This window comes from Pseudomonas sp. NPDC089758, from assembly GCF_044748705.1.
GTDB classification, from domain to species: Bacteria; Pseudomonadota; Gammaproteobacteria; order Pseudomonadales; family Pseudomonadaceae; genus Aquipseudomonas; species Aquipseudomonas putida_X.
On the sequence record NZ_JBIVGN010000001.1, the window covers coordinates 111,925 to 167,645 of the forward strand.

General features: G+C 63.0%; 55 protein-coding genes (2 of these 55 only partly in view). 35 read left to right on the top strand and 20 right to left on the bottom strand.

From position 1 onward, the window contains the following. From ACIPZH_RS00535 to ACIPZH_RS00550, 4 genes are all read left to right on the top strand, one after another. A protein-coding gene (locus ACIPZH_RS00535; protein WP_400634555.1) for a catalase family peroxidase crosses the window boundary here: on the top strand, positions 1–525 show its 3' portion. The gene continues 522 nt to the left of window position 1, outside the view; only the last 525 of its 1,047 coding nucleotides appear in the window; its start codon lies beyond the left edge, outside the window; its stop codon occupies positions 523–525. Continuing rightward, complete coding sequence (locus ACIPZH_RS00540; protein ID WP_267823368.1) at positions 522–1,055, top strand: cytochrome b; 534 nt, start codon at positions 522–524, stop codon at positions 1,053–1,055. Before ACIPZH_RS00535 ends, ACIPZH_RS00540 begins: the two co-directional genes overlap by 4 nt. A gap of 87 nt (positions 1,056–1,142) precedes the next feature. Then, positions 1,143–2,345, top strand: a complete 1,203-nt coding sequence (locus tag ACIPZH_RS00545; protein WP_400634558.1) for an MFS transporter — start codon at positions 1,143–1,145, stop codon at positions 2,343–2,345. Between the two features lie 76 nt (positions 2,346–2,421). After that, on the top strand, positions 2,422–2,967 hold the full coding sequence (locus ACIPZH_RS00550; protein WP_012314247.1) for a cupin domain-containing protein: 546 nt from the start codon (positions 2,422–2,424) through the stop codon (positions 2,965–2,967). Positions 2,968–3,024: 57 nt separating this feature from the next. Here the strand turns inward: ACIPZH_RS00550 and ACIPZH_RS00555 are convergent, their stop codons facing one another. Then, on the bottom strand, positions 3,025–3,618 hold the full coding sequence (locus ACIPZH_RS00555) for a 2-hydroxychromene-2-carboxylate isomerase (protein ID WP_400634560.1): 594 nt from the start codon (positions 3,616–3,618) through the stop codon (positions 3,025–3,027). Between the two features lie 27 nt (positions 3,619–3,645). Further along, complete coding sequence (locus ACIPZH_RS00560; protein ID WP_400634562.1) at positions 3,646–4,377, bottom strand: SDR family oxidoreductase; 732 nt, start codon at positions 4,375–4,377, stop codon at positions 3,646–3,648. 87 nt (positions 4,378–4,464) lie between these two features. On the opposite strand from ACIPZH_RS00560, the gene ACIPZH_RS00565 reads away from it, so the two are divergent. Continuing rightward, positions 4,465–5,028: a TetR/AcrR family transcriptional regulator gene (locus tag ACIPZH_RS00565; RefSeq protein WP_241805804.1), complete on the top strand. Its 564-nt coding sequence runs from the start codon at positions 4,465–4,467 to the stop codon at positions 5,026–5,028. After that, the gene (locus tag ACIPZH_RS00570) at positions 5,015–5,599 is read left to right on the top strand and encodes a DUF4157 domain-containing protein (protein WP_400634564.1); all 585 of its coding nucleotides are present in this window, start codon (positions 5,015–5,017) and stop codon (positions 5,597–5,599) included. The genes ACIPZH_RS00565 and ACIPZH_RS00570 overlap by 14 nt, the downstream gene beginning before the upstream one ends. Before the next feature lie 53 nt (positions 5,600–5,652). On the opposite strand, the gene ACIPZH_RS00575 is transcribed toward ACIPZH_RS00570, so the two are convergent. Continuing rightward, a complete protein-coding gene (locus ACIPZH_RS00575) occupies positions 5,653–6,645 on the bottom strand; it encodes a bile acid:sodium symporter family protein (protein WP_400634566.1) in 993 nt (330 codons plus the stop codon). A 117-nt stretch (positions 6,646–6,762) separates the two neighbouring features. Here ACIPZH_RS00575 and ampC point away from each other — a divergent pair, with 117 nt between their 5' ends. Both ampC and ACIPZH_RS00585 read left to right on the top strand, forming a co-directional pair. Further along, the gene (ampC, locus tag ACIPZH_RS00580; RefSeq protein WP_400634568.1) at positions 6,763–7,902 is read left to right on the top strand and encodes a class C beta-lactamase; all 1,140 of its coding nucleotides are present in this window, start codon (positions 6,763–6,765) and stop codon (positions 7,900–7,902) included. Positions 7,903–8,200: 298 nt separating this feature from the next. Next, the gene (locus ACIPZH_RS00585) at positions 8,201–8,533 is read left to right on the top strand and encodes a hypothetical protein (RefSeq protein WP_241805808.1); all 333 of its coding nucleotides are present in this window, start codon (positions 8,201–8,203) and stop codon (positions 8,531–8,533) included. 57 nt (positions 8,534–8,590) lie between these two features. Here ACIPZH_RS00585 and ACIPZH_RS00590 read toward each other — a convergent pair whose 3' ends face one another. From ACIPZH_RS00590 to ACIPZH_RS00605, 4 genes are all read right to left on the bottom strand, one after another. Beyond that, positions 8,591–8,890, bottom strand: a complete 300-nt coding sequence (locus ACIPZH_RS00590; protein WP_241805809.1) for a hypothetical protein — start codon at positions 8,888–8,890, stop codon at positions 8,591–8,593. A 142-nt stretch (positions 8,891–9,032) separates the two neighbouring features. Beyond that, entirely contained in the window at positions 9,033–9,221 is a 189-nt protein-coding gene (locus ACIPZH_RS00595; RefSeq protein WP_012314238.1) for a hypothetical protein, read from the bottom strand. A 141-nt stretch (positions 9,222–9,362) separates the two neighbouring features. Next, positions 9,363–9,683: a YbjQ family protein gene (locus tag ACIPZH_RS00600; protein ID WP_012314237.1), complete on the bottom strand. Its 321-nt coding sequence runs from the start codon at positions 9,681–9,683 to the stop codon at positions 9,363–9,365. Between the two features lie 92 nt (positions 9,684–9,775). Then, positions 9,776–10,663 (bottom strand): EamA family transporter, encoded by an 888-nt coding sequence (locus tag ACIPZH_RS00605; RefSeq protein ID WP_400634570.1) that lies wholly within the window; start codon positions 10,661–10,663, stop codon positions 9,776–9,778. Between the two features lie 244 nt (positions 10,664–10,907). On the opposite strand from ACIPZH_RS00605, the gene ACIPZH_RS00610 reads away from it, so the two are divergent. Together ACIPZH_RS00610 and ACIPZH_RS00615 are read left to right on the top strand one after the other, a co-directional pair. Next, a complete protein-coding gene (locus tag ACIPZH_RS00610; RefSeq protein WP_400634572.1) occupies positions 10,908–11,963 on the top strand; it encodes a GlxA family transcriptional regulator in 1,056 nt (351 codons plus the stop codon). Positions 11,964–12,045: 82 nt separating this feature from the next. Beyond that, the gene (locus ACIPZH_RS00615; protein WP_400634574.1) at positions 12,046–13,251 is read left to right on the top strand and encodes an NAD(P)/FAD-dependent oxidoreductase; all 1,206 of its coding nucleotides are present in this window, start codon (positions 12,046–12,048) and stop codon (positions 13,249–13,251) included. Positions 13,252–13,287: 36 nt separating this feature from the next. Here the strand turns inward: ACIPZH_RS00615 and ACIPZH_RS00620 are convergent, their stop codons facing one another. Next, positions 13,288–13,767 carry a VOC family protein gene (locus ACIPZH_RS00620; protein WP_400624984.1) on the bottom strand — a complete coding sequence of 160 codons (480 nt, stop codon included), beginning with the start codon at positions 13,765–13,767 and terminating at the stop codon, positions 13,288–13,290. A 241-nt stretch (positions 13,768–14,008) separates the two neighbouring features. Here ACIPZH_RS00620 and ACIPZH_RS00625 point away from each other — a divergent pair, with 241 nt between their 5' ends. Both ACIPZH_RS00625 and ACIPZH_RS00630 read left to right on the top strand, forming a co-directional pair. After that, positions 14,009–15,214 (top strand): hypothetical protein, encoded by a 1,206-nt coding sequence (locus tag ACIPZH_RS00625; RefSeq protein WP_400634576.1) that lies wholly within the window; start codon positions 14,009–14,011, stop codon positions 15,212–15,214. Positions 15,215–15,473: 259 nt separating this feature from the next. Next, entirely contained in the window at positions 15,474–16,124 is a 651-nt protein-coding gene (locus ACIPZH_RS00630; RefSeq protein WP_400624988.1) for a TIGR04211 family SH3 domain-containing protein, read from the top strand. 54 nt (positions 16,125–16,178) lie between these two features. On the opposite strand, the gene ACIPZH_RS00635 is transcribed toward ACIPZH_RS00630, so the two are convergent. After that, on the bottom strand, positions 16,179–17,060 hold the full coding sequence (locus ACIPZH_RS00635) for a LysR family transcriptional regulator (RefSeq protein WP_400634578.1): 882 nt from the start codon (positions 17,058–17,060) through the stop codon (positions 16,179–16,181). A gap of 124 nt (positions 17,061–17,184) precedes the next feature. Between ACIPZH_RS00635 and argC the strand changes: the two genes are divergently transcribed. The 3 genes from argC (at position 17,185) to ACIPZH_RS00650 (ending at position 20,993) form a co-directional block, all read left to right on the top strand. Beyond that, positions 17,185–18,126: an N-acetyl-gamma-glutamyl-phosphate reductase gene (gene argC, locus ACIPZH_RS00640; RefSeq protein ID WP_400634580.1), complete on the top strand. Its 942-nt coding sequence runs from the start codon at positions 17,185–17,187 to the stop codon at positions 18,124–18,126. Between the two features lie 80 nt (positions 18,127–18,206). Continuing rightward, complete coding sequence (locus ACIPZH_RS00645) at positions 18,207–18,893, top strand: GNAT family N-acetyltransferase (protein WP_400634582.1); 687 nt, start codon at positions 18,207–18,209, stop codon at positions 18,891–18,893. 474 nt (positions 18,894–19,367) lie between these two features. After that, positions 19,368–20,993: a methyl-accepting chemotaxis protein gene (locus tag ACIPZH_RS00650; protein ID WP_400634584.1), complete on the top strand. Its 1,626-nt coding sequence runs from the start codon at positions 19,368–19,370 to the stop codon at positions 20,991–20,993. Between the two features lie 52 nt (positions 20,994–21,045). On the opposite strand, the gene ACIPZH_RS00655 is transcribed toward ACIPZH_RS00650, so the two are convergent. Beyond that, on the bottom strand, positions 21,046–22,452 hold the full coding sequence (locus tag ACIPZH_RS00655; protein WP_241805820.1) for a cytosine permease: 1,407 nt from the start codon (positions 22,450–22,452) through the stop codon (positions 21,046–21,048). 317 nt (positions 22,453–22,769) lie between these two features. On the opposite strand from ACIPZH_RS00655, the gene ACIPZH_RS00660 reads away from it, so the two are divergent. The 10 genes from ACIPZH_RS00660 to ACIPZH_RS00705 all read left to right on the top strand — a co-directional run bounded on the left by ACIPZH_RS00660 (position 22,770) and on the right by ACIPZH_RS00705 (position 32,357). After that, positions 22,770–23,255: a flavin reductase family protein gene (locus tag ACIPZH_RS00660; RefSeq protein ID WP_012314149.1), complete on the top strand. Its 486-nt coding sequence runs from the start codon at positions 22,770–22,772 to the stop codon at positions 23,253–23,255. Positions 23,256–23,321: 66 nt separating this feature from the next. Continuing rightward, entirely contained in the window at positions 23,322–24,365 is a 1,044-nt protein-coding gene (locus ACIPZH_RS00665; RefSeq protein ID WP_400634586.1) for an LLM class flavin-dependent oxidoreductase, read from the top strand. Between the two features lie 320 nt (positions 24,366–24,685). Next, the gene (locus ACIPZH_RS00670) at positions 24,686–25,282 is read left to right on the top strand and encodes an amino acid synthesis family protein (RefSeq protein ID WP_003256068.1); all 597 of its coding nucleotides are present in this window, start codon (positions 24,686–24,688) and stop codon (positions 25,280–25,282) included. 68 nt (positions 25,283–25,350) lie between these two features. After that, positions 25,351–26,184 (top strand): alpha/beta fold hydrolase, encoded by an 834-nt coding sequence (locus tag ACIPZH_RS00675; RefSeq protein WP_241805822.1) that lies wholly within the window; start codon positions 25,351–25,353, stop codon positions 26,182–26,184. After that, positions 26,181–27,662 (top strand): aldehyde dehydrogenase, encoded by a 1,482-nt coding sequence (locus ACIPZH_RS00680; RefSeq protein WP_400634588.1) that lies wholly within the window; start codon positions 26,181–26,183, stop codon positions 27,660–27,662. The genes ACIPZH_RS00675 and ACIPZH_RS00680 overlap by 4 nt, the downstream gene beginning before the upstream one ends. 13 nt (positions 27,663–27,675) lie before the next feature. Further along, complete coding sequence (locus ACIPZH_RS00685) at positions 27,676–28,161, top strand: flavin reductase family protein (RefSeq protein ID WP_267823299.1); 486 nt, start codon at positions 27,676–27,678, stop codon at positions 28,159–28,161. A 101-nt stretch (positions 28,162–28,262) separates the two neighbouring features. Next, complete coding sequence (locus tag ACIPZH_RS00690) at positions 28,263–28,652, top strand: carboxymuconolactone decarboxylase family protein (protein ID WP_012314144.1); 390 nt, start codon at positions 28,263–28,265, stop codon at positions 28,650–28,652. Between the two features lie 88 nt (positions 28,653–28,740). Further along, complete coding sequence (locus ACIPZH_RS00695; RefSeq protein WP_012314143.1) at positions 28,741–29,505, top strand: GntR family transcriptional regulator; 765 nt, start codon at positions 28,741–28,743, stop codon at positions 29,503–29,505. Positions 29,506–29,507: 2 nt separating this feature from the next. Beyond that, positions 29,508–30,071 carry an NUDIX hydrolase gene (locus ACIPZH_RS00700; RefSeq protein WP_400634590.1) on the top strand — a complete coding sequence of 188 codons (564 nt, stop codon included), beginning with the start codon at positions 29,508–29,510 and terminating at the stop codon, positions 30,069–30,071. Positions 30,072–30,173: 102 nt separating this feature from the next. Next, on the top strand, positions 30,174–32,357 hold the full coding sequence (locus ACIPZH_RS00705) for an ATP-binding protein (RefSeq protein WP_400634592.1): 2,184 nt from the start codon (positions 30,174–30,176) through the stop codon (positions 32,355–32,357). A gap of 6 nt (positions 32,358–32,363) precedes the next feature. Here ACIPZH_RS00705 and ACIPZH_RS00710 read toward each other — a convergent pair whose 3' ends face one another. Continuing rightward, positions 32,364–34,529: a response regulator gene (locus ACIPZH_RS00710; protein WP_400634594.1), complete on the bottom strand. Its 2,166-nt coding sequence runs from the start codon at positions 34,527–34,529 to the stop codon at positions 32,364–32,366. Between the two features lie 96 nt (positions 34,530–34,625). Then, the gene (locus tag ACIPZH_RS00715) at positions 34,626–35,240 is read right to left on the bottom strand and encodes a LysE family translocator (protein WP_400634596.1); all 615 of its coding nucleotides are present in this window, start codon (positions 35,238–35,240) and stop codon (positions 34,626–34,628) included. A gap of 109 nt (positions 35,241–35,349) precedes the next feature. Here ACIPZH_RS00715 and ACIPZH_RS00720 point away from each other — a divergent pair, with 109 nt between their 5' ends. Then, positions 35,350–35,802, top strand: a complete 453-nt coding sequence (locus ACIPZH_RS00720) for an Lrp/AsnC family transcriptional regulator (RefSeq protein WP_400625008.1) — start codon at positions 35,350–35,352, stop codon at positions 35,800–35,802. A gap of 287 nt (positions 35,803–36,089) precedes the next feature. Further along, positions 36,090–37,502, top strand: a complete 1,413-nt coding sequence (locus ACIPZH_RS00725; RefSeq protein WP_241805828.1) for a cytosine permease — start codon at positions 36,090–36,092, stop codon at positions 37,500–37,502. Between the two features lie 64 nt (positions 37,503–37,566). Here the strand turns inward: ACIPZH_RS00725 and ACIPZH_RS00730 are convergent, their stop codons facing one another. After that, complete coding sequence (locus ACIPZH_RS00730) at positions 37,567–38,340, bottom strand: transporter substrate-binding domain-containing protein (RefSeq protein ID WP_400634598.1); 774 nt, start codon at positions 38,338–38,340, stop codon at positions 37,567–37,569. A 157-nt stretch (positions 38,341–38,497) separates the two neighbouring features. Here ACIPZH_RS00730 and ACIPZH_RS00735 point away from each other — a divergent pair, with 157 nt between their 5' ends. Both ACIPZH_RS00735 and ACIPZH_RS00740 read left to right on the top strand, forming a co-directional pair. Continuing rightward, positions 38,498–38,749 (top strand): ferrous iron transport protein A, encoded by a 252-nt coding sequence (locus ACIPZH_RS00735; protein WP_400634600.1) that lies wholly within the window; start codon positions 38,498–38,500, stop codon positions 38,747–38,749. After that, complete coding sequence (locus ACIPZH_RS00740) at positions 38,749–40,575, top strand: ferrous iron transporter B (protein WP_400634601.1); 1,827 nt, start codon at positions 38,749–38,751, stop codon at positions 40,573–40,575. The genes ACIPZH_RS00735 and ACIPZH_RS00740 overlap by 1 nt, the downstream gene beginning before the upstream one ends. A 297-nt stretch (positions 40,576–40,872) precedes the next feature. On the opposite strand, the gene ACIPZH_RS00745 is transcribed toward ACIPZH_RS00740, so the two are convergent. Beyond that, positions 40,873–41,577 (bottom strand): NrtR DNA-binding winged helix domain-containing protein, encoded by a 705-nt coding sequence (locus tag ACIPZH_RS00745; protein ID WP_400634603.1) that lies wholly within the window; start codon positions 41,575–41,577, stop codon positions 40,873–40,875. 138 nt (positions 41,578–41,715) lie between these two features. Between ACIPZH_RS00745 and ACIPZH_RS00750 the strand changes: the two genes are divergently transcribed. The 3 genes from ACIPZH_RS00750 (at position 41,716) to ACIPZH_RS00760 (ending at position 44,033) form a co-directional block, all read left to right on the top strand. Next, positions 41,716–42,366 (top strand): nicotinamidase, encoded by a 651-nt coding sequence (locus ACIPZH_RS00750; protein ID WP_400634605.1) that lies wholly within the window; start codon positions 41,716–41,718, stop codon positions 42,364–42,366. Further along, positions 42,363–43,562: a nicotinate phosphoribosyltransferase gene (gene pncB / locus ACIPZH_RS00755; RefSeq protein ID WP_267823271.1), complete on the top strand. Its 1,200-nt coding sequence runs from the start codon at positions 42,363–42,365 to the stop codon at positions 43,560–43,562. The genes ACIPZH_RS00750 and pncB overlap by 4 nt, the downstream gene beginning before the upstream one ends. A 180-nt stretch (positions 43,563–43,742) precedes the next feature. Further along, on the top strand, positions 43,743–44,033 hold the full coding sequence (locus ACIPZH_RS00760; RefSeq protein WP_400634607.1) for a stress-induced protein: 291 nt from the start codon (positions 43,743–43,745) through the stop codon (positions 44,031–44,033). 142 nt (positions 44,034–44,175) lie between these two features. Here ACIPZH_RS00760 and ACIPZH_RS00765 read toward each other — a convergent pair whose 3' ends face one another. Then, positions 44,176–45,045, bottom strand: coding sequence for a LysR family transcriptional regulator (locus ACIPZH_RS00765; RefSeq protein WP_400634609.1), 870 nt, complete (start codon positions 45,043–45,045; stop codon positions 44,176–44,178). Between the two features lie 110 nt (positions 45,046–45,155). Here ACIPZH_RS00765 and ACIPZH_RS00770 point away from each other — a divergent pair, with 110 nt between their 5' ends. Next, the gene (locus ACIPZH_RS00770) at positions 45,156–46,217 is read left to right on the top strand and encodes a YeiH family protein (RefSeq protein WP_400625064.1); all 1,062 of its coding nucleotides are present in this window, start codon (positions 45,156–45,158) and stop codon (positions 46,215–46,217) included. Positions 46,218–46,267: 50 nt separating this feature from the next. Next, positions 46,268–47,641, top strand: coding sequence for a nucleotide 5'-monophosphate nucleosidase PpnN (ppnN, locus tag ACIPZH_RS00775; protein ID WP_400625066.1), 1,374 nt, complete (start codon positions 46,268–46,270; stop codon positions 47,639–47,641). Positions 47,642–47,867: 226 nt separating this feature from the next. Here the strand turns inward: ppnN and ACIPZH_RS00780 are convergent, their stop codons facing one another. Continuing rightward, positions 47,868–49,034: a GGDEF domain-containing protein gene (locus ACIPZH_RS00780; RefSeq protein ID WP_400634611.1), complete on the bottom strand. Its 1,167-nt coding sequence runs from the start codon at positions 49,032–49,034 to the stop codon at positions 47,868–47,870. Between the two features lie 83 nt (positions 49,035–49,117). After that, positions 49,118–50,446 (bottom strand): CDP-diacylglycerol--serine O-phosphatidyltransferase, encoded by a 1,329-nt coding sequence (pssA, locus tag ACIPZH_RS00785; protein ID WP_241805840.1) that lies wholly within the window; start codon positions 50,444–50,446, stop codon positions 49,118–49,120. Positions 50,447–50,602: 156 nt separating this feature from the next. On the opposite strand from pssA, the gene ACIPZH_RS00790 reads away from it, so the two are divergent. Next, a complete protein-coding gene (locus ACIPZH_RS00790) occupies positions 50,603–51,595 on the top strand; it encodes a GlxA family transcriptional regulator (RefSeq protein ID WP_267823257.1) in 993 nt (330 codons plus the stop codon). A gap of 4 nt (positions 51,596–51,599) precedes the next feature. On the opposite strand, the gene ACIPZH_RS00795 is transcribed toward ACIPZH_RS00790, so the two are convergent. From ACIPZH_RS00795 to katG, 3 genes are all read right to left on the bottom strand, one after another. Further along, the gene (locus tag ACIPZH_RS00795; RefSeq protein ID WP_400634613.1) at positions 51,600–52,934 is read right to left on the bottom strand and encodes an MFS transporter; all 1,335 of its coding nucleotides are present in this window, start codon (positions 52,932–52,934) and stop codon (positions 51,600–51,602) included. A 108-nt stretch (positions 52,935–53,042) separates the two neighbouring features. Beyond that, the gene (locus tag ACIPZH_RS00800) at positions 53,043–54,254 is read right to left on the bottom strand and encodes a M24 family metallopeptidase (RefSeq protein WP_400634615.1); all 1,212 of its coding nucleotides are present in this window, start codon (positions 54,252–54,254) and stop codon (positions 53,043–53,045) included. A gap of 239 nt (positions 54,255–54,493) precedes the next feature. Then, positions 54,494–55,721 carry the 3' portion of a catalase/peroxidase HPI gene (gene katG / locus ACIPZH_RS00805; RefSeq protein WP_400634617.1) on the bottom strand. 1,031 nt of this gene lie beyond the right edge of the window, so only the last 1,228 of its 2,259 coding nucleotides appear in the window; the start codon falls outside the window, past its right edge; the stop codon is at positions 54,494–54,496.

A 55,721-nucleotide genomic window follows, 5' to 3' on the forward strand; every position in this document is an offset into this window, starting at 1 on the left:
GCCCACCCGGAAAGCGCCGCCTTCCGCCAATGGGCCGCAAGCTACAAACCCAGCGACAGTTTTGCCAACACCCAGTACCACAGCATCAATGCCTTCCGCCTGATCGATGCCAGTGGCGCTGCGCACCCAGTGCGTTGGCAACTGGAGCCACAAACGCCTTTTGCGGCCTTGCCCGGCAAGGTCGACGACAAGCAGTTCCTGCAGCATGACCTGCAGCAACGCCTGAACCAGGGCCCGTTGCGTTGGACCCTGCGCCTGGTATTGGCCAACCCCGGCGATGCGCAGGACGACCCGGCCCAGCCCTGGCCCGCCGAGCGGCGCAGCGTCGATGCCGGCACCCTGGTCATCGAACAGGTGGATGCACCGGAGCAAGGCGCCTGCCGTGACGTGAATTTCGACCCGTTGATCCTGCCCAGCGGCATCCAGCCCTCCAATGACCCGATCCTCGCTGCCCGTTCGGCGGCCTACTCGGAATCCTTCAACCGCCGCAGCCGCGAAGCCCTCGGCGCAGGAGCCCGCCCATGAAACCTGAAGCCTTCCACCCCCTGGCCCGCCTGGTGCATTGGCTGATGGCGGTTCTGATCATCGCCATGCTGTTCATTGGCGTGAGCATGGTGGGCGACCTCTCGTTGCGCCACCCGGTGCTGGTAGAGCTGCACAAGGCTACGGGCCTGGCCCTGCTGCTTCTGGTAATCGTGCGTATCGGCCTGCGCCTGAGCCTGCCCCACCCCCCTCTGCCACAGGAGCTGCCCGCGCTGCAGCGGCTCGCTGCAGGCGCATCGCACCTGTTGCTCTACGCGTTGATGCTGGCAATGCCGCTATTGGGTTGGGCCATGCTCTCGGCAGGCGGGTACCCTCGCCCACTGCAACTGCCCGCGATCGCCCCGCACGACCTGCAACTGTACGCAATACTGCGCCAGGCGCATGGCTGGGCCGGCTACCTGCTGTTCGCTACGGTGCTGGTGCACCTGGGCGCCGCGCTGATGCATGCGCTGGTGCGCCGGGACGGGGTATTGCGTAGCATGTGGCCAGGGCCGCTGCGCCGCAGTGACTGACGGCAGGTGGTGCATGGGCAGGCCCGACAACCGATGAATGTTCCCATCCATTTGCACGCCGTCTGCCCAACTGCCCTGGAATGCCCGATGAATGTCGCGAAGGACCCTGCCACCCTGACCACCGCCAGCACACTGGACACGCGCCCGTTGCTGCTGGCCAACATGGCCTGCACCATGGCGATGATGGCCTTCGTCGCCTTGATCGGGCCCATCGCCCGCCTGCTCGGCATGGCCACCTGGCAAGCCGGCGCAGCGGTGACTGTATCGGGTGTGGTCTGGGTGCTGCTGGCCCGCCCGTGGGGGCGCGCAGCTGATCGACTGGGCCGCCGTCGCATCCTGTTGCTGGGCAGTGCTGGCTTCACGCTGGCGTACTGGCTGCTGTGCCTGTTCGTCGAAGGCGCTTTGCGCTGGCTGCCAGGGGCTACCTTGGCGTTCGTCGGCCTGATGCTCGCGCGCGGCTGTATCGGCGCCTTCTACGCGGCCATTCCGGTGGGCTGCAATGCGCTGATCGCCGACCATGTCGGGCCACAGCAGCGTGCCCGGGCCATGGCATCGCTGGGGGCAGCGAATGCAGTAGGCCTGGTATTGGGGCCGGCGCTGGCGGCCTTGCTGGCACGGCACAGCTTGAGCCTGCCCTTTCATGTGATGTCGCTGCTGCCTGCCAGCGCGTTTCTGGTCCTGCTGTTCAAACTCAAGCCGCAACCCCTCGCACATCGCCATGCACCCAGTCCGGTGCACCTGAGCGACCCGCGCCTGCGCCGGCCGCTGCTGGTGGCCTTCAGCGCGATGCTCAGCGTGACGGTGTCGCAGATCATCGTCGGCTTCTTCGCCCTTGACCGCCTGCAACTGGGGCCGGCGCAGGCCGCCCAAGCCGCCGGCATCGCCCTGACCACCGTCGGGGTGGCACTGATCCTGTCACAGGTCATCCTGCGCCAGCTGGAATGGCCACCGCTGAAGATGATCCGCGTCGGCGCCAGCGTTTCGGCACTGGGCTTCGCCGCCGGCTCGCTGGCTACCACCGCGCCGTGGCTGTGGGGGTGCTATTTTGTCGCCGCCGCCGGCATGGGCTTTGTTTTCCCGGCGTTCTCGGCACTCGCCGCCAATGCCATGAACGCCGCAGAACAGGGCGCCACTGCGGGGTCCATCGGTGCCGCTCAAGGCATGGGGGCGGTGATCGGCCCGCTGGCCGGGACACTGATCTACGCCGTCGACCCGCGCCTGCCCTTCCTGGTCGTGGCTGTGCTGTTGCTGCTGGTCGGGCTGTGGCCGATGCCGCGCGCGCGGGCCTGACAAGCACAGCGCGCGCGCGTGCAGAGTGTGTTTTAATGCGCCAATTATTTTTAACACCTCTGATTACAAGGCGGCTATGGACACGGGGACACGACTCAAACTGGTGCGTGAACGCAACAACCTTTCCCAACGCGAACTGGCCCGCCGCAGCGGGCTGACCAACTCGACCATCTCGCAGATCGAGCAAAACCGCGTCAGCCCGTCGGTCAGTTCCCTGAAGAAACTGCTCGAAGGCATCCCCATGACCTTGGCAGAGTTCTTCAGCTTCGACGAGCCGGTACGAGAAGAGCGCTTCGTGTTTCGCGCCAGCGAGCAGCCTGACCTGGGCCGCAATGGCCTGCGCATGCTGCTGGTCGGTGCCAGCGTCGAGGCACGGCAGATGCGCATGCTGCGTGAGTTGTATGCGCCAGGCGCCGATTCGGGTGAACCGATCGTGCATGCCGAAGGCGAGGAATGCGGGCTGGTCACACGAGGGACCGTGGAATTGTGGGTCGATGGCCAGGTCAGCGTTCTCAACTCTGGCGATGGTTACTACATCCCCACCACCCTGCCGCACAGCTTCAAGAACATTGGTCAGGACGAAGCGGAGATCATCAGCGCCAACACGCCGGCCAACTTCTGACTCAAGGGCCAATGGCCCGGGCTGTTCGCGTGTGACGCTGCGAACAGCCCGCTGCGCTCAAGGCTTGAGTGCATCGGCCACGAAATCCAGACGATCCTGGCCGAAGTACATCTGCCCGTCGACAAAACAGGTCGGTGCGCCGAACACCCCTCGCTCCACAGCCTCCTCTGTCGTCTGTTTCAATGCCGCCTTCACCTCTGCGTCGCCAATCAGCACCTGAAATTCAGCGGCGCTAAACCCCGCATCTGCCAGCACCTGCTCCAATACGGCGGCATCCCCCAGGTTGCGCCGTTGAACCCATAACCCGTTGAACAGCGCCGCCAGCAAGGTTTCGAAGCGTTCCGGGGCGCGCAACTGCGTGCTTACCAGGCCGCGCATCAAAGCCAAGGTGTTGATGGGGAAGCCAGGCGGGAGCCCGAACGGCACCCCATAGCGCGCGGCGAACCGCCCCAGGTCGGTGAACATGTATCGCCCCTTGGCGGGGATCATCGCTGGCGACGCGTTGCCTGTGGCCTGGAACACACCGCCCAGCAACATCGGCCGGTACTGCAACGTTGCGCCCTGGCGGGCGCACAGTGCCGGTAGCTGGGTCCAGGCCAGATAGCTGGCGGGGCTACCCAGGTCGAAGAAAAACTCCACGGTCTTGCTCATGCAACGCACTCCTTTTGAGGGTAGGCCTTACCAGCGCTCCATCCACGGGCGCAGGTCGAGTTCGAAGGTCCAGGCGTCGCGGGGCTGCGCGTGCAGGAACCAGTAGTTGTCGGCGATGTGCACCGGATCCAGAACACCGTCCTGATCCTTGAGGGCGTAAAGGTCGGGGAAACTGTCGCGGATGAACGCGGTGTCGATGCCGCCATCCACTACCACATGGGCAACGTGGATATTGCGCGGCCCTAACTCACGCGCCATGCTTTGCGCCAAGGCCCGCAGGCCATGCTTGGCACCGGCAAAGGCTGCAAACCCGGCTGCGCCACGGGTGCCAGCAGTGGCACCGGTGAAAAGGATTGTGCCGCGCTCACGCACGACCATGCGCCTGGCCACCGCCTGGGCGGTCAGAAAGCCTGCGAAGCAGGCCATTTCCCAGATCTTGAAGTATTTGCGCGGTGTTTCCTCAAGGATGCTGCAGGGCACATTGGCGCCGATATTGAAAACAAAGGCTTCGATCGGGCCAATGTCGCGCTCGATGGTCTCGACCAGCTCAGCGACCTCGTCTTCCTTGCGTGCATCGGAGGCGAAACCCTGTGCCTGACCGCCTGCAGCGCGGATCTCGTCCACCAGCGGTTGCAGCTTGTCGGCCTGGCGCCGAGTGACGCAGGCGAAATACCCCTCACGGGCAAACCGCTTGGCGATTTCGCCGCCAGTGGCATCCCCCGCGCCGACCACCAGCACCACTTTTCGTTGTTCTGTCATGCGTGCCTCCATTGATGAACGATCGTTTAGTAAACGAACGCTATGTTATGATCACCGCCATCGTCAAGCCGCGCGTGAGGCTTTCAAGTGCGCTACTCAACCGACCACAAGCAACAAACCCGTGACAAGCTGCTTGCCAGCAGCGGCGCCCTGGCCAAGCGTGGTGGTTTTGCCAGCACTGGCGTGGCCGGGCTGATGAAGGCCATCGGCCTGACCGGCGGTGCCTTCTACAACCACTTCCCGTCCAAGGACGACTTGTTTACCGAAGTGGTCCGCCAGGAGCTGTGCAACAGCCCGCTGGCACGCCTGGCCAACCAAGGCGCCAGCCGCGAGCGCTTGGCGCGCTGCCTGCAGCAGTACCTGAGCCTGGCGCATCTGCACAATGCCGAGGGCGGCTGCCCGCTGCCGCCGCTGGGGGTGGAAATCGCCCGCGCTGAACGGCCGGTACGTGAAGAAGCCGAGCACTGGCTGGTGAGCCTGCACAGTGCATGGAGCCAGACGCTGGAGGATGAAGCCTTGGCCTGGGTACTGATCAGCCAGTGTGTCGGGGCGCTGGTGGTCGGGCGGATGCTGGCTAGCGAGACGGTTCAAAGCCAAGTTCTAGAGGCCAGCCGAAGCCACGTCGAAAGGGCTCTGAATGAGAGCGGCTAGCCTGCTGTGGGCCCTGTTGCTGAGCACGGCGGCCTCTGCCGAACAGGTGTGCCCACCGGGGCAGTACCCAGTCTGCCTGATGGGCTGCTTCTGTGCGCCGATCGACCCCGGCCAGGTGCTCAAGGACGTCGAGGTCATGGCCGCCAGCAGCCTGGCCTTCGGCTTGCGCCAGGCGCGCGATGAAGCAACCGCCAGCGGCAGTGAACCGATCCCCTTGCACATACGGGCCCAGCTCGAAGGCTGGTATGACTTCGCCGTGCTCGATGCCGCGCGCTTTCGGGTTGGCGACGAGCAGCAGATCAGCGCTGCCAATGCCCTGCTGCAGAACCCGGATGTGAACGCGGTAACGCTGATCGACACGATCATCTTCCGCCATGCCCGCGATGCCGAGGACAACGTGGCCCTGTGGGCGCATGAACTCAAGCATGTGCAGCAGTATCAGGAACTGGGGGTAGAGGAATTCGCCCGGCGCTATACGCGCAACTACCAGGCGCTGGAAGAGCCCGCCTACAAGGTCGAGGCCGAGGTGAGCACAGCCTTGCGTCAGCGCAGTTCGGGGCAGGCGCGTTAGTCGATACCGGCCTGGTCCGAGCCAGGCCCACGCAGGCCGGTATCGATGACTCATCACGAGGAAGCTGCAGTCGCCTCGCCTTCCTCCACTCGGCTTGCATACCGCTGCGCCAGCACCGCACACACCATCAACTGGATCTGATGGAACAGCATCAGCGGCAAGATCATGGCCCCGATGCCACTGCCCACGAACAGCACCTGCGCCATTGGCACGCCCGTAGCCAGGCTCTTCTTGGACCCTGCAAACAGAATGGTGATGCGGTCTTCAAGGCTGAACCCCAGCACCTTGCCCAGCAGGCGCGTACCGAACAGCACCACCGCCAGCAGGATCCCGCACACAGCGAACAAGCCTGCAAGATGCTGTGGCGATACGGTGTGCCACAAGCCCGTCACCACCGCCTCACTGAACGCGGTGTAGACCACCAGCAGGATCGAACTCTGATCGACCAGTTTGAGCCAGCGCGCATTGCGCTTGACCCAGGCCCCGATCCAGCGGCGCGCGATCTGCCCGGCGACGAACGGTACCAACAGTTGCAGGGTGATTTTCAGCACGGCGTCCAGCCCCGAACCGGTTTCCCCTCCGGCCCCCAGCAACAGCATCACCAGCAGCGGTGTCAGGAAGATCCCGATCAGGCTGGAGGCCGCTGCACTGCAAATGGCTGCCGGCACGTTGCCGCGGGCCAACGACGTGAAGGCAATCGCCGACTGCACGGTGGCCGGCAAAGCGCACAGGTAGAGCACGCCCAGATACAACTCGTTGCCCACCAGTGGCACGAACAGTGGCTTGAACGCCAGGCCAAGCAATGGGAACAGCACGAAGGTGCAAGAGAACACCAACAAGTGCAGGCGCCAGTGCCCAGCCCCGGCGATAATCGCCTCGCGTGACAGTTTGGCACCGTGAAGGAAGAACAGCAGACCGATGGCCAGGTTGGTCAACCAACCGAAATACACCGCGCCATCGCCAGAACAGGGCAGCACGGTGGCGATCAGCACCACCCCGAGCAGGGCCAGGGTGAAGTTGTCGAACAACATGCGCAAATGTCTCATAACAGTTTCCATCTTGTCGTTGTGCAAGGGCAGACGATAAGGTTTCGGGCTTAATTCCGCTAACGCCGGAACCCCCATCGGTGTCGCTGAACGGACACAGCCTGAAAGGATCTTCGTATGCACTTCGCTTCCCTGACTGCCGCCGCCGCGCTGGCCTTGATTGCCGCCCCTGCAAACGCAGCCGATCCGCTGCAGGCTCAGGTGGACGCCATCATCCACCCACTGATGCAGGAGCAGGACATCGCCGGCATGGCCGTAGGGCTGTACGTCGACGGCAAAGCGCACTACTTCAGCTACGGCGTGGCCAGCAAGGCCGACGACAGGGCTGTCACCGCCGATACGCTGTTCGAGATCGGTTCCCTGAGCAAAACCTACACCGCCACCCTTGCCGCACTGGCCAGCGCCGAAGGCAAGCTCGATCTCGACGCACCGGCCCAACGCTACCAGCCAGCGCTTGCCGGCACGGCGCTGGGCAAGGCCAGCGTGCTCGAACTGGGGGCTTACAGCGCCGCGTGCCTGCCCCTGCAGTTCCCTGACACTGTGCAGACTGACGCGCAAGCGCTGGAGTTCTTCCGAACCTGGAAGCCCAGTGCCGCACACGGCACCCAACGCTGCTATTCGAACCCAAGCCTTGGGCTGTTCGGTGACCTGGCGGCACGTGCGCAGCAGCAGCCATTCGCTGAACTGATGAGCAAAAGCCTGTTGCCGCAAATGGGCCTGAAGCATACCTACCTTCAGGTACCTGCCAGCGCGCAGGGCCTCTATGCCCAAGGGTATGACGCGCAAAACCGCGCGGTGCACGTCAACCCGGGCCCGTATGCCGATCAGGCCTATGCAATCAAGACCAGCGCTAGCGACCTGCTGCGCTACGTGCGCCTGCACATGCAGCCAGCCGAGCTATCGCCTGCGCTGAGAAACGCGGCCGCCATCACCCAGTCGGGCTATTTCCAGGTCGGCGCAATGACCCAAGGCCTGGGATGGGAACGCTACCCCTACCCCACAGCGCTCGATACGCTGGTCGATGGCAACAGCTCACGGATGGTTCGGGAGCCTCAGCCCACCCAGCGCCTTACCCCGACGCGCCCCGCCCTCGCCCAGGCCTGGTACAACAAGACCGGTTCCACAAGCGGTTTTGGTGCCTATGCCGCGTTCATTCCGGCCGAAGGCAAGGCCATCGTGCTTCTCGCAAACCGTAATTATCCCAACGAGGAACGTGTGCGTGCAGCCTACCGGATCCTCTCCCGTATTGGCCGCTGACAGACGCCTCGAGCAGGATTGTCGGACAAGATGTAGTGACCAAAAATATTCACTACAAAACGGTTGACGCCATTCATCGCGCTTGGGCATGATGAAGCCGTCTCCCCGATCGGGAGCGGTGGCAAGGGTGTTCCAGATGGCCTGCGCGGTAACGCAGGCCATCCGTGGAGAGGGAACTGTCCAAAAGGCAGCGTGAGAAAGCCCCTGTTGCGATGCTGCTGTAGCAGCCTAGGTAGTGCGCTACATGCTGTAGCGCCAACTGTGAAAATCACCAACAAAAACGGGTAATGGGGGCTTTATGATGAACTTGAACAACAATCCCACAATTGACCAACTGGCCCAGCTGTTCGCCATGCGCAAGGACAGCCTCGACGACCACTTGCTGTGGGTCAGCCAAACCGGCGAAGTGCGCCTCGACCGCCTGCCGCCGAATACCGTAGAAGATGAATTCGAAGAGCACCTGCCCAGCATGCGTGCCCGCTTCAAGGTCTACCGCCGTGGCCAGGGCTACGTCGGCAAGAAGGCTGCCGCCGACACCGAGTTCGTTGGCCGCGTGCTGCAGACCCTGCAACAAGAATGGCCCGCCGCCCGTGAGCGGCAGGCAGTCAAGGTGATCGAGCCGCTCAACTGACCCTTCATTGAGTTGCCGCACCACTTTCTGAGCCCGGCCCGCATAGGCCGGGCTTTTTCATGCCTGCCGACGTTGCTGCTGCGGCAATGCCAATGCGCCGGTCGCCAGCGCCCTGGCCCGCTCCACGCCCCATACCAAGGCACGTGTCATGGTCTCACCCGGGCGTGCCGGGTAGTACTCTTCCAGCAACGCTTTGCCACCCTGGCCGTACAGCCCCAGGAACAGCTGCGTGGCGCCCAGCCGAGACAGGCGTACCTGCACGTCGATGGTGGTGCCATCGCTCAACGCTTCATCGTGGCTGCGGCAGTGCAATTGTGCGTCGGCCCACTGCCAGTAAGTTTCTTCCCTGACCCGCATACAGCGGTGCTCCTCTGCTGAGATCCCCTGGCAGAAGACCACAGCGGCATCGATTCGGCGAGCACAAACGAGCGTTACCATGAGCAAGGTCAAACAACGCATAAAAAAACCCCGCGGTAGGTGCGGGGTTATGTGAACGGGGTCACTTTCTCGGCGCGACCCTCGGCGTGAAGCGGCCCTTTTTGCTGCGCTGCAGATGTGCCGGTTGCAGCTGCTCCGAATCATCCAGTGTCATGTGGGCAAAGCCCAGCCGAAACGCTGCCTGACCGCAGCGCACCTGGCTGTTGATGGGGAACGCATCATTCATGTCTTCGAAAAAGGACTCGCTCATGCCCTGTCTCCATTTCAGTGGCGACCGCGTCGGCAAAGGAAGAGTTTTGCCTGAAAAACGCAGCCTGTGAAAGTGAGACTAGCCGGTCATTTACGGACTGCCCGGGCAAAACAGCGGGACCCGACCAGTGGCACAATGCCTTTATTTCAGGCGCACAGCGGTGCCCGTGGCGAACACTACGACCATGCCGCCTTGCACGGAGGGCATGCTGATTTCGAAATCCACACCCACCACTGCGTCGGCTTGCAACTGCCGTGCCCGGGCTTTCAGTTCCTCGGTCGCCTGCTCGCGGGCAAGGCGTAGCGCGCCCTCCAGCGTCTGTGAACGGCCGCCGAAGAAGTCGCGAAAGCGTGCAAAGAAATCGCGCACGAAGTTGATACCTTGCACCGATTCGGAGCTGACTACGCCAAGGTACTCAGCGATTGGCCGGCCTTCGAGCTGGCTGGTGGTGGAGATGATCATGGGGGCTCCGGTGGCGTGACAAAGAGCCCGAGTCTAACAAAGCATCGGCCCTTCGGGTTTACCCGCAAGGGCCGAACGGCTCTACACAATCGTTATTGCGCGCTGGCGGCCCGTAACCGCTGGCCAAGCTTGGGTCCGAACACATTGACCAGCAACCCGAGCATCACCAGCAGCGCCCCCCACCCCTGCACCGCCGTGAGCCGCTCCCCCAGCAACCAGGCGGACGAACTCAAGCCGATTACCGGCACCAGCAACGAGAACGGCGCAACTTTGCCCGCCGGGTGCCGCGACAGCAGGGTGCTCCACAGGCTGTAGCCGAGCATGGTGGCTACGAACGCCAGGTAAGCCAGCGCCAGCACCGAGCTCCAGCCGATATTGGCCAACGCATGGCCGATGCGTTCCGGCCCTTCCAGCCACCACGACAAGGCCAGGAACGGCAGCGGCGGGATCAGCCCGCCCCATATCACCAGCGCAACCAGGTCGACCGAGCCAAAACGCCTTGTGATGATGTTGCCCATGCCCCACATGGCGCCTGCACACAGGGTAAGGAGCAGCGCCACCATTGGTACGTGGCCACTGTCCTCGCTGCCGATCAACGCCAGCCCGCTGGCTGCCACCAGCAAACCCAGCAGGCTCGCCAGGCGCAAGCGCTCCCCTAGAAACAGCGCGGCAAAGCCGAGGGTGAAGAAAGCCTGGGACTGCAACACCAGTGACGCCAGGCCTGGCGGCATGCCGCTGTACATGGCCTGGAACAGGAAAGCGAACTGGCCCAGGGAGATCGTGGCGCCATAGGCGATCAGCCAGCGCCATGGCAAATTCGGCCGTTTGACCAACAGGATCGCCGGGAACGCAACCAGCATAAAGCGCAGCGCCCCTAACAACATCGGCGGCAGACCATCAAGGCCTACCTTGATGACCACGAAATTGACTCCCCAGGCGACGATCACCACCAGGGCGATCAGCAGGTCCTTGAGCGGCATTACAGCTTCCTTCTTCAGGCGTACTAGACATATTTGGTTACAGCATAAAGCCATTTGCCCAGCCTGGACCGGCACAGTTAGGCTTCGGCCTTACGCAACAGTACAGATAATCGGCATCCGGCCTGGGCATTCACCCCGCCGCGAAGTCCCTGTAACGTTGCCCTGCGCGAGCAGTTGATGCCCTGGAAGGCCGTTGCGTTACCCTAATAGACAAGCGCCACTTTTCGTTGAATCAGGCCAAACCATGACCGATATCGCAGGGCAACTTGAGCCTCCCCTGTTACCCGTCGACCAGCCTCGGGTGATGGTCTTCGTTGCCTACCCCGCCATGGGCCTGCTCGACCTCAGCGGTGCGCAAACCGTGTTCTGGGCAGCCACCCAGGCCATGGCCGAGCGCGGCCTACCCGGCTACCGCCTGCATACCGCCAGCCTCGAAGGGGGTCTGCAGCCAACCGCCGAAGGTCTGGCGGTGGCCACCGAGCGCCTGGATGATGCCATGGCCCAGGCCGTCGACACGCTGATCGTACCCGGCGCCCCGGACATCATCCGCAGCCTTCCCGAGCACGGCCCGCTGGTGGCCTGGCTGCGCCGCGCCAGCCTGCACGCCAGGCGCACGGCATCGGTCTGCAGCGGGACTTTCCTGCTGGCCAGCGCCGGCCTGCTCGACGGCCGCCGCGCTGCCACCCACTGGGCCATGTGCGAGGTGCTGCGCCGTGACTTCCCGGCCGTGCAGGTGGACCATGAATCGATCTTCGTTCAGCAAGGCACCGTGTGGACCTCGGCGGGCGTGAGCGCAGGGATCGACCTGGCACTGGCGTTGGTCGAGCTCGACTGTGGCCGCGACGTCGCGATGCAGGTGGCGCGCGAACTGGTGGTGTTTCTCAAGCGCCCGGGCGGGCAGGCGCAGTTCAGCGAACTGCTCAAGCTGCAAGGCCAGGACTGCACGGAGTTCGAAGCCCTGCACCTGTGGATCAATGAGCACTTGGGCGACCCGCGCCTGAGCGTCGAGCGCCTGGCCGAACAGGCGCACATGAGCCTGCGCAATTTCACCCGGGTATACAAACTCAAGACCGGCCGTACACCGGCCAAGGCGATCGAGGTCTTGCGCCTGGAAGCGGCCCGGCGCCAGCTGGAAAATACCGATGCACACATCGAGCAAGTCGCCCGCCTCTGCGGCTTCGGTAGTGAAGAACGCATGCGCCTGGCCTTCCAGCGCCACCTGGCCGTCACCCCGCGCGACTACCGTGCACGCTTCGCCCGCAGCGTACCGCTGGCCGAAATTCAGGGTTCTTTGGCCTAGGGCTGACGGTTCATCGCCCGTAGCATCGTTGATCGCAAACAAGAACTACCTTGTTTGATTCGTACCTTCCAGGAGCACAACGATGAAAAACATCCTGATCATTGGCGCAGGTTTCGCCGGCCTTTGGAGCGCCCTGAGCGCCATCCGCCAACTCGACCTGCATGGCCGTACGGATGTCGAGGTGACGCTGCTCGCGCCGCAGCCCGAATTGCATGTGCGCCCACGGTTCTACGAGCCCGAGGTGCACACCATGGCTGCGCCGTTGCAGGCGTTGTTCGAGGCAGTGAGTGTACGTTTCGTGCAGGGCACGGCGTTCCACATCGATGAAGCTGCAAAGCGTGTGAGCTACCGCACCCAAAGTGGTACCGAATGCAGTTTGCCCTACGACCGCCTGATCATGGCCTGTGGCAGCGTACTCAACCGACCGGACATGGTCGGGATCGAACATGTGTTCGACGTCGACACGATCGACAGCGCCGCACGTCTTGAGACCCACCTCAAATCCCTGGCCAGCCTGCCCGACACCCCGGCACGCAATACCGTGGTGGTTGCGGGGGGCGGCTTCACCGGCATCGAGACCGCCACCGAGCTGCCATCGCGCTTGCGCAGCATCCTTGGCGAGCAGGCGCGGCTGCGTGTGGTGGTGGTCGACCGCGGCGTGAAGATCGGTGCAGCCCTGGGTGACGGCATTCGCCCCGCCATCGAACAGGCGTGCGAGTCACTGGGTATCGAATGGATCTGCGCGGCCTCAGTGGCCTCGGTCGACCCCGAGGGGGTATTGCTCGACAACGGCCAGCGCATCGAGGCCAGTACGGTGATCTGGACCGTGGGTTTCAAGGCCAACCCGTTGACCGAGCAGATCAGCGGTGAACGTGACCGCCAGGGCCGCCTGCACGTGGATGGCAACCTCAAGGTCAAAGGCAATGATGCGGTGTACGCCGCCGGTGACGTGGCCTACGCCGCCTGCGATGAGGCAGGCAATTATGCGGTGATGTCCTGCCAGCATGCCATCCCGCTCGGGCGTTACGCAGGCAACAACGCCGTGGCCGAGCTGATTGGTGTGGCGCCAATGCCCTACAGCCAGCCCAAGTACGTGACCTGCCTCGACCTGGGAGCCTGGGGTGCGGTGTACACCGAAGGCTGGGAGCGCAAGGTTTCGCCGCCGACAGACAAGGCCGAAGCCAAGGTGCTGAAATCGCAGATCAACTCGATCTGGATCTACCCGCCGGCAGCCGAGGACCGCCAGGCCGCACTGGCAGCGGCAGACCCGACCATCCCAGTGGCCTGAGCCGGCACGCAGGGCCCAGGCTTGGGCCCTTTCCCTTCAGCCGCGCAGGGCCGCCTCGATGGCGGCCACATCGATCTTGCCCATGCCCATCATCGCCTCGAAGGCCCGCTTTGCTGCCGCCCTGTCCGGGTTGCCAATGGCCTCGATCAGCACCCTTGGGCAGATCTGCCAGGATATCCCCCACTTGTCCTTGCACCAGCCGCAGGCGCTCTCTTGCCCACCATTGCTGACGATGGCGTGCCACAGTCGATCGGTCTCGGCCTGGTCCTCAGTGCTGACCTGGAACGAAAACGCCTCTGAGTGGCTGAATGCCTTGCCGCCATTGAGCCCCACGCAAGGGATGCCCATGACGGTGAACTCGACCGTGATCACATCACCCGCCTTGCCTGAGGGGTAGTCGCTCGGTGCCTGGTGCACCGCGATCACCTCGCTGTCGGGAAACGTACTGGCGTAGAAGTGCGCAGCGTCCTGCGCGTCGTGATCGAACCACAGGCAAATCGTGTTCTTGGCAGTCATGGCATGGCTCCATGGATAGGCCGGAAACGTTCAGTGTAGCCCTTGGGCACGGCACGACGATGGACAGGGCGCACGCTTGAACGCAGCGCGTCAAGCGCAAGGATTGCCGATCTCCGGGCAAATCAGAAACGCCCTACACGTAGCGGAGAATTATCCAGCCTTTGCGCGCTTCACTTATCCATTCGGCAAGCACGATCATCCTCAAAGCGGGCTATTACCGACTTTTCAGGGAGATTCAGGTTTGTCGGACTTCCAAGCAAAGCTGCAGCACCTTAGCGCTGAACAGGTCGAGGCGCTGTACAGCGAATACATCAGCGGTGAGAAGATTGCACACCTGCTCGAGCGCTACGCCATCGACGTAGCACCCAGCAGCCTGATCAAGGCCTTTCCACCCCTGCCCTGCGCCGCCCTGCGTTGTCCCTACTGCAAAACCAGCCTGTTCGAGCGGCGCAAAAGCCGCACGGCGTCCAGCTGCCACGACAACATGGCATTCTGCAAAACCTGCGACCACCGCCATTACTTCCCCGGGCATACGAAGTGGCGCCGTGTTTGCGCGTGCCAGCCGTGCCTGGCGGCGCGTCAGCAAGCCAGGCTTGAGCTGCAAGCACAGCAGCGCCAACGCATCAGGGAACACTGGTCACTGGCCAGACGCCAGCCGATACCTCTGCGCAGCCTTTCGATAACCCGCAAGCTGCAACTGTTGGCGCTGCTCGAGGTGCGGATGGACAAACAACACGAGCGGCTGCTTCCGGCCGAGCACCCCACTGGCGAGGAACATGTCAGCCCTTCGAAGGCCATGGATGCAAGCCTGCTGCAGGCTTTGCAAGAGGACCTGATTCTGCTGGTCGACCCGGATTCCCCACCGGCATCGTTCAGCAATGACCCAACACCCAAGGCGTGGCGTGACAAAGTGTACTGGGTGGTGAATGTAAGCCTGCACGGGCACCAACGTGCGGGCCTGATGCCGTTGCGTCGCGCGCTGCTTGACCTGTTGGGCGCAGGCCCCCGCCCCGAATGGCGCGAACAGCTTGGCGAGGCAATCACGGCCCTATCGATTGAACACGTGTGTGCCTGCATCGCCTCGCGCTGTGCAGCGCATGGCCTGCCTTTCGAACCCCGGGAAAAGGCCACGCAGGTTGCCGCGCAAGTGCTCGGTATGCTGCCAGTAGCGTCTGCCCTGTCGCTGGTCGACGACGCGGTGCACGGCGCGCTTACCTACATAGCGCGCAGCCATGTCACGCCGCATCACGCCAGCAGTACCATTCCCGCCAACATGCTGGCGGCAGCTGAGCGGGCCGTGAGGGAGCAGTGGCAGTTCGGCCCGTGCAGCTACGCCAGCAGCGCTTACAGCCGCGTGCTGTTCGACGTACTGCTGCGACAGGACGACCACGGCCTGCGGCGCAGGATTGCCGAGTACATCGCGGAGCTCCCCCGTCGTGGCGCATGACGGCAGCCACTTCAAGGCTGTTGCCAGGCACATGACGCCCTCGCGTACAGGCCGCTTGCGACACGCAAAGCAGCCTGTTCGCCGCGAGGGCTCTAGCTCGCCTTTTGCAACATCCTGCAGACAATTCCCACACCCAGCAGTGAACCTGCCTCCAAAAATGAGGTCTTTCGCTGACGGTCATCTCACCGACCGGTTCGCCGGCCCAACTGACGCGCAAACGTCACCGGGCCTATTTTTCCTGATGCAGCGAAGACCCAACATGCCTGAATCCCGCCCAGCCTCCCTCGCCCTCCCTGCCCTGCGCGGCAGCTTGATCGCCGCCCTCGTGGCGCTTGCCGCCCCCGCGCATGCCCAAGAGCCGGCCAGCGATGCGCGCTGGGTCAGCGACAGCCTGAGCACCTATGTACGCAGCGGCCCTACCGACGGGCACCGCATCGTCGGCACACTCAAATCCGGACAGAAGCTGACCCTGATCGGCACCCAGGGCAACTACAGCCAGGTGCGCGGGCAGAACGGCGACGTGGTGTGGATCCTCTCCAGCGACCTGCAATCGGTCCCGGGCCAAGGCGAGCGTTTGCCTGAACTTGACGCACAAGTGGCGCAGTTGTCCGAGCAACTGAAAACCATCGACGACAGCTGGAAGAACCGCGTGCAGGGCATGCAGGAAACCCTCGACTCGCGCAAGAAACTGGCCGACGAACTGCAAGCACGCAACCAGGCATTGAACGAACAGCTCGATCAGGCCCAGTCGAACCTACGCGACGCGCAGGCGCGCCTGGGCGATGAGAACAAGCAAGTCATGATGCGCTACATGGTCTACGGCGGCAGCATTGCCGGCGCGGGCCTGTTGGCGGGGCTGATCCTGCCGGCGCTGACCCGCGGCCGCAAGAAGAACGACCGCTGGTTCTGAGGCCTGTCCGGCCAGGCGCCGGGTTGCCAGTACCGGCCTTGTACCGGCCGCCAGCTACTGGCGCAACCGCTCCAGCGCCTGCAGCACGTACCCCGTCGCCCGCTCGACCTCGCCGTCCCGGCAGGCAATCCCTAGTTGCCGCCACAACCCAGGGCGCAGCGGCCGGCGCGCAATGCGCCGGTCCAGTTCGGCCATCTCGCCTTCTTGGGGCAGCAAGGTAGCGCCATAACCGGCCCCCACCAGGCTTTTGATCGCGTCGTTGTAGTTCAACTCGATCCGCGGCTCAGGATACAGCCCGGCGGCAGCGAACCACTCTGCGGTCACCCGCGAAAGCTGGGTGCTGCTGTCATTGAGAATCAGCGCTCGCTGCCCCAGCCAGGCCGGGGTGACCCGAGCAGGCGGCTGCCAGTCTGCCGGCACGTAGGCCAGGATCGGGTCGCGCCGCCAGGCGGTGACCTTGATGCCCTTGCTCGCTACCTGCGGCAAGGCCACCAGGCCGATATCCAGGGCGCCTTCGCGCAGGCGCACCAGCGAAGCCTGGGAGGTCAGGACCTGCACCTGCACATCGATACCGGGATGTGCCACCCGCAGGTGCTCCAATGCCTGCGGTAACAGGTGGGCTATGGCGCCGGTCGAGGCGCCCAGGCGCACCCGTCCTGCCAGCCCTTCGACCTGGCGCCGCACTTCATCCAGAGCAAGATCGGCATCGGCCAACAGCCGGCGGGCGCGTACCAGCAGGGTTTCGCCAATGGCGGTGGGGCGTACCTGGTTACGGTTGCGGGTCAACAGCGGCGCCCCGACCCGCGCCTCGAGTTCGGCCACGTGCAGGCTGATGGTAGGCGGCGCCAGGTTGAGCTGACGCGCGGCCTCGGCGAAAGATCCCAGGTCGGTGATGACCACAAGGGTGCGGAGGCGATCGAGGCTGATTTCACGCATGGGCTGGGCCGCTTCAGAATGACTTTTGTTCAGAAAATATGAAGGTCTGCATCATGATATTCAAATTTTATTTACCACGGCGACAGGCGAGCATAGGCCATCTTTCATGTGACTGGACCCGACCATGCGTACCCCAATTGTCTTTATCGACGGCGACCAAGGCACCACCGGCCTGCAGATCCATGCCCGCCTGCAAGGGCGCACCGATCTGCAACTGCTGACCCTGCCCGAGGCAGAACGCAAGCACCCACAACGGCGCAGCGACGCCATCAACAGCGCCGACATCGCCCTGCTCTGCCTACCCGACGACGCTGCGCGCGAGGCCGTGTCGGCCATCCGCAACCCAGCGCTGCGGGTGATCGATGCAAGCTCCGCGCATCGCACCACCCCCGGCTGGGTCTACGGGCTGCCTGAACTGGACGAACGGCAGGCCGAGCGCATTGCCCTGGCCAAGCGGGTCAGCAACCCCGGCTGCTACCCCACTGGCGCCATCGCCCTGCTGCGCCCGCTGGTGCAGGCCGGCCTGTTGCCCGCCGACTACCCGCTGAGCATCCATGCCATGTCCGGCTATTCCGGCGGTGGCCGTGCGGCGGTCGAGCGCCATGAGCAGCCCGGGGCTCAGCGCGCGCCGACGTTGCAGATGTACGGCCTGGAGCTTGCGCACAAGCACGTGCCGGAAATCCAGCTGCACGCCGGCCTGGCAGCCCGGCCGGTGTTCTTGCCTGGCTACGCGGCCTATCGCCAGGGCATCGTGCTGAGCATCCCGCTGCAGTTGCGCCTGTTGCCAGGGCAGATCCGCGCCGAGCACTTGCAGGCCTGCCTTGAACAGCACTACCAGGGCGCACGCCATGTGACCGTCGCACCCCTGCACCAGCAGGGGCCGGCCTCACCGCTGGACCCTGAGGCATTGAACGACAGCAACGATTTGCGCCTGAGCGTGTACGCCAACCCCGAACACGGCCAGGTACTGCTCACGGCAGTGTTCGACAACCTGGGCAAGGGCGCCTCGGGTGCGGCGGTGCAAAACCTCGAGCTGATGCTTGCCGCGCTGCAGGCCCAAGGCTGACAGGTAAAAAAGGGGGTAGACTGTGCGTCCCGCATCAACCGGTGCGGGGCGATTCAACAGCCGCCGGAGCCCGTCCACCGATGTTCATTCTGAGCCGCCTTGACAGCGTGCCGCCCGAATCTTTCCAGAATCAGATCCGTGACCTGGTGATCCACCATGTCGGCGAACTGAGCAGCGTCGCCATTCGTGCCGACAATCCGTTGTACCCGCTGTACCAGTACGGCGTCGGCATGGAGGTGCATCAGTACCTGCAGGCCATGGACGGCACTCGCGGCCTGGCCGTGCAGCTGACCCTGGCACTGGATGCCGATGCCCCCGACCAGATGCTCGGTTTCGCTTTGACGTTGCCGGCCCAGGACACTCCGCAGGCCTGTGCACTGGCCTTTCTCGCCGTTGTGCCCGGGCATCGCCGCCAAGGTATCGGCCGCGCCTTGTTGGCCGATGTGCAGGCGCGCTTTGCCAGCGTCGAACTGAACGCGTTTGCCAACCAGGTGCCTTGGTTCGAAGCGCGGGGCATGCAGGTGGTAGCCGCCAGCGGGCCGCAAGTGTTGATGAGCAGCACCGGCCAGGCCAGCGGCGCGCTGATCGGCCGGCTTGATATCGCGCCGATTTACCAGGCCACTGAAGTGCACCAGATTCACACCTACCTGCTCAATCAGCAGGGTGAAGATGCGATGATCGAAGCCGAGCAGCAGCGCGATGAGTGGCTGGATGAGCTGACGGAACAGGCTCGCGCCTGTGTGCAACAACGCAAGACGGTGCATTGACCCCCGGGCCTCATCGCAGGCCCCGAGAACGGTCTGAACCAGCACTTGAGCTTGGCCTGGCTCACCGGACTGTCCCCCCGCACCGCTCCCCTCTCCGCGCACTGCGCGCCGCTCGCCTGCCCAACAAGACATGGGCCGATACCCTGGCAACGATGCCACGGCCGGCCTACTTGGCGAGCGGCCATTTGCGTCAAAAGCCAGAGCTTGGCCCTTCGCCCGGAATACTATCGCTCCCTTGATTCCGGCGGTTTAACCACATTTTCCTGACAGATCCGTCAATAAATGACGGATTTACCAACAGATGCCGTTAGATTGAATGCCTGGTCAACAATGATGGCAATATGGCACTATTCCGAAAAACAATAATCAGAGGTGAGTCCCATCACTATATTGCAGCACATTGGGAGCATGGCACCGTCGGTGAGCGGGGTTTGCCCATGGTCCTGATTGCGCACCACCGTCAAGGAACATTCCATGCAGTTACGGAATATGAAGATCGGCATTCGCGCTGCCAGCGTATTTGCTCTGTTGGGCGCCCTGGTCCTGTTCATGGGCCTTATAGCCCTCTATGAAACCCGGCAGATGGACGAGGCTACGGACGAAATCCGCATCACCTGGATGCCTGCCGTGGTCGCCCTCGGTGACGTCAGCACCAACCTCGGCCGCGCCCGTGCTATCACCATGCGCGCTGCGCTGGATGACAACCCCACTGAGCGCATGCGCAACATCGAGTTGTTCAAAGGTATCAATGACCAGCTCGACAAGGGTCTTAAAGATTATGAGGCCACCATCGTCGCCGCCGATGACCGTGCCCTGTTCAACGCACTGATCGCGGCCCATCAACAGTATTTCGACCTGCAGGCACAGGTACTCAAAGACATCGCTGCCGGCCGGATGGCCGAGGCCAGGCAACAGATCAGCGGCCCACTCACGCAGTATGCCGACACCATGATGAAAGCCCTGTCGGCGTTGACCACCTACAACAGCAGCGGCGCCGAACAGGCCTCCCAGCGCAGCAGCGACGTGGCCGACGAAGCCTTTGCGGCCATTATTGGTTCATTGCTGGTAATCATGATTGCCCTGGTGGCCATTGCCACCGTGCTCACCCGTAGCATCGTCGTGCCGTTGGCAGATGCCGTGGCCGTGGCCGAACGTGTGGCCACGGGCGACCTGACGCGGGAAATCACGGTTACCGGTCGCGATGAGCCAGCCTTGCTGCTGCGCGCCCTGAGCCGTATGCAGGCCAGCCTGCGCGATACCATTCGCAAGATTGCGGCCTCGTCGGACCAGCTGGCCTCGGCCTCGGAGGAGCTGCACACGGTTACCGAAGATACCAGCCGTGGCCTGCACCAACAGAGCGCGGAGATCGACCAGGCGGCCACGGCCGTCAACCAGATGACTGCCGCCGTGGAAGAAGTGGCGAACAACGCGGTGAGCACTGCCGATGCGTCCCAGGGCGCCGACCGCAGCACGCGCGATGGCCGCGATCAGGTCAACCAGGCGCTGGCCTCGATCCAGCACCTGGTCGATGACGTGACCGGCACCTCTGCCGAGATCGAGCAGTTGGCCAGCAGTGCCAACGAGATCAGCCGCGTGCTCGATGTGATTGGCTCGATTGCCGGGCAGACCAACCTGCTGGCCCTCAACGCTGCCATCGAAGCTGCGCGCGCCGGTGAGGCGGGCCGTGGTTTTGCCGTGGTCGCCGATGAAGTGCGCGCCCTGGCCCACCGCACCCAGCAGTCCACCGCCGAAATCGAACAGATGATTGCCGGGATTCAGAACGGTACCGAGCGGGCGGTCACGGCCATGCACAGCAGCCAGGGGCGTGCCACTGGTACGCTGGAAGTGGCACAAGGTGCCGGGCAGGCGCTGGAAGTGATTGCCGAGGCGATCGCGTCGATCAACCAGCGCAACCTGGTGATCGCCAGTGCTTCGGAAGAACAGGCACAAGTGGCGCGGGAAGTGGACCGCAACTTGGTTAACATCCGCGACCTGGCGATGCAGACATCGGCGGGGGCCAACCAGACCAGCGCGGCGGCACAAGACTTGTCGCGGTTGGCGGTGGACCTGAATGGCATGGTGGCGCAGTTCAAGGTTTGATCGGATAGAGCCGGGGCTGCGTTGCAGCCCCTGTTACAGCAACCGCAATCTCTCAGTCGTTGACACTCACAACCCGCCCCGCCTGCTCGGCAGCCTTGCCGCGCGTCGCCAGGCAGTAATACAGCGGCACCGTCACGATCAGGCCGAACAGCCAGGACAGGTCCGCGCCCTCGACGATGTTCGAATAGGGCCCTACATACAGCGACGTGTTGGCGAACGGCAACTGCACCAGAATCCCGCACGCATAGGCAATGATCGCGTGGGGGTTGAAGCGCCCGTAAATCCCGCCATCTGCGCGGAAGATCGAGGCGATGTCGTACTCGCCTTTCTTGATCAGGTAAAAGTCGATCAGGTTGATCGAAGCCCACGGCACCAGCACCAGCAACAGCGCCAGGATTAGCCCGATGAAGTGACCGATGAAGTCTGCCGAGGCATTCAGGGCAACCATCCCGCACGCTACCAGAATCACCGCAGCCAGCATTACCCGCACCTTGATGCTAGGCGTCCATTGGGCGAAGAACGTCTGGATGGCCGTGACGATCGACAGTACCGCGCCGTACAGGTTGAGGGCGTTGTGGCTGATGATGTTGAGCAGGAACAGCACCATCAGGATCGGGCCCAGCCAGCCGGTGGCCTGCTTGACCGCGTCCATCGCGTCGGTGCCTTGGGGCACGCACAGCACTGCCACTGCACCGAAGCTGAAGCACAGTATGGTGCCCAGGGTGGCGCCGAAATACGTCGCCCAGAACGGCTTGGCGATACCGACCTCTTTGGGCAGGTAGCGCGAGTAGTCGGAAGTGTACGGCGAGAAACTGATCTGCCAGATGGTGCCCAGCGAGACGGTGGCGATGAAGCCGGACAGGTTGAACGCGCCCCGGCTGAAGAAGTCGGCCGGCAACTCTTGGGTAAACATCATGATGAAACCGGCCAGCAGCGCCGACCCCATCACCCAGGTGCCGATGCGGTTGAGGCTATGAATGAAGCGGTAGCCGATGACGCCGATCGCCGTGGCGCTCAGGGCACCGATGACGATCGCCGTAGGCATCGGCACGCTCGGCGCAATGCCGTGGATCGACTTGCCTGCCAATACGATGTTGGAAATGAAGAAGCCAACATAGATCAATGCCGTGAAGAACACGATCAGCAGGGCACCATAACGCCCGAACTGGCCGCGGCTCTGCACCATCTGTGGAATGCCCAGCTGCGGTCCCTGCGCAGAGGCCAGGGCGATGACCACACCCCCGATCAGGTGGCCCAACACGATGGCGATCAGGCCCCACAACAGGTTCAGGTGGAACACCTGGACCACCATGGCGCCGGTGACGATGGGCAGTGGCGCGATGTTGGTACTGAACCAGAGGGTGAACAGGTCGCGGGCCTTCCCGTGGCGCTCGGCAGGTGGAACGTAATCGACCGTGTGATTCTCGACAAACTGGTGTTGCGATGACGGTTGGGACATGGTTTTCAGCTCGAAAGGTCGTTTTTATCTTTGTAAGGAAACCGCGTCTAGGCGGCCTCTCAGCTGCGGACCATATTATGGTATTCCAAACTTTTGACAACACTGATTCGGTTTAAAAAAGCCCGACTGATCCGGTTCAGCACTCTCGGCCAGGCCTTCATGATTGGAGCAAAGCCCCATTTCATGCGGCTTTTAGCCATTCATCGTGTTTTACCCAGCCCTGAAAATTCCGCTTGCAAAACGAGTATTACGGTATACCATCAGACACATCAACGATAAAAAGCGGCTCACCGCTACCCCCTTTCGAGGTACACGCCATGATCGACGCAACCGTCTACAAGAACGTCCTGGGCTCCTTCCCCTCAGGCGTCACCGTCATCACCACACTGGACGACGACGGCTCGATCGTCGGCCTGACCGCCAGCGCCTTTTCCTCCCTGTCGATGGACCCGCCGCTGGTGCTGTTCTGCCCCAACTACAGTTCCGATTCCTACCCGGTATTGATCAAGAACAAGCGCTTTGCCATTCACCTGCTCTCTGGCGAACAGCAAGCTGAAGCCTACGCCTTCGCCAAGAAAGGCAAGGACAAGGCCGCGGGCATCGAGTGGACCCTGAGCGAACTGGGCAACCCGGTGCTGGCAGGGGCCACTGCGGTGATCGAATGCGAGTTGTGGCGTGAATATGAAGGTGGCGACCACGCGATCATGGTCGGCAAGGTGCACAACCTGATCGTTCCCGAGCAGGCACCACGGCCGATGGTCTACTGCCGCGGCAAAATGGCCAGCCTGCCCGCCTTCGCCTGAGGCGCCTGACGTTATTACTGACGCCTGGCACGCCAGGCGAGACTTTCAAGCTGCGAGGAATGCCCCATGAAATTTTCGTTGTTCGTACACATGGAACGTTGGGATGAACAGGTCAGCCACCGCCAGCTGTTCGAGGACCTCACCGAACTGACCCTGATGGCCGAAAACGGCGGTTTCAGCACCGTATGGATCGGCGAACACCACGCCATGGAATACACCATTTCGCCCAGCCCGATGCCGCTGCTGGCCTACCTGGCCGCGCGCACCGAAAAGATCCGTCTGGGCGCCGGCACCATCATTGCGCCGTTCTGGAACCCGATCCGCGTGGCCGGCGAGTGCGCCCTCCTCGACGTGATCAGCAACGGCCGCATGGAAGTGGGCCTGGCCCGCGGCGCCTACCAGTTCGAGTTCGATCGGATGGCCAATGGCATGCCGGCCACCGACGGCGGCAAGGCCCTGCGCGAAATGGTGCCGGCGGTGCGCAAACTGTGGGAAGGCGACTACGCACATGAAGGCGAGGTCTACAATTTCCCGACCTCCACCAGCGTGCCCAAACCGGTGCAGCATGGCATGCCGCCGATGTGGATCGCTGCGCGCGACCCGGACTCACACAACTTTGCGGTGAAAAACGGTTGCAACGTGATGGTCACCCCGTTGATGAAGGGTGATGAAGAAGTACTGGACCTGAAAAACAAGTTCCAGGCTGCGCTGGACAACAACCCCGAGGTACCCCGCCCGCAACTGATGGTGCTGCGCCACACCCACGTGCACAGCCCGTCGGAGCCCGATGGCTGGAAAATCGGCGCCCAGGCCATCTCGCGCTTCTACCGCACCTTCGATGCCTGGTTCGGCAACAAGACGGTCCCGGTCAACGGCTTCCTGGAGCCGAGCCCGGAGTCGAAGTTCGCCGAGGTGCCGGCCTTCGCGTTGGAGAACATCCGCAAGAACACCATGATCGGTACACCGGAAGAAATCATCGCGCGCATCAAGTATTACCAGGAACTGGGCGTCGACGAGTTCAGCTTCTGGTGCGACAACAGCCTGCCTCACGCCGAGAAGAAGAAATCGCTCGAGCTGTTCATCAAGGAAGTGGTGCCGGCGTTCGCCTGAATTCCCCTTACCTGAAAGCGTTGCTGGATTAGCCCGCTCCCCGGAGGCCGCCAAGGCCCTCGGGCGTGGGCGTTTTTTTAGCTGCAAGCTGCAAGTTGCAAGCTTCAAGCAACAACGTACGTGCTCGGCCGTGAGCTCGGCGCTTGCAGCTTGCAGCTTGCAGCTTGCGGCTTGCGGCTTGCGGCTTGCGGCTTGCGGCTTGCAGCTTGCCGCCGCCTTTCGTCTCCTGCTTGGAGAAATTTTCAGCGGGCTCTTGCACAACAAATATTATGGTATACCATCAGACAACAAGAGCTGATAACCCTCACCAGGAGCCCCTCATGAGTTTCGAAATCCGCAAGATCGTCACCTACTCCGAAGAGACCCGCATCGAAGGCGGCAAGGCCACCGACAAGCCAGTGACCATGGTCGGCCTGGCCGTGGTGATCAAGAACCCATGGGCCGGCCGCGGCTTCGTTGAAGACCTCAAGCCGGAAATCCGCGCCAACTGCTCCGAGCTGGGTGCGCTGATGGTCGAGCGCCTCACCGCTGCCATTGGCGGTGCCGACAAGATCGAAGCCTACGGTAAAGCTGCCGTGGTCGGCGCCGATGGCGAGATCGAACACGCCTCGGCGGTGATCCACACCCTGCGCTTCGGCAACCACTACCGCGAAGCCGTACAAGCCAAGAGCTACCTGAGCTTCACCAACAAGCGCGGCGGGCCGGGCACCTCGATCCAGATCCCGATGATGCAGAAAGACGACGAAGGCCTGCGCTCGCACTACATCACCCTGGAAATGCAGATCGAAGACGCCCCGCGTGCCGACGAAATCGTCGTGGTACTGGGCGCGGCCGACGGCGGCCGCCTGCACCCGCGCATCGGCAACCGTTACATCGACCTGGAAGAACTGGCTGCCGAAAAAGCCAACGCTCAATAACAACAACCAAGACGGGCCGGGGCGTGGCGTGCTTACCCGCCGCGCCCGACCTTCAAGGAGCGCCCTCCATGATTCAGCCTGTCGCTGAACGTACACCGGCCGGGACCAGTTACCTGGCCCAAGGCCAGGGCCAACCCGTGGTGCTGATCCACGGCGTGGGCCTGAACAAGGAAATGTGGGGCGGGCAGTTCGTGGGCCTGGCCAACGACTACCGCGTCATTGCCTACGACATGCTCGGCCACGGCCAGAGCGCACTGCCTGCCGCCGATACCGGCCTGGAAGGCTACGCCGACCAGCTGGCAGAACTGCTCGACCATCTGCAGATCGCCCAGGCGACCGTGATCGGCTTCTCGATGGGTGGCCTGGTCGCACGCGCGTTTGCCCTGAACTACCCGCAGCGTTTGTCCGCGCTGGTGGTGCTCAACAGCGTGTTCAACCGCAGCCCGGAGCAAAGCGCCGGGGTCATCGCACGCGCAGCCCAGGCGGCCCAGCAAGGCCCCGACGCCAACGTCGACGCCGCGCTCGACCGCTGGTTCAGCCGGGAGTACAAGGCAGCCAACCCGGCGCAGGTCGCCGCGATTCGCCAGGTGCTGGCGAGCAACGACCCGCAGGGCTACCACACCACTTACTCGCTGTTCGCCACCCAGGACATGTACCGCGCCGCTGATCTGGGCAGCATCCAGGTACCGACACTGATCGCCACCGGCGAACTCGACACGGGCTCCACCCCGGCCATGACCCGCCAGCTCGCTGCCAGCATTCCTGGCGCGCAAAGTGTGGTCCTCGCCGAGCAACGGCATATGATGCCGGTGGAGGCCCCCCGTGAAGTCAACAAGATGCTGCTGGATTTCCTCAGCCAGGCCCGCACCCTCACCGAATCCGCCAAGGGGATTGTTGCATGACCCTCGTTCGTTTCCAGATGTGCATCGACGGCCAATGGCTCGATGCCCAGAGCGGCAAGACCTTCGATAGCCTCAACCCGGCCACCGCCCAGCCCTGGGCGCAACTGCCCGACGCCGATGAAGCCGATGTGGAGCTGGCCGTTCAGGCTGCCCAGCGTGCGTTCGACAGCAAAGCCTGGCGCAGCATCACCGCCACCGCGCGGGGCAAGCTCCTACGCAGGCTGGGTGACCTGATCGCCGAAAACAAAGAACACCTGGCCCAGCTGGAAAGCCGTGACAACGGCAAGCTGATCCGCGAAACCCGGGGCCAGGTCGGCTACCTGCCAGAGTTCTTCCACTACACCGCGGGCCTCGCCGACAAGCTCGAGGGCGGCACCCTGCCGCTGGACAAGCCGGACCTGTTCGCCTACACCGTGCACGAGCCGATCGGCGTGGTGGCCGGGATCATCCCGTGGAACAGCCCCCTGTACCTCACCGCGATCAAACTGGCGCCCGCCCTGGCCGCCGGCAACACCATCGTGCTCAAGCCTTCCGAGCATGCCTCGGCGACCATCCTCGAGCTGGCGCGCCTGGCCCTGGAAGCGGGCTTCCCTGCCGGCGTGGTCAATGTGGTCACCGGCTACGGCCCCAGCACCGGCGCGGCACTGACGCGCCACCCGCTGGTGCGCAAGATCGCCTTCACCGGCGGCGCCGCCACCGCTCGCCACGTGGTGCGCAGCAGCGCCGAGAACTTCGCCAAGCTGTCGCTTGAGCTGGGCGGCAAGTCGCCGAACATCATTTTCGCCGACGCTGACCTGGACAGTGCCATCAACGGCGCAGTGGCCGGCATCTACGCGGCCTCCGGGCAAAGCTGCGTGGCAGGTTCGCGCCTGCTGGTGCAGGACGAAATCTTCGACGAATTCGTCGCCCGCCTGATCGAACGGGCCAAGCGCATCCGCATCGGGAACCCCCAAGACGACGCCAGCGAAATGGGCCCGATGGCCACTGCCCAGCAGCTGGCCGTGGTCGAAAGCCTGGTTGCTGCGGCCAAGGCCGAAGGCGCCACGCTGCACATGGGCGGCAAACGTGCCGACGTCGAGGGCGAAGGCTGGTTCTACGAACCGACCCTGTTCGAGTGCGACAGCAACTCGATGACCATCATGCAGGAAGAAGTGTTCGGCCCGGTCGCCGCGGTCATCCGCTTCAAGACCGAGGAAGAGGCCCTTGCCATCGCCAACGACTCGCAGTTCGGCCTCGCTGCCGGCATCTGGACGCGCGACCTGGGCCGCGCCCACCGCCTGGCCCGTGACGTGCGTTCGGGGATCATCTGGGTCAATACGTACCGCGCCGTGTCGGCCATGGCGCCGATCGGCGGTTTCAAGAACAGCGGCTACGGCCGTGAAAGCGGCATCGATTCGGTGCTGGCCTATACCGAGCTGAAGACCGTGTGGATCAACCTGTCCACCGCGCCGATGCCCGACCCGTTTGTGATGCGCTAAGAGGTAATACACGATGATCGAACCAGGCATCTACAAAGACGTGATGGGCTCCTTCCCGTCAGGGGTCACGGTGGTCACCACGCTGGACGCCGACGGCGGCATTGTCGGCATCACCGCCAGCGCATTCAGTGCGCTGTCGATCGACCCGGCGCTGGTGCTGTTCTGCCCCAACTACGCCTCTGACACTTACCCGATCCTGCGCGACAGCAAGCAGTTCGCGATCCACCTGCTGTCCGCCGAGCAGACTGCCGAGGCTTACGCCTTCGCCGGCAAGGGCAAGGACAAGGCCAAAGGCATCGAGTGGCACCTGAGCGAGCTGGGCAACCCGTTGCTGAGCAAGGCCACGGCGATCATCGAGTGCGAGTTGTGGCGCGAGTATGACGGCGGCGATCACGCGATCATCGTCGGCGCGGTGAAGAACCTGGTGCTGCCCGCCGACCCGGTGACCCCGATGGTCTACCACAAAGGCAAACTGGGCGCCCTGCCCCCGCTGGGCTGATGCCCTCGGGGCCGCAAAGCGGCTCCGACAGTTCTTTTTTCAGGGGCCGCGCGACCCTCTCACCCTTGGTTGCGGCCCCTCTTTTGATTCGGAGCCAGACGATGAGCAACGAAAAGTATGAAAAAGGCTTGCAGATCCGTACCCAGGTGCTGGGCGAGGACTACGTGAACCGCTCGATCCAGAACGCCGACGACTTCACCAAGCCTTTGCAGGAGCTGGTTACCGAGTACTGCTGGGGCCACGTCTGGGGCCGCGATGGCTTGTCGCTCAAAGAGCGCAGCATGATAAACTTGGCCATGATTTCCGCGCTCAACCGGCCCCACGAGCTCAAGCTCCATATTCGCGGCGCCTTGCGTAATGGCCTGAGCCGTGAACAGATTCGCGAGATCCTGCTCCAGGTCGGCATTTATTGCGGCGTACCCGCGGCGGTGGACAGTTTCCGCCTGGCCCGCGAAGCGTTCGCCGAAGCCGATGCGGAGTCAACCCGTTAACAACGGGCTGTTCGAACCACTGCAGGGAGCACCTCGGTTCGGGGTGTTCCGCGATGTTGGCGAAACAGCCTCATAAAGAGCGCACCTGATGAAACGCCAGCCACTCGACGACAGCTTCAAGGTCAACCGCAACCCCGTAACACTGCGTGAAATCGTGCTCGACAAGCTGCGCGGCGCGATCATGAATTTCCACCTGCTCCCCGGCGATCGCCTGGTCGAGCGCGACCTCTGCGACCGCCTTGGTGTCAGCCGTACCTCGGTGCGTGAAGCCCTGCGTCACCTGGAGTCCGAAGGCCTGGTGGAATTCGCCGATGCCAAGGGGCCACGCGTGGCCATCATCACCCTGGAAGACGCCCGCGATATCTACGAGCTGCGCTGTGTACTCGAAGGCCTGATCGTGCAGTTGTTCACCCTCAATGCCAAAGCCAAGGACATACGAGCCCTGGAGCGGGCGCTGGAGGTCAACCGCGAGGCACTCGAGGAAGGCGAGCTGCAGCAGGTGCTGGACTCTGTCCAAGGCTTCTACGAGGTGCTGCTCGAAGGCTCCGGCAACCAGGTCGCAGCGCAGCAGCTGCGCCAGTTGCAGGCGCGCATCAGCTACCTGCGCGCCACCTCGGTGTCGCAGCAGAACCGCCGCGGCGCCAGCAACCTTGAAATGGAAAAGATCGTCGACGCGATCAAGAGTGGCGACCCGCTGGTGGCCCACCAGGCCTCGGTCGACCATGTGCGCGCCGCCGCCAAGGTGGCCCTGGACTACCTGCGCCAGAAGCAGGACGACAACACCAAGGTGCGCGACATGGTCGAGCCTCTGGCCCTCAAGGAACCCCGTATAGAACCCCGCATAGGCCGCTGACCATGCCCAACGCCCCGCGCTACTGCCCGCACTGCACCACAGAACTGGCCCGGGGCGTTCCCCATGGCGACACCCATGAGCGCCTGCACTGTACCGGGTGCGGCTATGTCCACTACATCAACCCGAAGATCATCGCCGGCTGCATCATCGAGCGCGATGGCAAGTACCTGCTGTGCCAGCGGGCGATCCCGCCGCGCCCCGGCACCTGGACGTTGCCGGCCGGGTTCATGGAAGCGGGCGAAACCACCGAGCAGGCAGCGCTGCGTGAGGTGTGGGAAGAAAGCGGCGTGCGTGCCGAAATCGTCTCGCCCTACTCGATCTTCAGCGTGCCGAAAATCAGCGAGGTGTACATCATCTTTCGCGCGATCGCCACCGAGGAGACCGGCCAGTACGGGCCAGAAACGCTGGCCTACACGTTCTTCGAACCCGACCAGATCCCTTGGGACGAGATCTACTATCCGGCGATACGGCAGATTCTCGAGCGTTACATCCTCGAGCGGCAGGCTGGGGTGTACGGGATCTACATGGGCAATGACGACACCGGCAAGGTGCACTTCATTCGTTGACCCTGCTGCGGCTGATCACCGGCATGCAGCATAAAGCCCTCGCCAATCGGTTATGCTCGGTGCACCCTTGGCATCCCCGGCAAAAGGATGGGCGGAGCACACATGGCTAAATGGCTGGACGGCGGCGGGCTGATGGCCGAGCGCATTCGCAATCACGACTGGACCACGACCTCCCTGGGCCCGATCGAGGCCTGGCCTGACGTACTCAAGACCACTGTGGCCCTGTGCCTGGCCTCGCGCTTTCCTCAGGCGATTCTCTGGGGCCCCGACCTGCTTACCCTGCACAACGACGCGTTCTTGCCAATCCTTGGCAAAAAACCCGGTGCGCTGGGCAAGCCGTTTCGCGAAGTGTGGCAAGAAGCCTGGGCCGACATCTCGGCCATGGCCGAACGCGCCCTGGGCGGCGAAGCCGTCTATATCGAAGACTTCCCGCTGACCATCGACCGCAACGGCGGCCCGGAGCGTGCTTACTTCACCTTCTGCTACAGCCCCATTCGTGACCAGAACGGCGAAGTGGTGGGCATGCTCGACACGGTCACCGAGACGACCAGCAGTGTGGTCAACAACCAGCGGCTGGCATTTCTTGACGACCTGGGGCGGGCCGTGGCGAATGCCACGGATCCGGACCGGGTAATGGCCATCACCACCGGCATGCTGGTGGAGCACCTGCAGCTGTCCAGTTGCGCCTATGCCGTGATGGATGCCGACCAAGATGGCTTCACGATCTGCGGCGACGCTGTCGCCGCTGGTTCCCCACGGCTGCTGGGCCAATACCGCCTGGCTGACTTCGGCCGCCTGGCGGTCAGCCAACTGCGCAACGGCCTGCCGCTGGTGATCAACGACAACCTGAACGAGTTGGCCCGTGACGAAGCTGCCACCTTCCAGGCCATCGGCATTACCGCCACCATCTGCATGCCCTTGGTCAAGGACGGCCGACTCACCGCACTTATGGCCATCCACGATAAAATGCCACGGCGGTGGACGGGCTACGAACAGGCGCTGATCGGGGAAGTGACAGAGCGTTGCTGGGCGCATATCCAGCGGGTCCAGTCCCACGCCGAAGTGCGGGAGGCGCTGGCTGCGCTCGAATCGCTCAACGCCACCCTGGAACACCGCGTCGAAGAACGCACTACCCAACTGCTGCATACCGAGGCCGTGCTCCGCCAGGCCCAGAAGCTCGAAGCCATCGGCCAGTTGACCGGTGGCGTCGCCCATGACTTCAACAACCTGCTCACCATCATCCGCTCGTCGCTGCACTTTCTGCAGCGCCCCAACCTCGAGCAAATCCGCCGCGAACGCTACCTCAAGACCATGGCCGACACTGTCGACCGCGGTGCCAAGCTGACAGGCCAGTTGCTGGCCTTTGCCCGCCGTCAGGCATTGAGCCCCCAGCTATTCGAAGCCGGGGCGCGCCTGCAGGCCATGGCCGACATGCTCGACACCGCCACGGGGGCGCGGATCCAGGTAGCACTGGAGTTGCCGCCGACGCCATGCCACATCCGCGCCGACCTCAGCCAACTGGAAACCGCGGTGATCAACCTGATGCTCAATGGCCGTGATGCCATGGCCGGCGAAGGCACCTTGCATTTGCGCCTGCTGCCCAACCAACGCATGCCTGGCCTGCGCGACCAGCAGGCACACGACGGGCCGTTCGCCGCCATCTCAGTGGTGGACAGCGGTGCTGGCATCCCGGATGAACTGCTCGAGCGCATCTTCGACCCGTTCTTCACCACCAAGGCACCCGGGGAAGGCACGGGGCTCGGGCTATCGCAGGTGTTCGGTTTTGCCAAGCAATCCGGGGGGGATGTGAAGGTTGCCAGCGTCCCGGGCCAGGGGACGACCTTTACCCTGTACTTGCCGCAAGAGGAACCGCCTGCCGAGGACGCGGATAGGGCCGCCGAGTTCAGCGCCCCTCAGGTGAACGGCGCGCGGCGGCGGATACTGGTGGTGGAAGACAACCCCGATCTGGGCAATTTCACCGCGCAGATCCTCGAAGACCACGGGTACCGAATCTGCTGGGTGAACTCAGCGGAACACGCCCTGGTGGAGCTGGCAGGGCCGGCAGGCGACTTCGATGCGGTATTTTCCGATGTGGTCATGCCCGGTATGGGCGGCCTGGCCCTGGCCCGCGAGCTACGCCGCCAGCGCCCGCAATTGCCGGTGATCCTCACCTCCGGCTACAGCGACGCGATTGCCGAAGGCGGCCACGAGGGGTTCACCTTTCTGGCAAAGCCGTACTCGGCCGAGCAAGTATGCCAGTTGCTTGGCAAGGTGCTGGCGCCTTGAAGGCCGTCAAGGCCTGCCGGTAAGCAGGCGCGCCACCCTCTGCGCCAGCTCTGCGCGCCGATATGGCTTGCGCAACACCTCGAAGCCCTTGAGTTCGCGCGGTGTCAGGTTGGCATAGCCGGTTATGATCAGCACGGGCAGGTCAGCCTGGCGCTCGCGCATCCGTTGAGCGAACCGCACCCCGGTCATATCCGCCATGACATGATCGGTCACCAGAACATCAGGCCACCAGCCCTTTTCTACCAACTGCCACGCTGCAGCGGCACTGGCCGCTTCGGTCACCTGATACCCCAGGTCGCGCAATTGCAAGGCTGTGGCATGGCGCACGATCTCTTCGTCGTCCACCAGCAGCACCCGACGCGTAGGGTCTGCCAGCGGCACCTCTGCCCGTTCACTTTCACGACACACCGCAACCCCATCGCTGCTCGGCAGCCACAACGTGGCAACCGTACCCTGCCCTTGCTGCGAGCGTATCTCGAAGCCGCCACCGGACTGTACGGCCAGCCCTTGAACCATCGGCAGGCCAAGGCCGGTGCCCTTGCCGACGCCTTTGGTGGAGTAGAACGGTTCGACGCAACGGCGCAACTGATCTTCATCCATGCCACTGCCACTGTCGCGAACCTGCAGCCACACCATCTGTCCCGCCGCCAGAGCCGCTGGCCTTTCGGGGCCCTCGCCCTCAAGCCCGGCGCAGATGCTCAGGGCGCCACCTTCGAGCATGGCGTCGCGTGCGTTGACCGCCAGGTTCAGCAGCGCCAGCTCAAGTTGATGAGGGTCTACGACCACCGCAGGCAAAGCCGGGTCAATCTGCACGCTCACCGCGATGGTCGGCCCCAGTGATCGGGCCAGCATCTCGTGCATGTCCTCTACCAGAGCGGCCAGCGAAACTGCCTGGGGCTTGAGGGTTTGCCGACGGGCGAAGCTGAGCAAGCGCGCGACCAGATTGCGTGCCCGTTCGGCAGCCTGCAGCCCCCCATCGATCAGGCGCGGGGCACGGTCGGACTGTGGGTGCCGGCGCAGCAGTTCGAAAGAGCCGATGATAGGCGTGAGCATGTTGTTCAAGTCATGGGCAATACCGCCCGTCAGTTGCCCGATCATTTCCAGCTTGTGCGCTTCGTGCAACTGCAGCATCGCGGCCTCACGCTGGGCGAGTGCCGCTGTGACGCGCTCCTCCAGGCTGTCGTTGAGCAGGTGCAGGGCGCGTTCTGCGCGGGCATGGGTGATGGCCGCCCAGCCTTGCTTGGCCGTCTCCTCCACCAAGCGGCATTCCTCTTCAAGCCACTGGCGCGGGCCATGACAATGCACGCCGAGCATGGCTTCCAGGCGACCGCCACGCAGCACCGGCACATGCAGCGTCGAGCACAGGCCGCCCAGGGGTGACGTTGCACTGTCATACGCTTGCTGCACCACCTGCCCTGCCGCCAGTCGCTCATGCAGCGCAGCGCCGTAGCGCGCGTAGCGGTGTTGCCCGACCAGCGATGGCACGCCATCAGCCCAGTCGTGCGCAACCTTGAACCCTACGCCGTCGCCCTGATCCTCAGCGAAACAGACCTGCGTCGCACCCAGGTGCTCAGCCAGGCGGCTCACCACGTAGGCTTCGATGCGATCGGCTTCACCCAGCCCAGGCAACGTGCGGCTCAACTCCAGCAAAAACGCCTGATTCTGCTGCAAGCGTACCCGCTCGGTGGTCTCGGTGACCAGGCACAGCACCCCGCCGACACTGCCATCGGCCTCACGCACCGCGGAATACGACACATCGAAGTACACCGTTTCGCCCGCACCGTGGCGCTCTATATAAAAGGGGCGATCCTTGGCCGAAAAGGTCTGGCCAGTCTCTCGCACGCCACGCAGCAACGGTTCGAGGTCATGCCACAGTTCGCGCCAGTATTCCTGGGCTGGGCGCCCTAAAGCGTGGGGATGCTTGCTGCCAATGGTCGGCGCGTAGGCGTCATTGTAAAGCGCTGCGAAGGCCTCCCCCCAGAACAGCACGAACTGGGCCTGGGCCGGCAGTAATGTGGCCATCACCGCCTGCAGGTGGGGCGACCATGATTGCGGCGGGCCGAGCGGTGAATCGCTCCAGTCCATCGTCTGCAGCCGTGTGCCGATGGCACCGCCATTGAGCAGAAAGTGCGGTAGCGGCTTTGGGGTTTCGTGTCGTTGAAGCGGTTTCATCTCTGGGGAGTCCCGGGCACATTGCCATCCATCTGAAGATAAGAGATGTGCAATAAACAGTTCGTTCCCCGCTACTCGCCGTTAGTCACTGGCCCCTCAGCCGAATTGCCCCACCATCAACCCCAGCGCCACCAGGATCATCGCCGCTCCCGATAACCGCCCCACCCTCTTCGCCGCCTCCGGCCGGGTACTCAGGACGGCTTTGGCGCCATAACCTATCAGCAGATAGATCACCAGCGAGCTGCACAGGTGGACCAGCCCCAGCAGCAGGATCTGTACAGGTACCGGCCAACTCGACTGAGGGTCCGTGAATTGCGGCAGCAAGGCCAGGAACAACAGGAATACCTTGGGGTTGAGCCCGCTCACGCAAAAGCCTCTGAACGCCCAGCGCGAGCCGCTATCGCTTGACTCACTCGGCCCTCCTTGTGGCACCGCCGGGCTCAGCAACAGGTTGCCGCCCAGCCACAGCAGGTAGGTGCAACCCGCCAAGGTCAGCAACAACAACGCCTGCGGGTGCCCGACAACCAGGCTCCCCACGCCAGCGGCAACGATCAGGGTTGCCAGAAAATGCCCGGACAGCATGCCGGCCACCGCTGGCATCACCCAGCGCCCGCGCATGCCGGCCGAGATAGCGTAAGCCCAGTCTGCACCGGGGGTGATCACGAACAGCAATGACACGGCCCAGAACGCCGCCAGCACATTGATTGACACTTGAGACTTCCTTCACTGGATTTGGAGTGAAGAAAGCGTACGGATTCCAACGGGGCATTATCTTTCGTATATTCCCTTTCAACGCCTCATTAGTGGAAGATTTTTCCCCGTGGACAGGACAGACCGCAAGATACTTGCCGAGCTGCAAAAAGATGGTCGTTTGTCGGTTACCGAGTTGGCCGATCGCGTGGGGCTGAGCCTGTCACCTTGCCATCGGCGGCTAAAAGCGCTGGAGGAATCAGGGGCGATCCTCGGTTACCACGCACGCCTGGCACCCAGCGCGTTGGGGCTGAACTTCGCCGCGCTGGTGTTCGTCACGTTGCGCGAAGTCACCCGTCAGCCAGTGGCGGATTTTGAGGCGGCTCTGGGCGAAATACCGCAGATCGTCGAGGCGCAGCGGCTGTTCGGTGATCCGGACTACCTGCTGCATATCGTGGCAAAAGACCTGCCGGCCTTTCAGAAACTGTATGACGAACAACTGACCAGCATCCCCAACGTCAAGCGCTTGAGTTCGACCCTGGTGATGAAAGAGGTGATTCAGGACCGGATACTGCCGATGTAACCGGGCGCACTGCAATCGGGCAGTTCGCACCAACACCGCCCACCCGTATGCACGCATACCTGCCCGAACCGGCCAAGCCCGCGCCTTCCAGCCCGGTGGCGCGCTCTTTGCTACCACTGGCCTCTTAACCTTTTGTCAGCCTTAGGTTTTTTAAGGTTTATGGGCACATATTTACTAATTTCTCGTTCCCCCCGCTCCCCGCATCATCGCTCCAACAAGAACGCGTCGCCCTTCGCCGGCACGCACCCGGGCAGCACCCGATGCCCCACCTTGCCTTGGAGTCAGTCATGACCAGTGCAGCCAATTCGGCACCCCTCATAGAAAAACACACGATCGGCTACGTGCCGCCACAAGACCGCCATGGAAAGGTAAGGGATCTGTTCACGCTGTGGTTCGGCGGCAACATCGCGCCGCTGCCCATCGTCACCGGCGCGCTCGGCGTGCAGCTGTTTCACCTGAACCTGCTGTGGGGCATCGTCGCCATTCTGGTCGGCCACCTGGTCGGCGGCGTGTTGATGGCACTGCACTCAGCGCAAGGCCCGCAAATGGGCATCCCACAGATGATCCAGAGCCGCGCCCAGTTCGGCTCGCTCGGGGCACTGCTGGTGGTGGTGATCGCCGGGGTGATGTACATCGGCTTTTTCGCCTCCAACATCGTCCTGGCCGGCAAATCGCTGCATGGCGTGGTAGACAGCGTGCCGGTACCGGTGGGTATCGTCATCGGCGCGCTGGGCTCGGGAATCATCGGCATCATCGGCTATCGCTTCATCCACGTGCTCAACCGCATCGGCACCTGGGTCCTGGGCATCGGCATCGTGGTCGGCTTCGGCTACATCTTCAGCCACGTGCAGAGCGACGATTTCCTGACCCGCGGCGGCTTCAACCTGGCCGGCTGGCTGGCCACCGTGTCGCTGGCGGCGCTGTGGCAGATCGCCTTCGCCCCGTACGTGTCGGACTACTCGCGATACCTGCCGGCTGACGTGAAGGTATCTTCGACCTTCTGGACCACCTACCTGGGGTCGGCGCTGGGCTCGAGCCTGTCGTTCATCTTCGGCGCCGTCGCGGTACTGGCGATCCCCGCCGGCATGGACACCATGGACGCGGTCAAGCTCGCCACCGGCACCCTCGGCCCGATCATGCTGGTGCTGTTCCTGCTCAGTGTGATCAGCCACAACGCCCTCAACCTCTACGGCGCAGTGCTGTCGATCATCACCCTGATCCAGACCTTCGCCTACCGCTGGATCCCCACCGCCAAGAGCCGTGCGGTACTGTCGCTGATCGTGCTGGCGGCCTGCTGCGTAGTGGCAGTGTTTGCCTCAGCGGACTTCATCGGCCACTTCGTCGACATGGTGCTGGTGTTGCTGGTGGTGCTGGTGCCGTGGACTGCGATCAACCTGATCGACTTCTATGTGATTCACAAGGGCGACTACGACATCCAGTCGATCTTCAAGGTCGATGGCGGTATCTACGGGCGCTACAACCCGCAGGCGCTGGCCGCCTATGCCGTGGGTATCGTGGTGCAGATCCCGTTCATGAACACGCCGCTGTACGTGGGGCCGATCTCCGAGCACATCAACGGTGCCGACCTGTCCTGGCTGGTGGGCCTGCTGATCACTTCGCCGCTGTACTGGTGGCTGGCGAGCCGCGACAGTGCCTATCGCCGTCGCCAGACCAGCGCCAAGCTCGCCGCCGCTGCCTGACCAGGCAGAGGGCGCAGGGCGTGGCACGATCACAATCGCCTGGAAACGGGCGGTTGTGGCAGCCTCAGGGCGCCGCCAGCCACTGCGCAGTGATGCTGTCGTAGCTGCCGTTGGCCACGCTCAGGTGCAACCACTGGTCGACGTAGCCTTTCCAGGCCACATCATCACGAGGCAGCAGGAAGGCTTTTTCGCTGTACTGCATGGCGCGCTCCGGGTTGACCGCGCACAACCCGGGCTTGAGCTTCTGCTGATAACGGGCTTCGCTGGCGTCAGTGATCATCACATCGGCCTTGCCCGACAGCAGCTCGTCGAAAATCGTCACGTTATCGTGCAGGCGTATGCTCGCCTGGCCCAGATGCGCCCGTGCGAACGCCTCGTTGGTGCCACCAGCGGGTTCGATCACCCTGACCTGGGGCTGGTTGATTTGCGCCACGGTCTGATAACGCTGCACATCGGCGCAGCGTACCAGCGGGATCTTGCCGTCGACGCCCAGTGACTCGCTGAAAAATGCCTTCCTCTGCCGCTCCAGTGACACCGAAATGCCCCCGACTGCAATGTCACAGCCTTGGCCCAGGAAGTCCGGCATCAGGGTTTTCCAGGTGGTGGGCACCCACTGAATGTTCACATCGAGGCTCTTGGCCAGGGACTGTGCCATGGCAATGTCGATGCCTTCATAGCTGCCGTCCGCACGCAGGGAAGAATAGGGTTTGTAGTCGCCCGTCGTGCAGACCTTGAGCGTACCGCGCTGAAGGACCTCGTCGAGGCGCGAAACGGGGGGCGCGGCCAGGGCCGTGCCGGTCATGGCTGCCAGCAGGCAGAAGGTCAAGGGTGCTTTCATGCGTTCGGGTCCTTGTGAGCAGGGTTGATTAAGGTCATCTGCGCCTCGCGCCCCAAACAGATACACCAGGTGCCCGGCTTTCGTGAAGATATCTTCACATTCTTGTATCTGGCCTGCGCGGCCAATAGCATCAACGCAAATCCGAATCATTAACATCATGGGTAGTTCGATGTATCTGTGCGATTTGCCGCATCAGCAAAAAGCGTTCGTCACCGAGGTTCTGAAGGCGGACACCTCTGATTCCCTCAGCCAGCGCCTGCAGGATATCGGATTTGTCCCCGGTGAACCTGTAACGGTAGTGGCGCGCGCACCGTGGGGAGCAGACCCCATTCTGGTACAGGTTGCCGGCACCCGCTTCGCGCTGCGCCGCAATGAAGCCATGCGCATCGTGGTGGAGGTAGCCGTCTGATGTCCGGGACCCGCTTAGCCTTGGTCGGCAACCCGAATTGCGGAAAGACAGCCCTCTTCAACGTGCTCACCGGTGCGCGGCAAAAGGTGGCGAATTATGCTGGCGCGACGGTCGAGCGCAAAGAGGGCGGGCTTCGCACAGCGTCAGGCCGAGCATGCCGGGTTCTCGATTTGCCGGGCACCTACAGCCTGTCTGCCGTAAGCGACGATGAACGGGTGACACTGCGCGTGCTTCAGGGCGACTACCCCGGCGAGGCTCGCCCCGATTTGCTGCTGTGCGTCGTAGACGCCACCAACCTGCGTTTGCACCTGCGCTTTGTCCTTGAAGTCCAACGCTACGGCATCCCCATCATCCTGGTCTTGAACATGGCCGATGCTGCACGCAAGCGCGGTATATGCATCGACACCCGCAAGCTGTCAGCGGCGCTGAACGCGCCTGTCGTGCAAACCATCGCCGTTCGCCGCGACGGGGCTGACGAGCTGCTCAAGGCGCTCGATGCACCCTGCGAACACCAGGTTGCAGCGGTACCGATGGAAGAGGACCTGCACACCCGGGTTCGTCAGATTCTCGCCACTTGCGTGGTAACCCCGCAGGTGGGTGATACACGCGTAGATGCCATTGACCGATGGCTGATCCACCCCCTGGTGGGCCCTTTAGTGCTGTTGACGGTCATGCTGGTGGTTTTTCAAAGCGTCTACCTGGTGGGTAAACCCATCACTGACGCCATCGCTGACGGTTTCGACATGCTGGCAACGCTGACCCGCACCCTTCTACCTGCCGGCCCGCTACAAGGGTTGCTGTGCGACGGGTTGATCGGTGGCCTGGGCACCGTGTTGGGTTTCATGCCGCAAATTCTGGTGCTGTTCTTCTGTATTTTCGTTCTGGAGGAATCCGGTTATCTGCCCCGCGCAGCGTTCATACTCGATCGACTGATGCGAGGGGTGGGCCTGTCGGGCCGCTCGTTCATCCCCTTGCTGTCGAGCTTTGCCTGCGCCATCCCGGGCATCATCGGGGCACGCAGCATCAGCGACCGTTACGACCGGCTCACAACCATACTGGTAGCGCCGCTGATGACTTGCTCGGCACGCTTGCCGGTGTATGCCCTTCTGATAGGCGCGGTGATACCCGACAAGACCATAGCCGGGGTGCTCGGCTTGCAGGGGCTGGTACTGCTTGCGCTGTATGTGCTGGGGATCGTCGGCGCCATGGCCGTAGGCTGGGTATGCAAGCGCCTGAGGCCCACGGCCATGGCGCAACCGCTGCTACTGATGGAGCTGCCGGCCTACAGGATGCCCTGCGCAAGGGACCTGGCCCAGAGACTGTGGGAGCGTGGTTATCTGTTTCTGAAGAAACTCACCGGGGTGATCCTGGCCCTCACCGTCATCATGTGGTTCATCTCGACATTCCCAGCGCCCCCCGCCGGTGCAGCCGGGGCCGCTATCGATTACAGCGTGGCGGGCTATCTGGGCAAAGCCCTGCAGCCGCTTTTTGCTCCGCTGGGTTTCAACTGGCAGATTACCCTGGCACTGATCCCGGCTTTCGCAGCCAGGGAAACCGCGGTGGCAACGCTGGCGACTGTGTATTCAGTGGCCAGCGCCGAGGATGTGTCGTCGCTTGGCCACGTGTTGTCGGCGCAGATCTCGATGGCCAGCGCGCTGTCGCTGATGGTCTGGTTCGCATTCGCGCCTCAATGCATGTCGACCTTGGCGGTGATCCGCAAGGAGACTGCCAGTTGGCGGCAGGTGGGTTTGGCGTTTGGCTACATGTTCGTTGTGGCGTACGTCATGGCGTGGCTGACCTACAGCATCGTTCGGGCCGCCTCATGAGCCTCCTGGTGCAGTACGCCATCGTAGCGCTCGTGCTGCTCGGCTGCGCGCGCAGCCTGTGGCGCCGTTTGAGATCGTCGGCAACTGGTGGTTGCGCAAGTGACGCGTGTGGCAGCTGCTCTGCAGGGTGTCAGCCAGCGCAAAGGATACCGGCTGAAAATCTGCCAACGCCGACCAAGGGAAGCTCCGACCAAGCGCCGTGACGGGCAGGCCTTCTACCACCCTGGGCGGCGCAGGCTGCTCAGGGTTTGTGTCGTGCTCCGCTGGCCATCGAGTGAAACGCGCGGGGCCTGAACACTATGAGCCCTCCGGCAGCAAGCTACGGTCGAACATGAACGGCCGATCACCTTGTGGCGTATATTGATACAACTGCTGCGGCCTGCCGAGCCGCGGCTGATTCTTCTCCCCCGTATCGCGCACCCAACCCAGCTCGCGCAGTCGCTCCAGGCGCTTGCGCAGCGAGGTGTTGTTAACGGCCTGGCCCAGGCACGCCTGCATCGCGCCCAATGCATCGAGCACCGTGAACTTCTCGGCCAGCAGGTTCAGCGGCAGGCTGCTGTACACCGTCTTGCTCGCCAGCCGCTCGCGGGCACGTTCTACCAGCAGGTTGTGATCGAACGGCAGCAGCACCTTGCGGCCCAACACACTGTGCAGGTCAAAAAAGGCCAACTGGTCACCTTCGACCTGCTGCTGAGGCTCGAGCAAGGCCAGGTAATAGGTGCTCAACGACCAGCCACGCGGGTCCCGGAACGCGTTGCCTTCAGTACCGACCTGCTCCAGGTAGCGCGGCTGCACCCGGGCTTTTTCACCCAGCGCGCGCTCGGCAGCGGCCTGCAGGCTGGTGTCCGGGGTGCGGCCATTGACCAGCACCCCGGGCAAAGCCCACTGAGCGGCATGGGGCTCGCGCTCGCGGCGATGCAACAACACTTGCAGATGCTGGGCTTCGGGGGCTAGACGCAGAGCGACGATATCGACGCTGGCCAGGACTTCGGCTGTACTCACCAAAAGACTCCACTGTTCAATAGCGCAATATTCCACCAGAGCACTTAACTAGAGCAAGCATCTTTCCAAGCCTGATATGCACTTGACATACTTACACCACCAGGTGGAATATATGACCAGCCCAGCGAGGAGAGCCCCATGAAAATCGCCAGTTTCGATGTCGACGCGCAAAATGGCTTCACCGCCAATGCCCCACAGGAATTGCCGGTGCCCGAAGGCAATGAAATTGCCGCCGACCTCAATGCAATGGCCCGACGCGCCGACCTGCGCCTGGGCAGCAAGGACGCGCACCCAGCCAATGCTGCGTGGGTGGTCACAGAACCTGGGCAAATGCTGCAGCCCCTGGCGCTGGCCAATGCCGACCTGACCTGGGTCAGCCACTGCGTGCCAGGTACGCCGGGCTTCGAACTGTTGCCCGGCCTGCCCGCCCCCATCGATTACGACTACTTCGTGTGGAAAGGCGTCGAACCCGACCTGCATCCCTACGGTGCCTGCTACCACGACCTGGCCGAGCGGCGCTCCACAGGTGTCATCGAATACCTCAAAGTGCAGCAGGTTGGCGCAGTGATCGTCGGTGGCCTGGCCCTGGACTACTGCGTCAAGACCACCGCCCGGCAGCTACGCCAGGCAGGCTTTCAGGTGCTGCTGTACCTGCCGGCCTGCCGCGCCCTCACCCAGGAAGGCGCCATTACCGCCTGCGGCGCACTGGCTGCAGACGGCGTCATCCTCTGCGGCGACGAGGCCGCGCTCGACCATCAGCTCTCTCTGATCAAGGACGTCCGCCCATGAGTGAAAGCGTTTTCGGCCCACGGATCATCCAGAACCTGCTGGATACCGACTTTTACAAGATCACCATGATGCAGGCGGTGCTGCACAACTACCCCAACGCCGAGGTGGAATGGGAGTTTCGCTGCCGTAACGGCGAGGACCTCGCCCCCTACCTGGCCGAGATTCGCTATCAGGTGGAGCAACTGGCCGACGTCACAGTCACCCACGACCAACTGGCCTATCTGGAGAAAATCCCGTTCATCAAGCCGGACTTCATCCGCTTCCTCAGCCTGTTCCGCTTCAACCTGCGCTATGTTCAGGTCGGCCTGGATGACGCTGGGCAACTGGCGATTCGCGTGCGCGGGCCCTGGTTGCACGTGATTCTCTACGAGATCCCGCTGCTGGCGATCATCAGCGAAGTGCGCAACCGCTACCGCTATCGCGAAGTGGTGATGGAACAGGTGGGCGAGCGGCTATACCAGAAACTGGACTGGCTCAAGGCGCAAGCCAGTGCCGACGAGTTGGCGGGCCTGCAGCTGGCCGATTTTGGTACCCGGCGGCGCTTTTCATACCGTGTGCAGGAAGCCGTGGTACATACACTCAAGCGCGATTTTCCGGGGCGTTTCGTTGGTACCAGTAATGTGCACCTGGCCCGCGAATATGAGCTCAAGCCCATCGGCACCATGGCCCACGAATGGTTCATGGCCCACCAGCAACTTGGCCCACGCCTGGTCGACAGCCAGGCTGCCGCGCTCGAGTGCTGGGTGCGCGAATACCGTGGGCTGTTGGGCATCGCGCTGACCGATTGCATCACCATGGACGCGTTCCTGGGCGACTTCGACCTGTACTTCGCCAAGCTGTTCGATGGCCTGCGCCATGACTCGGGCGACCCACTGGCCTGGGCCGAAAAGGCCATCGCCCACTACGAGCAATTGGGCATCGACCCGCAAGGCAAGACGCTGATATTTTCCGATGGGCTCAACTTCGCCAAGACACTTGAGCTGTACCGGGCCTTGCACGGTCGCATCAATGTGAGCTTTGGCATTGGTACCAACCTGACCTGCGATATCCCCGGCGTCGAGCCAATGAACATGGTGATCAAGATGACGGCCTGCAACGGCGCGCCGGTGGCCAAGATCAGTGACAGCCCAGGCAAGACTCAATGCCGCGATGAGAACTTCGTGGCGTACCTGAGGCATGTCTTCAACGTCGCCTGAACACGCTCATGCCCACCGCCCGACCTATTGGCCAAGCGGCTTTTACGGCGCAATACATCTAGCTTCACATTCATTCGCGCACCCCGTCGGTTAATACAAAAGTAGAGGGAGCGAGTGCCTTGCACCCAGCGTCGGAATTAAACACAGCCTTTTCTGTGTGAATTCACGAGGTGCAAGATCATGGCTAACGATCAAGGCAAAAGTGGACAACAAGGCGGCACTCCCCAACACAACCCGGACCAGGTTTCCAATGACCCGAACAAACCATGGGAAGAGGGACGTCAAGGCGGCCAGATGCCCGATGACAAGTGGGAAAACGATCCGCAGCGTTCAGGGGGTGGTGCTCAGCAAGGAGCAACCGGCGGCCATGGCTCTGGTAGCCGCGCCGACACCGATGTTGAGAAAGGGATGGATTCCGACCCACAACTCGATGACGAAGAAGACAGCGGCATGAACAAGGACGATCGCTGATCCTCACAGGCCAGGGCGGAGGAAACGCCCTGGCCGTTACCTTTGATAGCGCGGTCGCATCCAGCCATTCAACGATCCCGTATCGAAAACACCAGCTGACTGCCAACTCAGGCAGCTTCAAGCAGCCTTCACTACATGGGTGTCACGTACACAGCGACATGAACCGCGCCGCTGCCCGCGACGGCGTGGCCGCGTGTGGCAGCAGAATGGAAAAATGCCTGACCAACGGCTGTGGGCCAATGTGCAAGCGCTGCAAGGCGCCCCCCTCATACCTGATCGACATCGCCGAAACGAAGCCGATGCCCATCCCTGCCCTCACCGCCTCCTTCACCCCTTCGACGCCGGCGATTTCCAATGCTACGCGCATGGCCACGCCACTGCGCGCGAACGCCCGCTCGACAACCTGCCGAACCCCGGAGCCGCTTTCACGCAGCACCAGCGGGAAACTGCCCAGGGCCTCCAGTGTCTGGCGCGATTGGTTGGCCAACGGGTGACCGCTGGGCACGATGGCGACGATCTCGTCCTCGCGCCACGGCGTCACACTGGTGCCCAGTGGCAACTCCTGCCCGGGCGGGCCTTCGATCAGGGCAATGTCCACATTGCCCAGCGCCGACACGATCTCTGCGGTATTGCCGTGCAAGGTGCTTACCTGCACCTCGGGATACTGCGCGTGAAAGTCGGCGATCAAGTAAGGCAGCAGGTAGCTGGCGGGCGTAGTGCTGGCGCCGATGCGCAAGGTGCCGCGCTCCAGCCCGCGCATGGCGTCGCGCAGTGCTTGGGCCTGGCGAAAGGTTTCGCGCAAGCGTTCGGCATGGGCCAGCAGCTGCTCGCCGGCCGCGGTAAGCCGCACACCGCGGCCGGCACGTTGGTATAGAGGCTCGCCGAATGCGTCCTGCAGCAGCTTGAGCTGGCCAGAGACAGCCGGCTGCGACAAGTGCAAAGCCAACGCCGCATGGCTGATATTGCCATGCTCGGCAACAGTGGCGAACGTTATCAGTTGTTCCGGGGTCATCCATGCAAAATATCAGCTACACGGATATTTGCCATCCTGAATTACGATTTTTTATAAGCTTATAACCAAATTAAAGTAGGCCTTGTCGATCCACTGTCCGGAGGACTCACATGGCCACGGTACCTTCCAACCCTGCCTTTGCCCCTACCCTCTCTACCCGAGGGCGGCTCAACGGCATCCTGTTCGTCGCATTGTTCGCGTTCGCCGTCACCCAACTGGCGGCCCTGCCCTTCATCGCCAAGCTGGGCATCAGCCCGCTCATCGTCGGCATCGTCGCCGGTGCCCTCTACGGCAACGCCCTGCGTGATGGCGTACCGGCCAGTTGGGCGGCGGGCATCAATTTTTCTGCCCGCGGGCTGCTGCGCATCGCGGTGGCCTTCTTTGGCCTGCGTGTCAGCCTGCAGGAAATCGCCGAAGTCGGCTGGGCAGGCCTCACAGTCTCGCTGCTGGTGGTGGGCAGCACCCTGCTGGTCGGCCTGTGGTGTGGCATGAAGCTGCTGAAACTGGACCGCGACACCGCCTTGTTGACCGCCGCCGGCAGCGCGATTTGCGGCGCCGCAGCAGTGCTGGCCTTCGAATCGGCGCTGCGCAGCGCGCCGCACAAGAGTGCCATGGCCGTGGGTAGCGTGGTGCTGTTCGGCACCCTGTCGATGTTCCTGTACCCGCTACTGATCAATAGCGGCTGGTTGCACCTCGACACCCTGGGTGCCGGGCTGTTCCTGGGCGGCACCGTGCATGAGGTTGCCCAGGTGGTGGGCGCGGCAAGCAATGTAAGCCCCGAGGCCACGCATGTCGCGACCATCGTCAAGATGACCCGGGTGATGCTGTTGGTGCCCGTGCTGCTGGTGGTGGGCGCCTGGATCAGCCGTACCCGCCTGCCGGGCCAGGCACAAGGCAACGGTCGCATCGCCATGCCCTGGTTCGCCTTCGGCTTTCTCGCCCTGGTGCTGGTGAACTCGCTGCAGGTTTTGCCAGGCAGCGTGACGCAAGCGGTCAACAGCCTGGACACCTTCGCCCTGACCATGGCCATGACCGCATTGGGCATGGAGACACGCTTGAGCCAGATCCGCCAGGCCGGCCCGCGGGCGCTTGTGACCGGGGCGATTCTCAACCTGTGGCTGCTCGGTGGCGGGCTGGCGATTACGCTGGGTGTGCAAAAGCTCTTCGCATGACTTATGGTGTTGTCAAAGAAGGATGTTTTACCTGCACAGGAAAGACTTAGATGCCCCAACGCCATGTCATCAATGCATCCGTCAGCCCCAAAGGCAGCCTGGAGACGCTGTCGCAACGTGAAGTCCAGCAACTGAGTGAAGCCGGCACCGGAAGCCTCTACACCCTGTTCCGCCAGTGCGCCCTGGCCATCCTCAACACCGGCGCCCATGTCGACAATGCCAAGACCATCCTCGAGGCCTACAAGGACTTCGAGGTACGCATCCACCAGCAGGACCGCGGCGTGCGCCTGGAGCTGCTGAACGCTCCCGCCGATGCCTTCGTCGATGGCGAAATGATCGCCAGCACCCGCGAGATGCTGTTCAGCGCCCTGCGCGATATCGTCTACACCGAAAGCGAGCTGGCCAGCCAGCGCATCGACCTGGAAAGCTCCCAGGGCATCACCGACTACGTGTTCCACCTGCTGCGCAACGCCCGCACCCTGCGCCCGGGCGTCGAGCCGAAAATGGTGGTGTGCTGGGGCGGCCATTCGATCAGCAGCGAGGAGTACCAGTACACCAAGAAGGTCGGCCACGAACTGGGCCTGCGCAAGCTGGACATCTGCACCGGGTGCGGCCCGGGCGTGATGAAGGGGCCGATGAAAGGCGCCACCATCGCCCATGCCAAGCAACGCATGCACGGCAGCCGTTATCTGGGCCTGACCGAACCGGGCATCATCGCCGCCGAGGCGCCCAACCCGATCGTCAACGAACTGGTGATCCTGCCGGACATCGAGAAGCGCCTGGAAGCCTTCGTACGTGTCGGCCACGGCATCATCATCTTCCCCGGTGGCGCCGGTACTGCCGAGGAATTCCTCTACCTGCTCGGCATCCTGATGCACCCGGACAACCAAGACCTGCCGTTCCCGGTAGTGCTGACTGGGCCGCGCAGTGCCGAGGCGTTCCTGCTGCAACTGCATGCCTTCGTGGGCGCCACGCTGGGTGAGGCCGCCCAGCGCCACTATCAGATCATCATCGATGACCCGGCCGAGGTGGCGCGGCAGATGGTCGAGGGGCTGAAGGAGGTCAAGCAGTTCCGCCGAGAGCGCAACGACGCGTTCCACTTCAACTGGCTGCTGAAGATCGACGGCGGTTTCCAGCACCCGTTCGACCCGACCCACGCCAACATGGCCGAACTGGCCCTGCGCCGCGACCTGCCGCCGCATGAACTGGCCGCCAACCTGCGTCGGGCGTTTTCCGGCATCGTTGCCGGCAACGTCAAGGACAAGGGCATCCGCCTGATCGAGCAGCATGGGCCGTACCAGATCCGCGGTGACAGTGCGGTACTGGAGCCACTGGGGCGCCTGCTGCAAGCGTTCGTCGACCAGCACCGGATGAAGCTGCCGGGTGGCGCGGAGTATGTGCCTTGCTATCAGGTTGTGACCTGAAGAAAACCGGGCCGCTTTGCGGCCCATCGCCGGCAAGCCGGCTCCCACAATGATGTGGAATGCCTCCAGGAAGTTGGGCACTAATCCAATGTATTGAGGCAGTCCAGTAAGTTGAAGCCCCCGCCGCACCGGTGGCTGGCTTGCCAGCGATGGGCTGCGTAGCAGCCCTAATGAAGCTGACTCACTGGCATTGGGATGACTGCACCTGTAAGGGCCGGTTGACGCGCTACCTGGCGGGGTTCATCTCGCTGCGCTCGAGCAGGCGAATACTGTTACGCCCGCCACGCTTGGACTGATACAGCGCCACATCACCCTGCTCGATCAACGCCGCCAGGCTCGCCGGTGGCTGGTCGAACAGGTTGGCGCCGATACTCAGGGTCACCGCCTGCGGGGTCGGCATTGCCTGCTCGGCAAATTGCTGGAACTGGCTACGCAAAACACCACCCAGCTCCACCACCCGCTCACTGCTGGTATCGCTGAGCAGGATGACGAACTCATCCCCACCCAGCCGCGCCGCCAGTGACCGCTCTGGCAACACCGCACGGATCATCTCGCTGAGCGTGACCAGCAGCCGGTCGCCGGCCGCGTGGCCATGCAGGTCGTTGACCAGCTTGAAATTGTCGATATCGATCAGCAGCAGCGCCCCAGGCCGGGCCGGGCTCACGTCTTTGAACAGGGGCGTGGCGCGGACCTCCAGCGCGCGGCGATTGTACAGCGCCGTCAACGGATCGCGGGCAGCGAGCCGGGCGATCCGCTCTTCACGCCGATAACGCACGGTACCGGTCATCGACAGGGCGATCAGCATGATTGCCATGGCCCCCTCGACCAGCGACACCTGGATGATCAGGCCGCCAAAGGTCGCCAGGTCGATCAGCGTGCCAGGCGTCACCGCGATCCCAGCCTTGATCACATAGAACAGGCCATGGATGAGCAGCACATAGCGCAACTGCACGGCCCCCACGCTCAGCGACTTGCCGTGCGGGCGCAACAGCAGGCTGGCCTTGAGCGTGAGCAGCGCCACCAACAGCGAGTTGACCATCAGCATGACCTTGGACCACTGTGGCCCTACGGGCAGCAGCAGCAAGGCGAACCAGGCAACGACGATCAGTAGCCAGGCCCGCGACAGGCGGGCCTGGGTAAAGCGCAGCACCCCCAGCAGGAAGAACGCATGCGCTACCACCAGCAAACCGTTGGCGAACCAGATACCGATCAACAGCAGGCCGATCCCGCGCAGCAGGGCCAGGGTGGAGCCGACGGTGATGGTAGCGAAACCCGCGCTCCAGAACAGCAGCGAGGGTTCGCGGACGCTGCGCCACTCTATCGCCAGGTACAAGGCTGCAGCGGCAGCCAGGGCAATCGTGATGGTCAGCATCGTGGGTGGATCAAGCGCCATGAAAGTTTTGGCCTATCTGGTTAACGTGGAAAACGGCTGATTGTATTCGTTTGCCATGACTTTTCAGAGAGGTAAAAAACGCCTTACAACACCCGCTTGATCAACGGCTCCAGGCGGCTGTAACGCAAGCGGCGCAAGAACCTGCGCACCTCTTTGGGGTGTTCGGCCTTGACCCCCAATGCTTGCGCCGAGTCGATCTTCGGGGCATGCCGGCGAATACCCTCCAGCTCCACCTCCCGCGGCACCGTCCACTCGCCCAGCGGGTCGTCGATCAGCAGCCCGTTTTCCAGGTCCAGGTTGAACCCGCGTGGGTTGAGATTGTTGCCGGTCAGCAACGAGTAACGCTGATCGACCCAGACGCCTTTGGCATGAAAGGTGTGCCCAGGGTCGCTCCAGATCCGAACCACCAGTTGGCCGCTGACGATACCGGCATGGCGCCGCCGGACGAACGCACGCAGGTTGTCCTCGTACAGGTAGGGCAAGGCGCCACTGGCGCTGAACGGCTCGCCCGGCGCGATGTAAAAGTCATTGGCCGTCCGATGGCCGATAATCAGTTCCACCCGCACGCCACGCTCCAGGGCGTGGTCGATCTCACGCATCAATACTCGCGGTGGGTTGAAATAAGGCGTGCTGATGATGATCTGCGACCGCGCCGCGGCCAGCAGCGCGCACAGCGTGCGGTTGAGCGGGTTGCCGCGGCCAACCCCGAGCAACGGCATCACCCGCATGCCCTGCCCTGCAACGGCAGCCGGTGCGTCATACGCCATGCGCCGCAACCGTGCACGCAAGCGGCGAATATCGCCGCGCAGGCTGCGGTTGGTCGGTGGCGCCGGCAGGTCCAGCCGCGGCGTCGCAGTGTGGTGCAGCAGCCGGCGTACCAGGCCGACCATGGCATCAGCCAGCGCAGGCGACTGGAACAGGTGGTAACGGTCCAGCCGGTAGCGGTCGAAACGGTGCAGGTAGACGTTGTTCAAGCTGGCGCCGGTGTAGATCACGCAGTCATCGATGACGCTGCCCTTGAGGTGCAGTACGCCAAACAGCTCACGGGTTTGCACCGGCACGCCATGGATGACCACGTCCAGCCCACGCAACTGGCGCTGGGCCTGGTACCAGGCGGCATTGCCCGGCTGGCGCCCGGCGCCGAGCAGGCCACGGCGTGCGCGAAACCAGTCGACCACGATAAGGATCTCCAGACTCGGCCGCGCCGCTTTGGCCTGGTACAGGGCATCCAGCACTTCCTGCCCAGCCTCGTCCTCCTGCAAGTACAAGGCGACGATGACGATGCGCCGGGTCGCGGCGCCGATGCGCTCAAGCAAGCAGGTGCGATAGGCCGCAGCATCGGGCAACACCTGGATGGCCTGCGGCGCGATGGCGAAACCCGGCAGCGCCGCCAGCATGGATTCGGGGTTCAAATAGTTTCACCTTCTGTCTGCATTGAGGTCCATTCCTGGCTATCGCGCCGGGGTGTAAGATCGACCCGGCAACGATCCATAACAACAAGAAACATGCGAGGCCTGCTTTTCACTGCCCCCAACGAATCACGCCTCAGCTTGCACAGGAAGATCGCAATGGTCCACCCCGTATCTGCAATCGTATCGCCTTGCCCAGCCAAGACCTTCGGCTTTCTGGTGCTGCCCAACTTCACAACCATCGGCCTGGCGTCGGCAGTGGAAACTCTGCGCATGGCTAACCTGGCCGCCCGCCGGCCCCTCTACCGCACCGTATTGCTCGCTGCCAGCGAAGCGCCGGTGATGGCCAGTAACGGCATGCGCATCCTGCCTGACCATGCCATCGCCACCGCCCCGCCGCTGGATGCCCTGTTCGTGGTCGGGTCCAACCCGATCGACCGCAGCCGGGGTAACCGGCCCTTGATCGACTGGCTGCGCCAATTGGCCCGCCAGCACGTCCCGCTGGGGGGCATCTGTACGGGCAGCTACCTGCTGGCCAAATCCGATCTGCTCAAAGGCTATCGCTGCACTATCCACTGGGAGGACATAGAGGCCCTGCAGGAACATTTCCCTGGGATCGTCATTTCCAGCCAGCTGTTCGAACTGGACCGCGACCGTTACACCTGCTCCGGTGGCATTGCGGCCATGGACATGATGTTGCAACTGGTCGCCCGCGAAGTCGACGGCCCAGACATCGCTGCCAAGGCGGCCGAATTGCTGCTGTGCGACCGTGTGCGCGGCGAGCGCGAGCCCCAGCGCGTGCCGTTGCGCACCTTGCTGGGCAGTGCCCAGCCCAAGCTTAGCCAAGTGGTGGCAATCATGGAGGCCAACCTAGAGGAACCACTGGCGCTGGAGGAGCTGGCCAGCCTCAATGAGGTCACCGTGCGCCAGCTTGAACGGCTATTCCACAAGTATTTGCAGCGTACGCCCAGCCAGTATTACTTAGAGTTGCGGTTGTCACGGGCGCGGGAATTGCTGTTGCGCAGCGACGTGCAGGTGCGGGAGGTGGCGCTGGCATGCGGGTTCAGTTCGCCGGCGCATTTTTCCAAGAGCTACAGCCGATTCTTTGGCCTATCGCCGCTTGGGGAGCGGCGACAGGCATCGTTGCACTGATACCTCAGTCCTTCAGTTCGCCATGAGCTGTTTCCCGGCACATCAACATGGCCACCAGCGCCACCAGAGCCGCCGCCAGCAAGTACCCGGCAGGCGCCAATTTGCTACCGGTCACATGAATCAGCCAGGTAGCAATAAACGGTGCCGTCCCGCCAAACAAGGCGTTGGCCAGGTTGAAGCTCAAGGCAAAGCCACTGAAACGCACTCGGGTGGGGAATATTTCGGCCAGCAGGCACGGCAAGGTGCCGTCGTTCATCGCCAGCATCGCCCCGAAGGAAATCTGGATCGCCAGCACCACCAGCAGGGGCTGGCCATCGAGCAGCTTGAACAGCGGCACGGTCAACCCCAGGAACAGCAACGAAGCAACCACGAGCATGGTTTTGCGGCCAAAGTGGTCAGACAGGCGCCCCATCAGGAAAATCAGGCCAATGTATGTGGTCAGCGAAACCGTCGAGGCGATGAACGAGTCACGCTCGTTCATACCCATTTCGCTCGACAGGTAAGTGGGCATGTAACTGAGCAGCAGGTAGAACGCCACAGCGTTGAGGCAGGTAACCCCAATGCCGATCGCCAAACTACGGCGGTGATGGCTCAGCAGGTCTTGGATCGGCGCCGGGGTCATGCAGGCCTTACTTTCCAACCGCTGTTCCATTTCCAGGAACTTGGGGGTGTCCTGCAGGCTCATGCGGATATAACGCCCCACCAGTCCGAACGGTGCCGCTAGCAAAAACGGCAGGCGCCAGCCCCAGCTGTGCAAGTCCTCAGTACTGAGCAGTTCATGCAACGCCGCGACGAATGCTGCGCCGAACAACAGCCCGGCGGCGGTGCTGGCCGGCACGATGCTGGTGTACAGCCCGCGTCGGCCAGGCGGTGCATATTCGGCAAGAAAGGCCGCCGCGCCGGCATACTCACCCGAAGCGGAAAAACCCTGCACCAGGCGGATCAGCAACAACAGGCAAGGTGCCCACAGGCCGATTTGCGCATACCCCGGCAACAGGCCGATGCAGAAGGTGGAAATCGACATGATCAGTATCGACAGAGACAGGGCATTACGCCGGCCATAACGATCACCAAAATGACCCCACACTATCCCGCCCAGCGGGCGTACGAGGAAGGACAGGGCGAATACCGCGAACGTCGCCAGCAGGCCGCTGGTCTTGTCCGTTTGCGCAAAGAAGGTGGCGGCGATGATGGTCGCCAGGTAGCCATAGGCGGCGTAATCGAACCATTCGACGAAGTTGCCCATGAAACTGGCACGGGCGGCCTTGCGCAGGGCCTGGCGTTCGGCGCCTTGGGCGGCACCGGCGAGGGTGGGAGCATTCAGGGTGGTGCTGGACATGACGGATACCCTCTGATTCTTCTAATTGGAGGCAGGGTCTGAAGGTCATACAGTTGTTATTGTGTGGTTTGCGCCGGCCTGCGCACTCGCAGAGGCCGGCACATGCAGTCACTTGCGAATGATGTTGCGCTCCGGTCCATACGGGAACTTGGTGATGTTCTCGGCCCCCGTTTCATTGACGATCAGAATGTCATGCTCGCGGTACCCCCCTGCCCCCGGTAGCCCTTCGGGCAGCATGATCATCGGCTCTATCGACACCACCATGCCCGGTTCCAGAACCGTATCGATATCCTCGCGCAGCTCCAGTCCTGCCTCGCGGCCGTAATAATGGCTGAGCGTGCCGAATGAGTGGCCATAACCGAAAGTGCGGTACTGCAGCAGGTCATGACGCAGGAAGATTTCGTTCAGCTCGCGGGCGATATCGCAGCAGCGCATGCCCGGGCGCACCAGCTTCAGCCCTGCCTCGTGCACCTCGACGTTGGCTTGCCAGAGGCGCAAGTGCTCGTCCGGGCAGTGGCCTAGGAACAACGTTCGCTCTAGCGCGGTGTAGTAGCCAGCGATCATGGGGAAACAGTTGAGGCTGAGGATGTCGCCCGGATTGACCTTGCGGCTGGTTACCGGGTTGTGCGCACCATCAGTGTTGAGCCCTGACTGGAACCAGGTCCAGGTGTCCATCAACTCGCTGTCGGGGCAACTACGAGCGATCTCGCGGACCATCGCCTGGGTGGCATGCAGTGCCACTTCATATTCCGGCACCTGGTCCTGCAGCGCCTCGACCACCGCAGCACCGCCAATGTCGGCCACCCGGGCACCGTGGCGAATGAGCGCCTGTTCTTCGGCGGACTTGATCATGCGCATGCGCATGCAGGGGGCACCGATGTCCACCAGTTCGGCCCTTGGGTAGCAGGCGGCGAGCTTGGCATGGTTCTGCAGGTTGAGGTGGTCGTACTCCACACCGATACGCGACGCCAGCGGCAGCGCCTGCTGGATCGCCACAAAATAGTTGTCGCGTTGCCAGTCGGTGTAGACGATATTGTCGGTGCCAACCGTACGACGCCAGGGTTGCCCACCGTCTATGTTGGCGCTGATCGACACCACCTTGTCGTGGGTCACCACCAGTGCATAGGGGCGGCCGAATGAGCAGTACAGGAAGTCGCTGTAGTAGTTGACGTTGTGGTACGAGGTGAAGATCGCCGCCTCGATGTCCTGCTCGGCCATGTAGGCCCTCAGCCGGGCATGCCGGGCGCCGTATTCCTGTGCGGAAAATGTCGGCTTGACCTTGTTGCCGTTGTGGATTTTCAGGGTCTGGGGCATTTGCATAGTCGGTGTTCCTTGTCGTTGTGAGCACGCTGTTTCAGGCCGGCCGCCTGAGATGCATTGCAGCAGAACGAACGAGGACGCTTTTGTACCTACCCGACCTGGAATTGGCGCGATGGCCACTTCCCCATTTGCAAACAAGCCGGCCCCCACAAGCACTCCACCGCCGTCAGGCTGGGTGGTGTACCTGTGGGGGCCGGCTTGCCGGCGCTGGGGCAGCAACGCAGCCCTAACCAGTACCTCTATTTCAAATCAAAACGGTCCAGCTCCATGACCTTCACCCAGGCCGCGACGAAGTCCCTGATGAACTTGTCCTTGCCGTCGCTGCTGCCATACACCTCGCTCAGCGCCCTTAGCTGCGCGTGCGAGCCGAACACCAGGTCGACACGGGTACCGGTCCACTTCACCTGCCCGGTCTTGCGGTCGCGGGCTTCGAAGTTTTCGTTGTCGTCCGAGGTGGGCTTCCACTCCACCCCCATGTCCAGCAGGTTACGGAAGAAGTCGTTGCTCAGCGTGCCTGGCTGGTCGGTGAACACCCCGTCCTTGCTGCCACCATGGTTGGCACCGAGCACCCGCAGGCCGCCGATCAGCACGGTCAGTTCCGGGGCGGTGAGGGTCAGCAACTGGGCTTTGTCCAGCAGCAACTTCTCGGCCTTGACGCTGTAGCGCGCTTTGCTGAAATTGCGGAAACCGTCAGCCAGTGGCTCCAGCACGGCAAAGGACTCGACATCGGTCTGTTCCTGAGAGGCGTCGACCCGGCCCGGGCGGAACGCCACGTTGCCCGTGTAGCCGGCATCCTTGGCGGCCTTTTCCACGGCGGCGGTACCGGCCAGAACGATCAGGTCAGCCAGCGAGATGTGCTTGCCAGCGTTATTGAACTCACCCTGGATCTGCTCCAGTGCCGCCAGCACTTTGCCCGTGCCCTGGTTGGCCGGCCAATCCTTCTGCGGCGCCAAGCGCAGGCGGCCGCCATTGGCCCCACCCCGCTTGTCAGAGCCCCGGAATGTCGACGCGGCTGCCCAGGCGGTCGATACCAGCTCACCCACACTCAACCCTGATGCCAGGATTTTGCTTTTGAGCGCGGCAATGTCCTGCTCACTGGGTAACGGTTGAACGGCCTTGGGCAGCGGGTCTTGCCAGAGCAGTTCCTCATTGGGCATTTCCGGCCCGAGATAACGTGCCAGCGGCCCCATGTCACGGTGGATCAGCTTGTACCAGGCGCGGGCGAAGGCGTCTGCCAGCTGGTCAGGGTTGTCCTTGAAACGCCGGGCTATCGGCTCGTAGATCGGGTCGAAGCGCAGGGCCAGGTCAGAGGTGAGCATGGACGGTGCGTGGCGTTTGCTCGGGTCATGGGCGTCCGGCACGGTACCCGCGCCTTTGCCCTCCTTGGGCTGCCACTGGTGGGCACCGGCCGGGCTCTTGGTCAGCTCCCACTCGAAGTTGAACAGGTTGTTGAGGTACTCGTTGCTC

Bases quoted from the DNA above. Each gene is read 5' to 3' on its own strand.
- ACIPZH_RS00540 (WP_267823368.1), top strand. From the start codon at position 522: ATGAAACCTGAAGCCTTCCACCCCCTGGCCCGCCTGGTGCATTGGCTG.
- ACIPZH_RS00545 (WP_400634558.1), top strand. From the start codon at position 1,143: ATGAATGTCGCGAAGGACCCTGCCACCCTGACCACCGCCAGCACACTG.
- ACIPZH_RS00550 (WP_012314247.1), top strand. From the start codon at position 2,422: ATGGACACGGGGACACGACTCAAACTGGTGCGTGAACGCAACAACCTT.
- ACIPZH_RS00555 (WP_400634560.1), bottom strand. From the start codon at position 3,618: ATGAGCAAGACCGTGGAGTTTTTCTTCGACCTGGGTAGCCCCGCCAGC.
- ACIPZH_RS00560 (WP_400634562.1), bottom strand. From the start codon at position 4,377: ATGACAGAACAACGAAAAGTGGTGCTGGTGGTCGGCGCGGGGGATGCC.
- ACIPZH_RS00570 (WP_400634564.1), top strand. From the start codon at position 5,015: ATGAGAGCGGCTAGCCTGCTGTGGGCCCTGTTGCTGAGCACGGCGGCC.
- ACIPZH_RS00575 (WP_400634566.1), bottom strand. From the start codon at position 6,645: ATGAGACATTTGCGCATGTTGTTCGACAACTTCACCCTGGCCCTGCTC.
- ampC (WP_400634568.1), top strand. From the start codon at position 6,763: ATGCACTTCGCTTCCCTGACTGCCGCCGCCGCGCTGGCCTTGATTGCC.
- ACIPZH_RS00585 (WP_241805808.1), top strand. From the start codon at position 8,201: ATGATGAACTTGAACAACAATCCCACAATTGACCAACTGGCCCAGCTG.
- ACIPZH_RS00590 (WP_241805809.1), bottom strand. From the start codon at position 8,890: ATGCGGGTCAGGGAAGAAACTTACTGGCAGTGGGCCGACGCACAATTG.
- ACIPZH_RS00595 (WP_012314238.1), bottom strand. From the start codon at position 9,221: ATGAGCGAGTCCTTTTTCGAAGACATGAATGATGCGTTCCCCATCAAC.
- ACIPZH_RS00600 (WP_012314237.1), bottom strand. From the start codon at position 9,683: ATGATCATCTCCACCACCAGCCAGCTCGAAGGCCGGCCAATCGCTGAG.
- ACIPZH_RS00605 (WP_400634570.1), bottom strand. From the start codon at position 10,663: ATGCCGCTCAAGGACCTGCTGATCGCCCTGGTGGTGATCGTCGCCTGG.
- ACIPZH_RS00610 (WP_400634572.1), top strand. From the start codon at position 10,908: ATGACCGATATCGCAGGGCAACTTGAGCCTCCCCTGTTACCCGTCGAC.
- ACIPZH_RS00615 (WP_400634574.1), top strand. From the start codon at position 12,046: ATGAAAAACATCCTGATCATTGGCGCAGGTTTCGCCGGCCTTTGGAGC.
- ACIPZH_RS00620 (WP_400624984.1), bottom strand. From the start codon at position 13,767: ATGACTGCCAAGAACACGATTTGCCTGTGGTTCGATCACGACGCGCAG.
- ACIPZH_RS00630 (WP_400624988.1), top strand. From the start codon at position 15,474: ATGCCTGAATCCCGCCCAGCCTCCCTCGCCCTCCCTGCCCTGCGCGGC.
- ACIPZH_RS00635 (WP_400634578.1), bottom strand. From the start codon at position 17,060: ATGCGTGAAATCAGCCTCGATCGCCTCCGCACCCTTGTGGTCATCACC.
- argC (WP_400634580.1), top strand. From the start codon at position 17,185: ATGCGTACCCCAATTGTCTTTATCGACGGCGACCAAGGCACCACCGGC.
- ACIPZH_RS00645 (WP_400634582.1), top strand. From the start codon at position 18,207: ATGTTCATTCTGAGCCGCCTTGACAGCGTGCCGCCCGAATCTTTCCAG.
- ACIPZH_RS00650 (WP_400634584.1), top strand. From the start codon at position 19,368: ATGCAGTTACGGAATATGAAGATCGGCATTCGCGCTGCCAGCGTATTT.
- ACIPZH_RS00655 (WP_241805820.1), bottom strand. From the start codon at position 22,452: ATGTCCCAACCGTCATCGCAACACCAGTTTGTCGAGAATCACACGGTC.
- ACIPZH_RS00660 (WP_012314149.1), top strand. From the start codon at position 22,770: ATGATCGACGCAACCGTCTACAAGAACGTCCTGGGCTCCTTCCCCTCA.
- ACIPZH_RS00665 (WP_400634586.1), top strand. From the start codon at position 23,322: ATGAAATTTTCGTTGTTCGTACACATGGAACGTTGGGATGAACAGGTC.
- ACIPZH_RS00670 (WP_003256068.1), top strand. From the start codon at position 24,686: ATGAGTTTCGAAATCCGCAAGATCGTCACCTACTCCGAAGAGACCCGC.
- ACIPZH_RS00675 (WP_241805822.1), top strand. From the start codon at position 25,351: ATGATTCAGCCTGTCGCTGAACGTACACCGGCCGGGACCAGTTACCTG.
- ACIPZH_RS00680 (WP_400634588.1), top strand. From the start codon at position 26,181: ATGACCCTCGTTCGTTTCCAGATGTGCATCGACGGCCAATGGCTCGAT.
- ACIPZH_RS00685 (WP_267823299.1), top strand. From the start codon at position 27,676: ATGATCGAACCAGGCATCTACAAAGACGTGATGGGCTCCTTCCCGTCA.
- ACIPZH_RS00690 (WP_012314144.1), top strand. From the start codon at position 28,263: ATGAGCAACGAAAAGTATGAAAAAGGCTTGCAGATCCGTACCCAGGTG.
- ACIPZH_RS00695 (WP_012314143.1), top strand. From the start codon at position 28,741: ATGAAACGCCAGCCACTCGACGACAGCTTCAAGGTCAACCGCAACCCC.
- ACIPZH_RS00700 (WP_400634590.1), top strand. From the start codon at position 29,508: ATGCCCAACGCCCCGCGCTACTGCCCGCACTGCACCACAGAACTGGCC.
- ACIPZH_RS00705 (WP_400634592.1), top strand. From the start codon at position 30,174: ATGGCTAAATGGCTGGACGGCGGCGGGCTGATGGCCGAGCGCATTCGC.
- ACIPZH_RS00710 (WP_400634594.1), bottom strand. From the start codon at position 34,529: ATGAAACCGCTTCAACGACACGAAACCCCAAAGCCGCTACCGCACTTT.
- ACIPZH_RS00725 (WP_241805828.1), top strand. From the start codon at position 36,090: ATGACCAGTGCAGCCAATTCGGCACCCCTCATAGAAAAACACACGATC.
- ACIPZH_RS00730 (WP_400634598.1), bottom strand. From the start codon at position 38,340: ATGAAAGCACCCTTGACCTTCTGCCTGCTGGCAGCCATGACCGGCACG.
- ACIPZH_RS00735 (WP_400634600.1), top strand. From the start codon at position 38,498: ATGGGTAGTTCGATGTATCTGTGCGATTTGCCGCATCAGCAAAAAGCG.
- ACIPZH_RS00740 (WP_400634601.1), top strand. From the start codon at position 38,749: ATGTCCGGGACCCGCTTAGCCTTGGTCGGCAACCCGAATTGCGGAAAG.
- ACIPZH_RS00750 (WP_400634605.1), top strand. From the start codon at position 41,716: ATGAAAATCGCCAGTTTCGATGTCGACGCGCAAAATGGCTTCACCGCC.
- pncB (WP_267823271.1), top strand. From the start codon at position 42,363: ATGAGTGAAAGCGTTTTCGGCCCACGGATCATCCAGAACCTGCTGGAT.
- ACIPZH_RS00760 (WP_400634607.1), top strand. From the start codon at position 43,743: ATGGCTAACGATCAAGGCAAAAGTGGACAACAAGGCGGCACTCCCCAA.
- ACIPZH_RS00765 (WP_400634609.1), bottom strand. From the start codon at position 45,045: ATGACCCCGGAACAACTGATAACGTTCGCCACTGTTGCCGAGCATGGC.
- ACIPZH_RS00770 (WP_400625064.1), top strand. From the start codon at position 45,156: ATGGCCACGGTACCTTCCAACCCTGCCTTTGCCCCTACCCTCTCTACC.
- ppnN (WP_400625066.1), top strand. From the start codon at position 46,268: ATGCCCCAACGCCATGTCATCAATGCATCCGTCAGCCCCAAAGGCAGC.
- ACIPZH_RS00780 (WP_400634611.1), bottom strand. From the start codon at position 49,034: ATGGCGCTTGATCCACCCACGATGCTGACCATCACGATTGCCCTGGCT.
- ACIPZH_RS00790 (WP_267823257.1), top strand. From the start codon at position 50,603: ATGGTCCACCCCGTATCTGCAATCGTATCGCCTTGCCCAGCCAAGACC.
- ACIPZH_RS00795 (WP_400634613.1), bottom strand. From the start codon at position 52,934: ATGTCCAGCACCACCCTGAATGCTCCCACCCTCGCCGGTGCCGCCCAA.
- ACIPZH_RS00800 (WP_400634615.1), bottom strand. From the start codon at position 54,254: ATGCAAATGCCCCAGACCCTGAAAATCCACAACGGCAACAAGGTCAAG.